Source organism: Prevotella sp. Sow4_E9_plate (assembly GCF_052116205.1).
Lineage (GTDB): Bacteria > Bacteroidota > Bacteroidia > Bacteroidales > Bacteroidaceae > Prevotella.
Window position 1 is genome coordinate 1 of the sequence record NZ_JBQKLN010000034.1, and the last position, 43734, is coordinate 43734.

The following is a 43734-nucleotide window of genomic DNA, read 5'->3' on the forward strand; positions in this document are numbered from 1 at the left end:
CTCCCCGCAGGAGATAGTACAGAGAAAGTTTAGAACTTAAAGTTAACAATTAATATTTTTAATTAAATTTTATCGTATGAAAAGAAAGTATTTAAGCGCGCTGCTTATGGGAACACTTACAGTGGCATCCATGAGTACATTTACTTCTTGTAAGGATTATGATGACGACATCAGCAACTTGCAAGGTCAGATCGACAAGCTTGCTACTGCCGATCAGCTTTCACAGAAGGTTGCAGAGCTTCAGGCTTTGATTTCTTCTAACCAGACTGGCATCAGCTCCCTTGAAACAAAGTTGGCTGAGGTTAAGGCAACAGCTGACAGCAAGGCTACTCTTGATCAGGTTAAGGACATCTTGGCAGATTATGCAACCAACAAGAGCGTTACCGAGGAGGCTAACAAGATTGTTGATGCTGCAATCAAGGCTCTCCAGGAAAAGGATATCAAAGACTTGAAGGCTTTGATTGAAACTGCTCAGGGTACTGCTGACAAGGCAGTACAGGATGCAGCAGATGCAAAGGCTGATATTCTTAAGACTTTGAATGACTATGCATTGAAGTCAGCTGTTGATGCAGCTCAGGGTACTGCTGATGACGCTTTGGCTAAGGCAATTGCTAACAAGACTGCTATCGAGAACGCACTCAAGACTCTCGGTACTGGTTTCGATGAGGAGAATACAGTAGCTGCAGCTATCGAGGCTATCAATGGTCAGTTGACAGCAAAGAATACAGGTCTTGCTGGTCTCGACGGACGTCTGTCTGTTATTGAAGCAGCATTGAAGAGTGATGAGAGTGGCGATAAGCTCACTAATCTCAAACTTAAGATTGACAACATCGAGAACAAGTTGAAGGACATCATCGGTCAGTACTCTACAATGGTAACTGACGTTCAGTTGTATAACTTCGCTCCTGCTACAAGTTGGGGCACTGCTGGTTCCGATAACTATGATTTGACCTTTATTCAGGCTACAGAGGAGGCTAATGTATTCCCTGGTGCCGGTGTTGCTGACGCTCAGTTCACATTCGAGAAGGGTAAGTACTTCGTAGGTGAGGACAGCTTGTTGGTTCGCGTTTCTCCAGTTAATGCAGAATTGACTACAAGCAATGTCTCTTTGATGAACTCTCAGGGTCAGGAACTCAATGATCTTATTGAGGTTACTGATGCTCACAGATATAACGGCTTGATTAGCCGTGCAAGTAATCTTGAAAAGACAGGTCTTTGGGTAGTTAAGTTCAAGGCTAAGGATCTTGGCGATGCATTCAAGTCTGCTGCTGAGACTAAGGTAAATAACGTTCCAAAGAGCATCCTCTACTCTGTTGCTGTTAAGAATACCTACACAACAGATAAGGAGAATACTCGTCGTGTAACTTCTGAGTATGGCGTACGCTTGAGTTCTGTTCCAGCTAAACACGCTTACGACTTCGCTGTAAATAACACGCCAATCAATAAAATCAACAACCGTTATAACTACACAGATGTTGAGGAGTTGGTTTGGAAGGATAACACTAAGCCTGCTACCACAGTAATTACTAAGGGTGATAAGGCAAATGCTGTAAACCGTCCATCAGTTAATAATGATGATCGTCACGACAAGGATATCTTGGCTGTAGAGAAGGGTGGTAATATTGTTATCGACTTCACAAAGACAGAAAATGCTTCAAACCAAGATCTCGGAGTAAAGGGCTTCTATGTAACTCTTGATGAGAAGTACGCTCTCGAGTCTGCTCCTTCTGAGATTAACGCATGGAACTCATACTCTTATGAGAACGTTGGTTACAAGAAGAACGGTACAACATACCAGCCAGCTAAGTTGTTCACTGGTAACAAGGGTACTATCAAGATTCAGGATTTGGGTAATGTTAAGGGTGATGTTATCGGTTTCCGTGTTTACGCAGTTAACTACGATGGTACATTGACCGACCCTGATGGACGTGCATTCTATGTAGCAGTTGGTGACGCTAAGGTTGACATGACTATCCCTGCAACAACTGTTTCACTCGATATGGCTACTGCGAACACTGCACACCCTAAATTCGTTTCACCTAAGGTAGCTGTTGATTTCAGTAAGTATGATTTCGATGCTGATGATTACCATTGGGCTGTTACAGCAAAGGATAAGTCTGACAATAAGCCAACAGCTTTCGAGGTTAAGTACTTCAAGGCAAATGGTACAGAAGTATCTGAGTTGAGCAAGGATGTTAAGTTCGTTCAGTTCGAATTGACTGAGCCAAATCAGTTCGTTGATGATGAAACATATACCGTTTCTACTACATTGAAGAAGGGCTATACTGGTAATGCAAGCGCATCTGTAAGCACAGTTACAGCTTCATTCAAGAAGGAAATGCCTAAGGAGGCTCCTGTATTCGGTTATCGTGATGGCTTCGATAAGTATGAGTATATCATCCCAACTGATGACTATACAGTTAATGCTCCTGTAAATGGTAAGATTGCTAACAAGGGTGGTAATTTCGATTTCAGAAACATCTTGATTATCAACAACAACCTTACTGCTTGGGAAGGTTTCGACCTCTTTAAAGATGCAGTATTTGACTTCAATGTTTCTAATGCAACTTACAAGACAGAAAATAACAAGCTCGTCTTGAAGGATGCTAAAACAACTAGTGGTGACAATTACATCTTGGCTGTTAATAACAGTGAAGCAAACTTGGTTGATAACAAGACTGAGCATACTATCACTGCAAACTTCATCTACAACAATATCTCTAAGAGACAAATTGTAAATGCTCAGAATCAGAAGGAATGGAAGACTGATCAGCCTTATCCTATTGCATCTGCATCTTCTGAGAAGATTGTTTACTGCTCTTGGATGAAGACATTCAATGTTTCTGCTAATGGCGGTGACAATTGGACTGGTAGAGCTGAAGTTAAGGATAAGGATGGTAATGTTACTGTAACAAAGATTGACCCTGCAAACGTTGTGACATGGAGTCCAACACCTAAGGTAAATACTTTGTATTTGAATAAGGTTGACGCTAAGGTTGCTGATCTTAAGGCAATTCCGACTTCTGTTGCAAGTGATGTTAAGTTCACTAATTTGGCTGCATTCTTCAATAGCGGTGTAATTACTCTTGTTAAGGGTGCTTATGGTGAGGTTTGGACAACAAGTACAGATGGCAAGCAGTATAACCCTTACTTCAAGGCTGAGTATACTAATGGTCAGATTAAGTTGCATCAGTTGAACCAGACAGCAATTCCTTCTGCAGTTAAGGGTGGTTTGATTCACTTCACTATTCGTGACTGCTTCGGTAACACCAAGACTATCCAGTTGCCATTCGTAATCAATATGCCAGATGTTACTGCAAGAAAGCACTAATTTGAGACGATTTACAATTTAGGAGTGATAAGCTCCACAATGTAAATAAGATACTATTCATTGGGGGCGTTCAGTTTTGAGCGCCCCCTTTATTTTTTACTTATAAGATGAAGAAATTATTATCTATAATTACTATCTGTCTTATTGCCATTCTCTCTTTCAATGCCTGCAGCGAAGAGATTAAGAGTACCAATGTCAGTATCAAGCAAATGACAGATTCTACTCTTCTTACTATCATCGATGACCATCAGGTTACATTCGATTACAAGCAGGCTACATTTGACAATGGCTTTGTGATGGCTGGCGACTCTGCCGAAATCAACTATATCGGTTCTCTTTCCGATGAACCTGTAAAGGCAGTTCTCATCAAGCTGATTCCAAAGAAGGGTCATGTAATGAATGCTGTTTACGATCCAAACAAGAAGTTGGAGACAGCTCCAATGACCAAGGAAGAGGTGAAGGAACTTGAGGAAGGTGTTGAGTTTGCCAAGAAGCACCAGCCAAAGAACATAAACAAATAAGGTAGTTATCACTTTTTATTAATTAATAAAGGAAATGATTATGAATACAATGAAATCTTTATTCGCTGCGTCCCTGCTTGCCCTCGGTACAATATCTGCTATGGCACAGGCTACTTACACCGACCAGAACGGTGATGAGTATACATTCAACAAGCATTTCTTCCTGGATCTCCAGGGCGGTGCTCAGTATACACTTGGTGAAGCTAAGTTCGGTGACTTGCTCTCTCCTAACGTTCAGTTGAGTCTGGGCTACCAGTTCTCTCCTGTCTTTGGCATGCGTCTGCAGGCTAACGGTTGGCAGAGCAAGGGTGGCTGGGCTGGATTCCGCGCTCAGAAGGGCGAGACTCCTTACAACGCTCAGTATAAATATAAATATGTGGCTCCTGGTGTTGACTTCATGTTCAACCTCAGCAACCTCTTCTGCGGTTGGAACCCTAACCGTGTATTGAACGTTACTGCCTTCGCTGGTGCTGGTGCTAACATCGCCTGGGATAACGACGAGGTGAATGAGTTGGCTGCAACCATGAAGAATATGAATGCCTACAACCTGGAGTATCTCTGGGATGGTACCAAGGTTCGCCCTTACGGTCGTGCCGGTCTTGAGTTGGCTTTCAAGGTAAGCAAGTCTGTCAGCCTGATGTTGGAGGGTAATGCCAATATCATTTCAGACAAGTACAACTCAAAGAAGGCAGGTAACCCTGACTGGTATTTCAATGCTTTGGCTGGTCTTCGCATCAACCTGGGCAAGAGTGCTACCAAGAAGGAGAAGCCAGTAGAACCAGAACCAGCTCCTGCACCAGTTCAGAAGGTTGAGGAGCCAGCTCCTGCTCCAGCACCAGTAGAGAAGAAGGTAGAGGAAATCCGTCGTGATATCTTCTTCACCATCAATTCTAACAAGATTTCTGAGAAGGAAAACCAGAAGATCCTCGAAGTTATCGACTTCCTGGTGAAGTATCCTGAGGCTAAGGTTGTTGTTACCGGTTATGCTGACAAGGGTACTGGTAATGACAGAGTGAACGACCGCATCGCTGCCAAGCGTGCTGCTGCCGTTGTCTGGATGTTGGAGAAGCGCTACGGTATTCCTGCTGAGCGCATCACTGAGGAATCAAAGGGTGCTCGTGTTCAGCCATTCGCAGAGAATGACAAGAACAGAGTATCCATCATGATTGCTAAATAATATCTGGCGTTCGCCATATATTATTTATCACTAATTCTGGATTCGGGGCAAGCCTGTAAAGCTTACCTGAATCCATGCTTTTAGCGAGGTTTCTTTTTCAAGAAGCCTCGCTTTTTTGGTTTGAAAATAGTGTTTTTTTTCGATCCACCCCGTCCCTCCTTAGCCAAGGAGGGCTCCACCGCTTTCCCCAAGCCCCTCTTCCTTAGGAAGCGGGGATGTAACCGCCCTGCAGTGCTGTTTTTGCCCCACCTGTCCCTCCCCAGCGGGAGGGTCCTTAACCCACTCCCAAGCCCTCGCCCTTTCCAAAAGGGCAAGGGATGTAATCGCCCTGCAGTGCTGTCTTTTTCGATCCAGCCCGTCCCTCCTTAGCCAAAGAGGGAGCTTTTCGATCCACCCCGTCCCTCCTTAGCCAAGGAGGGCTCCACCGCTTTCCCCAAGCCCCTTTCCCCTCAGGGGACAGGGGATGTAACCGCCCTCCGGTGCTCAGAACCGCTTCGCTCTAAGGTTGGCGGGGCATCAAAGCCCTCGCCATATTTTGCGGGATGGGACCGCCTGGGGACAAGGACTTTTAAAGGTAAAAAGGTAAAAGAGTAAAAAGGTAAAAAATCTGCGTCATCTGCGAAATCTGCGTGACTTTTAAAGGTAAAAAATCCGTGGGAATCTGTGAGATCGGCGGGAGACAACTCTGCTGGGGGGACTTTTTTATGCTTTTTCCTCTTATTTTTGCATTATTTACTCCTAAACTTTCTCATTTCTCGCATTTTTGGCGTAATTTTGTTCTTCATTCAAAAATAACGCAAAAATATGACACTTAGAATAGAATTACCAGATGATTTTGAGATGAAAAAAGATGATGAGATTATCATCAGGTTTAATAGTAAGGCTGGACAACACGGATATTCTGTGATAACAAAAACACAGGATGAAATGGAAAAGATGGAAAAATCGAACCCGAATAGGGGAGTAAAACTGGGTGACTATGCTGAAAAAATCAGACAGAGACTGAAGGATAACTACCAATATCGTACGGCTGATATCAACCAGTGTACAATGAAGAGCTTTATGAAGTTCAGAAAACAGAAGGATCTCCTGCTGTGCGAACTCGACGAACTGGTGGTGGGTGCCTACGAGAGCTATCTGAAGCATCAGGGACTGACGCTGAATACCATCTCCTTCTATATGCGACGGCTCCGCGCCATCTACAACAGTGCCGTGAAGGAACTGGAGATTCCTGACCGCAAACCCTTTGCCGGTGCCTTTACCCGAACCACGAAGACGAGTAAGCGAGCCATCTCGCAGAAAGCTATCAGACAGCTGGCACAACTGAAACTGGAAACTTATAACCAGCAGTTTGCCAGAGACTTATTCCTGTTCAGCTACTATACAAGGGGCATGTCGTTCGTGGATATCGCCTGTCTGGAGAAGTCGAATATCCGCAACGGATACCTTATCTATAAAAGAAGGAAGACGGGGCAGGAACTGAGGATAGCCTGGCGACAGAGCATGCAGGACATCGTGGACCGTTATCCTTCGCTCGACGGGAAACATCTGCTGGGCATCCTGGACAACCATGCAGAGAAAAGTCTCCGGCAGCAGCGGCATTACCGGCAATGTCTGATTAACAAGACCCTGAAAAAGCTATCCAAACTGATAGATATCGACATCACACTGACGATGTATGTTGCCCGACATTCGTGGGCTACCAACGCCAAGGAGAAGAATGTTCCCGTGAGCGTAATCAGTGACAGTATGGGACATAATTCGGAAAAAACAACACAAATTTATCTCAAGAGTATTAACGCAGACCAGATAGACCAGACCAATGATATCCTGATTGATGCCATCACCAAATAGGGGATATGGCTTAATTTTTCAGTATTTTTGGTATTTTCTCGATATTTTATTGTACCTTTGCACAAAATTAATAATAAATTGCAAGAAAATGGGAAAGATTATATTGACGGGCGACCGTCCTACAGGTAAACTTCACCTGGGTCACTACATCGGCTCTCTGCAGCGCCGAGTACAGCTTCAGAATGCTGGTGACTTTGACAGAATGTTCGTATTCATGGCAGACGTTCAGGCTTTGACAGACAACGCTGACAATCCTGAGAAGATTCGCCAGAACATCACAGAGGTGGCACTCGACTATCTTTCTGCGGGTCTCGACCCACAGAAGTGTACTCTCTATATCCAGAGTATGATACCGGAGTTGGCAGAGTTGACTACCTATTTGATGAACCTTATCTCAGTATCTCGTGTTCAGCGTAACCCAACCGTGAAGACGGAGATCAAGATGCGTAACTTTGAGGCAAACATTCCGCTCGGTTTCTTCTGCTATCCTGTGAGCCAGGCTGCCGACATTACCGCTTTCAAGGCTACAACAGTACCTGCCGGTGAGGATCAGGAGCCTATGCTGGAGGTGACCCGTGAGTTGGTTCGCCGCTTCAACCAGACTTATGCGCCAGTATTGGTAGAGCCGGAAATCCTGCTTCCAGAGATTGCCTGCTGCCGTCGCCTTCCAGGAACTGACGGTAAGGAGAAGATGAGCAAGAGTCTCGGTAACTGCATCTACATGAGCGATGACGAGAAGACCGTTTGGAAGAAGGTGAAGAAGATGTCTAACGGTGAGCCACGCATGAGCATGGAAGAGCCTGGACATCTGGAGGGAAATGCCGTGTTCACTTATCTGGAGGCATTCTCTACTCCTGAGGATTTCGCTGAGTTCTGGCCAGAGTTCAAGACTTTGGATGAATTGAAGGAGCAGTATGTGAAGGGTGGTATCGGTGACGGTACCTGCAAGAAGTTCCTGAACAGCGTGATTAACAAGATGCTCGATCCAATCCGTGCCCGCCGTCATGAGTTTGAGCAGGATATCCCAGAGGTATTCAACATCCTGAAGAAGGGTAGTGAGGATGCCCGCGAGTTTGCAGCCCAGACCATGGACGAAGTTCGCAAGGCTATGCGCATCGACTACTTCAGCGATGCTGCCTATATTGAGGAACAGGCGGCGAAATTTAAGATTTAATTTATAATTAATAATTTATAATTAATAATTAGGCTTTCGCCATTTTCAGAATGTACATTCTTAATTATTAATTCTTAATTATGAATTCGCGAATATTACAATTAGCGGTACCGTCGATAATATCCAATATCACGGTACCGCTTTTGGGTTTGGTGGATGTCGCCATCGTGGGGCATATCGGCGATGCGGCTTATATAGGAGCCATTGCCGTGGGCTCGATGCTCTTCAATGTCATCTACTGGCTCTTCGGATTCCTGCGGATGGGAACCAGCGGAATGACTTCGCAGGCTTTGGGCAGGAGAGACTTGCCTGAGGTGATGAGACTCCTGATTCGTTCCCTGGGCATTGGCGTAGGGATAGGATTCCTGTTCTTTATCCTTCAGAGATGGCTCATCGGATGCGGACTGTGGGCGATGTCGCCGGAAGCGGATGTGGTGGAGCTGGCTCGCAGATACTGCTATGTCTGTATCTGGGGAGCACCTGCCGTGCTCGGACTCTATGGATTCACCGGCTGGTTTATCGGTATGCAGAATACCCGTATTCCGATGGTGGTGTCTTTGACGCAGAATGTGGTGAACATCGTTGCCTCCCTGGTGCTCGTCTTTGTTTGCAGGATGACGGTAGAGGGCGTGGCACTCGGAACGGTCATCGCCCAATGGTGGGGATTTCTGATGGCATGCGTGCTCTATCGGCTTTACTATCGCCGGTTGGGCAAGTATGATTATCGCCAGCATCTCTTCGACTCTGAACCGCTGAAGCGATTCTTCTCTTTAAACAGAGACATCTTCCTCCGCACCGTATGTCTGGTGGCGGTGAACCTCTTCTTTACGGCAGCAGGTTCGAGGGAGAGTACCCTGGTGCTGGCTGTCAACACGCTGCTGATGACGCTCTTCACCATCTTCTCCTATTTCATGGATGGCTTTGCTTATGCGGCAGAGGCCTTGAGCGGCAAGTATTACGGAGCCGGCAACAAGGTGGCATTCCGGGAGGTGGTCAGGCGGACGATGGGGTTCGGCGTGGTTGTAGCCATCCTTTTCACCTTATTATATATAATAGGTGGCGAGAACTTCCTGGCTTTGCTGACCAGCGATGAGCGGGTAGTTGCAGCATCGGGCGAATATCTTGGGTGGGCAGTACTCATTCCTTTGGCAGGCATGTCGGCATTTGTCTTTGACGGCATCTTCATCGGCATCACCCAGTCGAAGTCTATGCTCTGTTCTACTGCCATTGCCTCAGCTTCGTTCTTCGGAATGTACTTCGGTCTGCATCCTGTGCTGGGCAATCATGCCCTGTGGCTAGCCTTTATTCTCTACCTTGTTTTGCGGGGTATCGTATTATTCGTCATTTACCATAAGAAACTGCGGTAAATGGCGAATTATGTTTTAATAGGATATAATATTAGAAATAACGCACATCGTTCTCGAAAAATTGCACACTTGAAATATAGTGTGCGCATTTTTTAGAAAAACTACATTAATATAGTTTAAAACTTAGGCTTTTATTCTTTTTCTTAGCATAATTTTCGTACTTTCGCAGAGCAAAATTAAAAATAGTACAGAGTAAAATGACAGCAGAAGAATATTATCAGCAAGGTAACGCCTGGCGGAAGAAAGGCGACTTTAAGCGTGCTCTTGACTCCTATATGGAGGCGATAGCGCTGGACCCGGAGAGTCCGGCTGTAGCGGCAAAGGAGATGCTGGATGATATCATGAACTTCTATTGCAAAGACTACTACAATCCATAACAACTGGCATGTGGACAGCGGCAGTTTGATTACTCTTTGAGTAAAGATAATTAGAAAAAGATTAGAATATGAGTAAGATTAAAGGGGCTATTGTAGTCGACACCGGGCGTTGCAAGGGATGCTTGCTCTGCGTGGAGGCTTGTCCTCATCATGTCATCGCATTGGCTGAGAAGAAGGTCAATGTGCATGGTTATCGCTATGTAGAGGCGGCTGTGCCTGAAGCATGCGTTGGCTGTACCTCGTGCGCCATCGTCTGCCCAGACGGTTGCATCACAGTTTATCGAAAGAAGGAGGACTAAACAATGGCAAATCAAGAAGTAACATTAATGAAAGGCAATGAGGCGATAGCCCATGCCTGCATCAGATGTGGTGCGGATGGCTTCTTCGGCTATCCTATCACACCTCAGAGTGAGATTATAGAGACGCTGGCTCTGCTCAAGCCTTGGGAGACATCAGGTATGGTGGTTCTGCAGGCTGAGAGTGAAGTAGCAGCTATCAACATGGTTTATGGTGGAGCCGGCGCAGGCAAGCGTGTGATTACCACTTCGTCAAGTCCGGGTGTGGCTTTGATGCAGGAGGGTATCTCTTACATGGCAGGCGCTGAGATTCCGGGCGTCATCGTCAACGTGCAGCGTGGCGGTCCGGGACTGGGTACCATCCAGCCTTCGCAGAGTGATTATTTCCAGGCTACCCGCGGCGGTGGTAACGGTGACTACAACGTCATCGTTCTGGCTCCGGCTTCGGTTCAGGAGATGGCAGACTTCGTGGATCTTGCCTTCAACCTTGCCTTCAAGTACCGTAACCCGGCGATGATCCTGAGCGATGGCGTCATCGGACAGATGATGGAGAAGGTGGTGCTGCCACCTATGAAACCTCGCCGTACCGAGGAGGAGATTGCAAAGGAATGTCCTTGGGCTACCATCGGCCGTCCTAAGAGTCGCCCTGTCAACATCATGACCTCTCTGGAACTCAAGCCAGAGGTGATGGAGCAGCGCAATATCGCCCTTCAGGAGAAATACAGGAAGATTCGTGAAACGGAGGTTCGATATGAAACCGAGCAGATGGAGGATGCCGACTATGTGATCGTAGCCTTCGGAAGTGCGGCACGTATCGCCGAGAAGAGTATCGAGAGTGCACGAGAGCAGGGCATCAAGGTGGGACTGTTCCGTCCTATCACCCTCTGGCCTTTCCCTGAGAAGGAAATCCATGAACTCGCCAAGACCAAGAAGGGTATTCTGGTTGCCGAGGTCAATGCGGGTCAGATGGTTCAGGATGTGCGCCTGGCTGTGAATGGACAGACTCCTGTTGAGCACTTTGGCCGTCTGGGCGGTATCGTACCGGAGCCAGAGGAAATCGTTGAAGCGCTGAAACAATTAATAATTTATAATGAATAATGTACAATTAATAATGTACAAATAATAATGAATGATAAGCCTTCGGGCAAAGGCGTATGCCTAATTATACATTATAAATTAAACATTTAATAAAATGAATGATATAATTTCACCAGAGAATCTGGTATATAAGAAGCCTACGCTGATGAATGATACCCCGATGCATTACTGTCCGGGCTGTTCGCATGGCGTAGTTCATAAGCTCGTTGCCGAGGTCATCGAGGAGATGGGCATGGAGGATAAGACGGTGGGTGTTTGTCCGGTGGGCTGTGCCGTATTCGCTTATCGCTATTTGGATATCGACTGGCAGGAAGCTGCGCATGGTCGTGCTCCTGCTGTGGCTACGGGTATCAAGCGTCTGTGGCCAGACCGTCTCGTCTTCACCTATCAGGGTGATGGCGACCTGGCGTGCATCGGTACCTGCGAGACCATCCACGCCCTGAACCGTGGCGAGCACATCGCCATCATCTTCATCAACAATGCCATCTATGGTATGACCGGTGGACAGATGGCTCCAACCACCCTGCTGGGTCAGAAAACCGCTACCTGTCCTTATGGTAGAGATGCTGATCTTCATGGTTATCCACTCAATATTACCGAGTTGGCAAGCCATCTGCAGGGCACCTGCTACGTAACCCGCCAGAGTGTAGAGACCGTGGCAAGCATCCGCAAGGCGAAGAAGGCCATCCGCAAGGCGTTCGAGGCAAGTATGCAGGGCAAGGGCTCCAGCCTGGTAGAAATCGTTTCTACCTGCAACAGCGGTTGGAAGCTCTCACCTGTTGAGGCAAACAAGTGGATGGAAGAGAACATGTTTAAGCAGTATCCTAAGGGTGACCTGAAGGATACAACAAATTTGTAAGAACAATGAAGACAGAAATCATTATATCCGGTTTTGGTGGTCAGGGTGTCCTTTCGATGGGAAAGATCCTGGCCTACTCAGGACTGATGGAAGACAAGGAGGTGACCTGGATGCCGGCTTACGGACCAGAGCAGCGTGGCGGTACAGCCAACGTGACGGTCATTGTGAGCGACAGCCGCATCTCTTCGCCTATCCTGAGCCATTATGATGTAGCCATCGTGCTCAACCAGCCATCGCTCGATAAGTTTGAGCCAAAGATCAAGCCCGGCGGCATCCTGATTTACGATGGTTATGGCGTGATGAATCCTCCACAGCGCAAGGACATCACCATCTATCGTATCGATGCGATGGACAAGGCTGCCGAGATGAAGAATTCAAAGGTGTTCAATATGATTGTATTGGGCGGACTGCTGAAGGTTTGCCCAGTGGTGAGCACCGACGGTTTGAACAAGGCACTCTACAAGTCGTTGCCAGAGCGCTATCACAACCTGATTCCATTGAACATGAAGGCCGTGGAAGAGGGGATGAAAATCATCGAGAAAGTAGAACGATAAGTTTTAAAATAGTACGCTAAGTTAGAGACAATAGGTCGATAGCTTAGCGGACTGATATTAATCATTTATAGATAAGCCGTATGACTAAAAAATCCAACTATCTATTATCCCTTTTCGGGGCATTATTGCTTTCATCTCCGATTCAGGCTCAGAATCTGTTGCCAAACCCCCAGCAGGTTACGATGGGCAAGGGCGTGTTTAAAACCAGCGACGGTGTGAAAGTAGAAAACCAGGTAGGCGCTGATGCCGAGAATATCTATACCAAGGCATGGAATGTCAAGGTGAATGATGCAGCCAAGCGAGTGGTGAAGTTTACCAAGCTCGCCAATGCATCTTCGCCAGAGGCATACAAGCTTCATGTGGCACCTGATGCCATTGAAATCAGTGCCGCCAGCAGCGAAGGTTTCCTCCGTGCCTGGCAGACCATGGAGCAGCTTACCACCAAGAAGGGCATTGCATGTTGCGATATCGTGGATGCTCCTGCCTATAAGTGGCGTGGATTGATGCTCGATGTTTCCCGTCATTACTTCCCTATCTCCTTCCTCAAGAAACAGATAGATGTGATGTCGGAATATAAGTTCAACCGTCTCCATATCCATCTGACCGATGCTGCCGGATGGCGCATCGAAATCAAGCGCTATCCTCGACTTAACAACTTTGCAGCCTGGCGTTCGGGTAAGTTGTGGAAAGACTGGAATGCCAATGGCAACAAGTATCTGGAGCAGGGCAGTGAGGGTGCCGAGGGTGGTTACTATACCCAGGATGAACTCCGCGACCTGGTGAAATATGCTGCCGAGCGTGGCATCACCATCATTCCGGAAATCGAGATGCCGGGTCATTCTGAGGAAGTGCTTACTGCCTATCCTGAGTTATCCTGTACCCATGAGCCTTACAAGCAGGCAGATTTCTGTCCGGGCAACATCGGTACTTACGATTTCCTGGAGAATGTCTTGAAGGAGGTGATGGATATCTTCCCATCTCATTACATCCATGTGGGTGGCGATGAGGCTGCGAAGAAGTCATGGGGCAGTTGTGCCCTCTGTCAGAAGAAGATGAAGGAGCTGGGCATCGACAACGTGGATGGATTGCAGGCTCATCTCATTTCCCACATGGGCAAGTTCCTGAACGAGCATGGCAGACAGCTCGTGGGTTGGGATGAGGTGATTGCCGGAAATCTCTCCAAGAATACTACCGTGATGGTTTGGCGTGGCACCGAACTGGCACACGAGGCTATCAAGCATGGCTACGATGTGGTGATGTCGCCGGGAGCTTACTGCTACTTCGATATGTATCAGGATGCGCCGGGCACCCAGCCTGTGGCAAATGGGGGTTTCATTCCTACCGAGAAGGTGTATAGCTACGTGCCGGGAAGCGATCTTCCTGAGGCTGAACGCAATATGATTACGGGTGTGCAGGCGAATCTCTGGACCGAGCATATTCCTACTCCAGAGTATGCCGAGTATATGCTTTATCCTCGTGCCTTGGCTCTGGCTGAGATTGGCTGGAACGGAACCAAGACCAAGAACTATCCTGAGTTCAAGACCCGTGCACTGGCGCAGGTGGAACATCTGAAGGCTGAAGGCGTGAACCCATTCGAGCTGAAGAAGGAGATTGGTGAACGCAAGGAGAAGATGAAACCGGTGCAGCACAAGGCAGTGGGTGCCAAGGTTACCTATAACCATGCTTACAACCGCTACTATCCGGCAGCTGGTGAACAGACGCTGGTAGATGGCAATATGGGCGGTTGGGCTCATGGCGACGGACGCTGGCAGGGCTTTATCGGCAAGGATTGCTTCGATGTTACCATCGACTTGGGTAAATCTACCAAGGTCAGCAGAGTAGGCACCGATTTCATGCAGAGCAGCGGTCCTGAGATTTTCTATCCTTCTCAATATATAGTATCTGTTAGTGAGGATGGCAAGAACTTCACCCAGGTATTCGACAAGAAGTATGAGTCGAGCAAGGAGCCGATTCTGAATTTCAAGACACTTACCTGGAAGGGCAGCAAGACAGCCCGCTACATCCGTGTTCAGGCAAAGCCAAGCAGCTTCGGCGGCTGGCTGTTTGTTGATGAGATTATCGTGAAATAATACGCCCTGAACCAACGGTCACCGGTCGAAGGGAAAGTCATCATGTGTGTCTGAAGTTGACTATGTAATTTAGGAAATTGATATGATTGAAATTAGACATATTGAAGAGAAGGACCAGCAACAGTTGGCTCATGTCATCCGTTCTGTTTTTGAGGAATATGGCGCTCCGCTGGTCAATACCGTGTATGATGATCCAAGGACGGAGCATATCTTTGATGCAATGGCTGGGAAGAATGCCGGCTATTGGATAGTTGCTGACGATGTGGTTGTTCTGGGAGGCTGCGGTTATTATCCCACGGAGGGATTACCGGATGGATATGCAGAACTGGTGAAGTTCTATCTGTCTCCTTTAGTTCGTGGGCAAGGCAATGGATCTGTTTTGTTTTCGCAGGCCATTGAAGGAGCCCGGAGGGCTGGTTATAGTCATCTGTATATCGAGTCATTCCCACAGTTCTCAGATGCAGTAGCCATGTATGAGCGTCATGGCTTCAGGCATATTCCTCAGCGCCTTGGTGACTCAGGACATACCGCCACCACTATATTTATGGTAAAGGAGTTGTAGGACAACGTCTACGAATGTTGCCTCTTTAAATCACAACTGCAAAATAGAATCTCCAGAGAGAAATCGAGTAGCTAATGCTCCTTGGTTTCTCTCTTTTTGTGGATGTGAAGAGTATGTCTTTTAAGAAAAAACAGATTTAAAACGGTCAGAATCGGAAATATTTCTCCAAAATAGATATTTTATTCGAATTTTATTCGTACTTTTGCGTCTGACATTCAGAATTTAGCTTGTTTTCTAACTGCAGCACTTAGGTGAGTGAAAGTTCTTGGATGGAAAAATCCTGAGTCATTTTTGTAGCTTGGGTGCTTATGGAATAAATGAGTGTTGCGGAATTTGGGTGTGCAAAATATAAAATTAAAATATGAACTCTGATGAACAAATTCTCTACGAACTGCTGAAAGCCGGTGATGAGAAAGCATATGGCATTCTTTACAGGAACCATTATGCCATATTGTGTCATTTTGCCAATTTCTATCTACATGATAGATTTTCTGCAGAATCTGTTGTGGAAGATGTTATCTACCACTTATGGGAAAATCGTGAAAGTTTGAATATCACCAAATCCATCAGAAGCTATTTAGTAATGGCTGTAAGGAATAAGTGTCTTGACACGCTCAAGCTTAAGAGAAACCAAAATGAAAAGCCCATATCTAGCTTGTCGGATAAAGCTGGCTATTATATGGATAGCCAAACTGCCGGTGATTCTCCTTATGGAACTCTTCTCTCCAAAGAGCTAGAGGAAAAAGTAATCCAGGCTATTGAAGCTCTTCCCGCCGAATGCAGGCAGGTGTTCTTAAAAAGCAGGATGGAAAACAAGAAAAACAAGGAAATTGCAGAAGAATTAGGCATTTCTGTCAATACAGTAAAGTATCATCTCAAGAATGCACTCAAGATATTGCGAGAGAAACTGGAGCACTATCTTATAGCTTTATCCTTATTTTTGTTAATGAACTGAAAAAGATATATTTTTCACAACACTTCTTTACCACAACATCGTCAATAAGTAAAACGTATCAAGAATATGAACAAAATACAATTTGAAGAATTAGCTATAAGATATTTTACCGGTGATCTCGATTCAGAAGGAATCCTTCTTCTTGAAGACGAAATCCGTCAGTCTAAGGAAGCTAAAAAAACATTTGATGAACTGAAGGAAATCTGGGCAGCCAGTACTACCCATGATGAGCTGGACAGCTACGACTACAAGGCTGCCTACCAGCGTTTCTTGCATAAGATTTCAGAAGGCTCAGATGAAACAGATGAGGATCAGAAGGAAGAGAATCCTCGTTTCTACCATATATATAGGTGGATTGGCGGTATAGCAGCCTCTCTCCTTATATTGTTTGGTGCCACCTATCTGTCTTATCAGCAAGGACAGAAGAATCTGCAGAGCACCTTTGCTGATATCGTTGTTGCCACTCCTAATGGCTCCAGTACCAGTGTTAACTTGCCGGACGGCTCCATTGTGAAGCTTAATGGAGGTTCCAGTATTTCATATTCGCAAGGATATGGAGTGGATAGCCGTATCGTCAATATAGAAGGTGAAGGATATTTTGAGGTCAAGAAGGATAGTACCAAGCCATTTATCGTCAACTCTGCCAACATCATCGTCAAGGTGTTGGGTACAAAGTTCAACTTCTGTGATTACCCACAGGAGGAGCAGGCTCTTGTAGCTCTTGATGAAGGCAAGGTGAACATGACAAGCGTTGCATCGAAGCAGGAAATCACCTTGCTTCCGAACCAGCATGTGGTGCTTGACAAGAAAACCGGTACCATGACATTGCAGGATACAAAAACTCTGGTTAACAAAGGTCAGTGGACCAAAGGTGTCATTGCCTTTAATGGCGAGTCTCTCAAGGACATAGCAGCTGTATTGGAAAGATGCTATTCTATCAAATTCAAGATATCTCCATCTAAGCAGAACTCACTCCATTTTTATGGTGTTTTTTACAGAAACAGTCAAAATGTGTATGATATCATGGAGGCGCTTGCTGCAACAGGAAAGTTCACCTATAAAATAAGTGGTAAGACTATCATTATTCAGTAGGAAATTGAGGAAAAAAAGTTTTTTTAGAAAAAATATGCTTTTTCACTACCCCTTTTGCAAAATACATCGTCTATAAGCCAAATTTAGCAACAACATTAACAACTTAAACGAAATTTGTTATGGATAAAAAACAAATCTTTCTAACTGCTGCTGCCTTGTGCTTGAACATGAGCATTTCGGCTCAGAGCGTGAATTTGCAGAATGTCACGGTAAAGCAGGCACTTAACAAGTTGCAGCAGACTTGCGGCTATTCTTTTGTTTATGAAGCAAAAGACCTAAACACCAGCAAACGTGTTTCTGTCAATGCATCCAATTGCGCAGAAGCTATTGGACAAGTCCTTAAAGGTCAGGGGGTAACCTATACCATGAAAGGAAAAAATGTCATTATTTCAAAGGCTTCTGTCAAGCACGAAGGTACTCAGCAGGTGGGAAACCAGCGACGTGTAAAAGGTGTCATCAAGGACGGAAACGGTGAACCTATCATCGGTGCTACCGTTAGAGTAAAGGGACATGAGAGCAATGGAACCATTTCTGATTTTGATGGTAATTTCTCGCTTGAGGTATCTCCTGGTGATGAGCTGGAAGTTTCTTATGTAGGTTACAGCACAAAGCTCATCAAAACAGGCAACTCATCATCACTTAGTGTGATCATGAAGGAAGACAAAAAGTCTCTTGAGGAGATTGTTGTGGTGGGCTATGGTACGCAGAAGAAAGTTTCCGTAACAGGTTCCATGGCATCTACCAAGGGTGATGACCTGGCAGCTGTTCCTACTCCTAACATTACCAATACATTGGCTGGCCGTCTCCCAGGTCTTATCTCTTACAACCGTAGTGGTGAGCCTGGTTACGATGACGCTGGTCTTCTGATTCGTGGTGCAAGCACCATCGGCAATGCATCTCCTTTGCTGGTTGTGGATGGCGTGGCTGACCGTGCCGGTTCTTTGGGACGTCTGGATCCTAACGATATTGAGAGTATCACCATCTTGAAGGATGCATCGGCTGCCATCTACGGTTCCCGAGCTGCCAATGGTGTCATTTTGGTAACCACCAAACGTGGTTCAAAGGGTGATTTCAAGGTTCAATATACAGGTAATGTGGGTGTCAGCTCTCCTACTGTATTACCTGAGATGTGTAACTCATGGCAGTATGCAGAGTTGCTGAATGAAATCACTCCAGGTAAGTATTCTGCAGAAGAAATTCAGAAGTTCAAGGATGGAAGTGATCCTTTGAACTATCCTAATATTGATGCATTTGACCTGATGCTCAAGCCTGCTGTTCAAACCCAGCACAATGTTTCTGCCAGTGGCGGCGGCAAGACCGTATCGTATTATGTTTCTCTTGGTTATCAGTATCAGGATAACTATTACAAGAATAGTGCCAGCAACTATAACCAGTATAACTTAAGATCAAATATTGACATAACTCCTTCGGATCTCTTGAAATTCAGCGTGAATGTAGCCTTCCGTCAGGAAGACCGCAACTCTCCTGTTACCGGTTCAGAAGATATCTGGCGCTATCTTATCAAATATAATCCGATGGTGAATGTCTGGTATCCTGGTACCAACTATGGTACGGTATCTTCCAAGCAGGATAACTTCGCACCTGCCACCGGTATGGATGATACAATGGGGTATCAGCGGGACCGTCGTTCTTATCTGAACGCTGACCTCACCATGCATCTGGAGATGCCTTGGTTGGCAAAGGGGCTCTCTGCCGATGCAGGATTCTATGTGGACCGTTCTGATGTATTCTATAAGAATTTCCAGAAGAAGTTCTATCTCTATTCGTATGAGAACAATGACTATGTTCCTGTACAGCAGGGGCAGAATGTCTTGTCGGAGAACATGCACCAGACTTTGGGTATCACCATGAATGCCCGAATCAATTACAAGCGTACATTCAATTTGGTTCACAATGTGAGTGCGTTTGTTGCGTGGGAGCAATACAAGAGCCGCTACGACTATCTCTCTGGTCGTCGCCAGGACTTTGTTTCTACTTCCATTGATGAGCTTTTTGCCGGTGATTCCAATTCAGCAACCAATGACGGAACTGCATCCGAAACGGCCCGTCTCAACTACTTTGGTCGTGTAGATTACGACTATGCTGGCAAGTACCTCTTCCAGTTCAACTGGCGTTATGACGGTTCCGAGAATTTCCCTAAGGGTAACCGCTTCGGATTCTTCCCTGGTGTATCCATGGGTTGGCGCATTTCAGAGGAGAAGTTCTGGAAAGAACATGTCAAGTGGATGGACTACTTCAAATTGCGTGCTTCATGGGGCCAGATGGGTAATGACAAGGTTTCTGCATTCCAGTATGTAACTGCCTATACATTCAGCAATCCTGGTGTGTTTGGTGCCAATGGTGGAAAAGCAAATACAGGTTTGTGTCTCAACCGTACCGCCAATCCTAACATCACATGGGAGGTGGCTGATACATGGAACGTTGGTATCGAGTCTAAATTCCTGGATTACTTCAACTTTGAGGGTGACTTCTTCGTAACCAAGCGTAGCAATATCCTCACAGCTCGCAATGCTGCGATTCCAGAGTATGCCGGTCTTTCGCTTCCTGATGAGAACATCGGTAAGTGCAAGAGCATCGGTACAGAACTTACCCTTGGTTACAATCGTCAGCTCAACAAGGACTGGGGACTTCATCTGAGTGGTAACTTCAGTTACAGCCATGGTACGATAGATTATATCGACGAGCCTGCTGAAACCTTGGAATGGCAGCGCCGTACAGGCAAGACCATCGGTACACAGGGCAGCAACTATCTGATGTATGAGTCTATCGGTATTTTCCGTACCGAGGATGATCTTGATTCCTATCCACATCTTTCTGATGCACGTGTAGGTGATGTCAAGTTCAGAGATGTGAACGGTGATAAGAAGATTGACGGCGATGACAAGGTTAGAATGGACAAGCCTGCTGTACCTGAAATCATGTATGGCATCAACATCGGTACCACCTACAAGAACTGGAGTCTTAACATGTTGTGGCAGGGTGCGGCCCGAGTATGGCAATATACCTTCATGGAGGCTGGTATCATCGGTAACTTTACCAAGGATTTCTATGACAACCGCTGGACGGAAGACAATCCTAATGCCAAATATCCTCGTACCTATAACCGTGATGCAACAGTTACCGGTGGTGGTAACTACCGTAACTCATTCTGGCTCAACAATGCATCCTATCTGCGTTTGAAGAGCATTGAATTGGCATACAACTGTCCTAAGAGCTGGTTCAAGGGCACTCCAATATCAGGTGTCCGCCTCTGCTTGACGGGTTATAACCTTCTTACCTTTACTGGTATCAAGAATATCGACCCTGAGACACAGGAGAACAGTCAGGGATGGGCTGCATGGAACACTCCACAGTCAAAAGTGTACAATTTCGGAATTAATGTCACATTTTAATTAGAAGAATTATGAAACTATATATTAAGTACCTTACTATAGGATTGATGGCTACCACGATGTTGGCTTCATGTGCTGATATTCTGGACAAAAAGCCTTTGACTGAAATCTCTGACAATGACCTCTGGTCGGATCCTGCTCTCTTGAAGGCATTCGTCAATTCAAGATACAATCAGGTGGGAGTTAATGGTGCAGAATCCATGCAAAGTTCTATTGTGGATGAAACGGAACTTACCTGGTTGCGCGGTTGCGAGACTCATAACTTTGCCCGTTTGAGTCCTACTGACCTAGGTAGAATGAACGGTGCCTGGTGGGGATGGGACAATCGTTCCTGGAGTACCAAGTGGACCAATATTTCCAACTGCAACATCTTCTTTGAGCGTGTGGACAATGTAGGTTTCACAGACGAGGCTGAAAAAACGAAGTTGGTGGGACAGGTACGTTTCATCCGTGCCTTTGAGTATTGGGATCTTATTGCCAGATGGGGTGCCATGCCTATCATTACCAAGAGCTTTTCTATCAACGATCGTGAAGAAATCGTAGGACAGAAGCGCAATACGTATAAGGAATGTATTGATTTCCTGGTTAGAGAATTGGATCTGGCTGCCAAGGAATTGCCGGCTAACTGGAGTGGGGATGACTATGGACGAGCAACCAGCGTTGCCGCTTTGGCTCTCAAGTCCCGTATCCTGCTTTATGCTGCCAGTCCTCTTATGAATGAGGACGTCAAGATTCCTGAGGTGGGATATACCACCCCGGAACCTGACAGATGGCAAAAGGCTGCCAAGGCTGCAACAGAAGCACTGGATGCAGCACAGGCCGCTGGATATGAGCTTTACAACCTGAATGGTGATCCTTCTAAGAATTATCAGATGATATTCATGGACAATACCGCAGCAAACAAGGAAACCTTATTTGCCCGCATGGGTACCAACAGTGCTGGCGGTGAGAGTATTTCCAGCTGTGACCAGTATAACAATCCTAACGGATATGGTGGATGGGGTGGCAACTGTCCTCTTCAGGAGCTGGTGGATGCCTATGAAGTGGTAAAGGATGGTGTTGCCAGCAAGTTCGACTGGAACAATCCGGAAGAAAAGGAAAATCCATATGCCAACCGTGATCCTAGATTCTATGCCACTATCTTATATGATGGAGCCAAGTGGATGACCAGAAATGTGGAAACCTACTTCGATGTTGACAGCAATGGCAATATCACTGGTGGTGGAAAAGACACCAAGTTTGGCAATGACAGTTGGAATGCTTCACCAACGGGCTACAATATGAAGAAGTTCATGGATGAGGGCTATGCCTTGAACTCATGGAACTTCTGTGCCCGAAACTGGATCCACCTCCGTATGGCAGAGTTATATCTCAATAAGGCTGAAGCGCTGTTTCACACAGGTGACGAAGAAGGTGCTAGAGAAGCATTGAAGCCAGTAAGACAGCGTGCAGGAATGCCTGCTGTCACAGCTACAGGTGCTGATTTGCTGGAGGCTATCAAGAACGAGCGCCGCATTGAATTCGCTTTTGAGGAGCATCGTTACTTTGATGTACGTCGCTGGAAGGAAGCTCCTAAATACTTCGGTTCTACCGTTCATGCCATCACTATCAAGAAATATCCTGATGGAAAGAAGACATATGAGGTGGATAAGTTGAGAAGTGATGTGGGTGGTGACCGTAAATGGGATGACAAGATGTACTGGTTGCCTATCTCGAAGTCTGAGATGGATAAGAATCCAAATCTCGTACAGAATCCAGGATATAACAAGTAAATATATATCAGTATGAAGAAAACAGTCATAACTTTAGTTAGTTTGTTCATGGTTTTGGTTAATAGCGTCTGTGCTCAGGAGAAGCAAAGCTTCCGCGAGTGGGCACAGACCCCACCTATGGGTTGGAATAGTTGGGATTGCTATGGACCTACAGTTACAGAGAAAGAGACAAAGGCCAATGCCGATTTCATGGCTGAGAACCTGAAGCAGCATGGATGGGAATATGTCGTGGTGGATATCCGCTGGTTTATTGCCAACGACAAGGCTGGAGGATACAATGAGAGCAATCCAGTTTATGTCATCGATAATTATGGTAGATATCAGCCTGCCGAGAACCGTTTCCCATCTTCTTCCAATGGAAAAGGATTCAAGGCACTGGCAGACTATGTGCATGGCAAGGGCTTAAAGTTCGGTATCCATATCATGCGCGGTATTCCTAAGGTGGCTGTGATGCGTCATCTCCCGATTAAGGGAACGAACGGCATTACTGCTGACCAGATTTACAGTGAGGAAGGTAGATGCAAGTGGTTGAAGGACAATTATACAGTGGATGCTTCCAAGCCTGGAGCACAGGAATACTACAACTCCATATTTGAGATGTATGCAGAGTGGGGAGTGGATTTCATCAAGATTGACGACCTGTCTGCACCAGACTATCATCAGCCTGAAATCGACATGATCAGAAAGGCTATCGACAAAACTGGCAGGCCTATCGTGCTCAGTACCTCTCCAGGTGAGACTCCTGTAGCAGCAGCCAAGCATGTGGACAGCCATGCCAACATGTGGAGAATGGTAAACGATGTATGGGATGTATGGAAGGACTTTACACATCTTGTAAAGGTTGCCCATGATTGGTATCCATATATCGGTGAGGGAACCTGGCCTGACTGTGACATGATTCCGCTCGGTCATATTGCCATTCGTGGTGAAAGAGGAGAAGACAGAATGACTCGTCTTACCAAAGATGAGCAATACTCACTGATGACATTCTTTAGTATTTTCCGCTCCCCTTTGATGTATGGTGGTGACTTGCCTTCTATTGATCCTTTCACATTGTCATTGCTTACCAACAAGGGAGTATTGAAGATGCACAGAGATGGTACTAGTGTCAAGGAATTGTTTAATGATGAGCAGAAGCTTGCCGTTACTTCTAAGGACATAAACAGTGGTGCAACCTATCTGGCTATCTTCAATCTTTCTAATAAGACACAAAAGATCCAGGTTCCAATGAGCTCTATTGGTATCAAGGATACCAAGCGTGCAACCTTGCTATGGTCTAACAAGCAGGTAGGAAAGGTAAAGGGAAAAGTTAGTGTAACTCTCAATCCTCATGCATGTACATTATACAAGCTTGATTAAGGTTGAGAATTTAAAAAATAATTTAGTATTATAATACATGCCTGAACAATAGCTTGTTGTTCAGGCATGTTCGTAGAAAAAACTCTAACGAATATGAAGAAAATCTTTATTTTAATTCTCGTATCCATATTTATGGAAGCTCCATTGTATGCACAAAAGTATTCTATGCAATCTCCTGATGGACATATTGCCTTGACGATCTCAAACTAAGAGCAGTTAACCTATTCGGTACAGCTGGATGGGAAAACACTTATCGCACCATCTCCTATGGGATTTCAGTTGAAAGACGAAAAAGAAATGAAAGGCAACTTTATCGTAGAAAATGATGCTAAAGTTAAGAGTGGCATAGAGTCCTGGATACCTGTTGTACGAAATAAGCATGCAGAATGCAAAGTTCCTTGCCAAGAGCTCACATTGAATCTGAAGGAAAATGGTGACCAATATCGTCGCATGGATGTTGTATTCCGTGTAATGAATGATGGCGTAGCTTTCCGCTATACTCTTTATGGTATCTCCAGATTGGGAAATCGGCAAATCACGAAAGAACTAACAGGATATTCTCTGCCTGAGTCTTCAATTCTCTGGATACCTGGTTTTGCCTATGAGAACCAAGGCAAAAGCTTCAAGTCCTCCCAGGAAGGTATATTTGTCAAAACTCCTGTAAAGAGCATTAAAACAGATATTCATGCGGGATTACCTGGTTTGATAAAAGTAGATGAGAATAACTGGATGGCTATTACAGAGGCCAATCTAGACAATTATCCAGCATTCTATCTGGGCAGGAGTAAGGAAGCCAAGGAAGGATACCAGATGTTGGACACCAAACTGACACCAATTTGGGGCGAGGACGAAAATGGTGTTAAAGCTAGATTTGATGAAGCTGCCAACTCATCATGGCGTGTTATCATGATAGGGCATAATCCAGGTAAGTTTATTGAGAGTGAGATTATTCGTTCGCTAAATCCTGACTGTGCCCTCAAAAACACAGAGTGGATCAAACCGGGAATGGCGGCTTGGGATCATTGGTGGAGCGGAGAAGTCAAGATGGAACAATACGTCATCAAGCAATATATTGATCTTGCAGCTAAAGAAAAATGGCCATATATGCTTATTGACTGGACCTGGTATGGAGAATTCAATAATCCCAAAGCTGATATAACCAAAGTTGCACCTCAACTCAATATGCCGGAAATCATCCAATATGCCAATTCTAAAAATGTTGATATATGGTTATGGTTGAGATGCGAAGACGCCAACAATAACGATCAGTATAAGCAAGCATTTCCTCTCTATCACAAATGGGGTATAAAAGGCGTAAAAATAGATTTCATGGACCGTGATGATCAGGATATGGTAAACTGGTATCGCCGCATTATTAAGGCAACTGCTGAGAATGAACTGATGCTTGACCTGCATGGAGCCTACAAGCCAGACGGCATTGAACGAACTTATCCACACATGCTAACCAGAGAAGGAGTTATGGGTGGCGAATACTATAAATTCTCTGATAAGATGACTCCGGAACACAATGTAACGCTGGCTTATACCCGCTTGTTGGCTGGACAGATGGACTATACTCCTGGTGGTTTTCTCAATGTAACCCAAAAACAGTTCAAACAGCAATCTCCGACACTTGTTTCGAACACCCGTGCTGCAGAACTCGCAAAATTCGTAGTATATGAAAGTCCGTTTATGTGTTTCTGTGAGCATCCAGACAATGTATATGGTCAAGTGGGTGAAGACTTTTTGCAGAAAGTTCCAACCACATGGGACAATATCAAATTCTTAGGAGGAACACCTGACACTTATATTGCTTTAGCCAAAAAGACCGGTGAACAATGGTATGTGGGCATCATTAACAACAGTCAACAGCGCACCATCAACCTGGACTTGAGTTTCTTGCCAAAGGGCAACTATCGATTAGAATTCTGGAAAGATGGTAAGAAAGCCAATTCTGTGGCAACCGATTGTGAACATAAGATTATAAAGATATCTTCTGCCAAGGCATTGAACGTTAAATTAGCTAATGCTGGAGGATATGTTTGTGTCATCAGTAAATAGTGATTTCTTTATGAACGTGTCGCTCTTCTAGTGGCTTTTTACGTTCAAGAGGGTGTGTCATTCACCAATGATACACTCTCTTTTATATTATATTTCTGTTACTGTGAGAATGTTGGAACGATTACCCCAAGTAATCAGATTGCAGGAAAGTAATAAATTAAGCATTAATAATTTGTTTTTAAAACAAAGTTTTTTCTTTGCCATATAAAAAACTATATTGTAATTCCAGATGATTATGAAGATGTGTAGTTTTGAGATAGAAACGTTTTTTAGAGTACCTTTTGATTATGAAAATGAATACGAAAGCATAATGCTGGAATTAACTGATGAACAGTTTAACCGTTATTGTGATGCCTTGCGAAGATGGGAAGCAACAGATGAGTGGAAAAACTGGGATATAGAAAATGATTATTTTATTCACAGAGATCTGCCGGATATTTGGCAGTTGCTTGTTGAATTCGCGGAATTCGCGCGAATGAAAAGTGTGTTAAAAGCGTTAAAACTTGGAAAAACGGACAAAATTACGTCTAAATCCCTTGGAAAAACGGACGGAATATAGTACTTTTGCCTTGGAAAAACGGACAAAATGCATCCGTTTAATATTAGAAAAGAGGACAAAAAATGATTAAGCGTAAGATAGACAGATATTTAGCTGACTTTTTCGATACCCATAAGAAAGCGTTGATGTTGACAGGAGCAAGACAGATAGGGAAAACATATTCTATCCGTCGTTTCGGTCATGAACATTTTGAAAGATTCGTTGAAATCAATTTCATTGAAAATCCGGGTTTGGTAAAGGTCTTCAGCAAGGCGAAGAACTGTCAAGACATCTTGTTGCGTCTCTCCACAGTGACCAGCCAGGATTTAATAAAGGGTAATACTCTTGTGTTTTTTGATGAAGTGCAGGAATGCCCGGAAATTGTAACTGCCATCAAGTTTTTGGTAGAGGAGGGGAGTTATCGCTATATTTTAAGTGGTAGCTTATTGGGTGTGGAAATTAAGAATCTCCGTTCAGCTCCAGTGGGATATATGGATGTGAAAGATATGTATCCGCTTGATTTTGAGGAGTTTGCAACTGCCGTTGGTATCAACGATAGAATTATAGATGTTTTGAGGAAACATTTTACAGAAGGGACGCCTGTAGATGAATTCATCCATGAAAAGATGATGGAGGTATTCCGCCTTTATCTTATTGTAGGTGGAATGCCTGCAGCTGTTGATAAATATCTGGCTACCAATAATCTGCAAAATGTAATGGCAGAGCAGCAGGCTATCATACGTCTTTATAAGCAGGATATAGCGAAATATGACCCTGACCATAAATTGTATATTCAAGAAATCTTTGACAGGATTCCTGCTGAGCTTGATGCCAAGAACAAGCGTTTCATATTGAAGAACCTGAATGAAAACATCAAGTTTTCACGTTATCAGAACAGTTTCTTGTGGTTGAAGGATGCTGGTGTCGCTCTGCCGGTATATAATGTTGAGGAGCCTACTGTGCCTTTGATTTTGTCAAGCAGCCGAAACTTATTCAAGCTGTTTATGGCAGATATTGGTCTTTTGGCAAGTCTTTATGCAGATGGCATCCAGCTGAAGATTTTGGATAACGAACCGTCCATCAACTTTGGTTCGATATATGAGAATGCGGTGTCACAAGAACTCCAGGCGCATGGCTTCCAGTTGTATTATTATAACAACAAGCGGCAGGGTGAACTGGATTTTGTGATAGAGCAAAATGGTGAGATGTTGCCTTTAGAGGTTAAATCGGGCAAGGATTATGAGCGTCACAAAGCGCTTACGAATGTGATGAACTCTACAACCTATCAGGTTTCAAAAGCCTATGTGTTGTGTAACGATAATGTGAAGAAGGTGGAAAAAATCACTTATCTCCCTATTTATATGCTGATGTTTATCAAGAATGAACAGAAACTTCCTACCCAATACACCCTTGATTTAAGCGGACTGGTTTAAGGAGTTGGTTTAACTAACCTTTAAATTTTTGAGTACCTTTTGATTGTGAGAATTGGTACGAAAGAAACAACTGAAGAATGGATGAGTAGGGATGATGTAGATGGGGAAGGTGACAACAAACTAAAAGCGTAAACCTGATTTTACTTAGGCTTACGCTTTTGCATGTTGTAGTTCTTTTAAGAGTATTGTTATTCACAATGGTATTACTCGCATTGGTGGAAGGGCATTTTATACGGATAATCTCCAATGTGCTGTTAGTTTATCCATCCAAGCAGGGACACCAGATAGGCGTTCCAGTTGATGGCAATTTCGTTTGAGGCATAGCTGCCGACGTTATCCTGGTAGGATTCATCTGGAATATTGGAAGCATAGGCTGGTACGAATTCTGCATCTTCCCGTCCCTTGTTGGCTCCTCCAGCCACAAGACCAGGTACTGGTTCCTTGATATTGTCGGCTGCAGAGATACGGTGGTGGATATTCATGACCCTCTGGGTGCCGAAGCCTGTCAGGTAGCAATAGCCTGTGGCGTTACGTCCAAAGAAATAGTCTAAGGTGGAAAGGGCGGCTTGCCTATATTTGTTGTCCTTTGTCAGGGCATACTCGTACATTTGGGCAATGCCTCTTCCCAGGCAGCTTTCAGAGTTGCTTCCCCAATGGAAGTCTTGGGCATTGTTGCCGAAGATACTATGGAATGAAGAGGTAGCCAGTTCTTGGATATCCTCATCACATTTTTTCTTAAGAGATTCTTTGATCTCTTTCATAGGGAGCTTGCCGGCATCTGGGGTGCCAAGGAGTTCCTGGTTTACCCATTGGAAGATGCCCAGGCCTGCCACGTTACCCCAGGATGGAATGCTGAATTCATCCGGAACAAACTGTTTTGCCTGTTCCAGGTAGGATGTTTCAGAGGTTGTGAGGTATAGTTCTGTAGCAGCCCAGAAGAACTCGTCTTCTGTGTGGTTGTCACCATAACCACCCGTTTGGATGGCTGGCGAGAATTTCTTGTTGTTTCCATCCTGGTCGTAATAGACAGTGGGGTGTTTAACAGCCCATGCGTATGCTTTTTCTGCTGATTCTATGGCTTGTTGGCAGAAGCTTTGGAACTCAGGGAATCTTTGGTAGATTCTGGCAGCCAGTGCCATGGTGGCAGCAAAGTCGAGAGCAGCGGTGGTGGTTTTCTGTACCACATAACGTTGCTGCTTGCAGTCCTCTGGCATCACGAATCCCTCAAAGTTAGGGGTGGTGAGTTTATGATATACTCCTCCATCGGTTGGATCCTGCATGGTGAGCATCCACTCCAGATTATACATCATCTCATCCAGGATATCCGGTATCTTATTGTCGGATTCCGGAATTAGAAGATTGAGAGAATTGAATCTATCCTGATGGGGCTGGTAGGACTGCAGAATCAGTCCGAGGGTAAATCCAGAATTGACGATATACTTGTTATAGTCGCCCGCATCGTACCATCCCTTGGGAGAGGATATGATGGTTCCCGCAGGTCTTTTAGGGGTTGCAGCCGAAGGATGCACCATGACATGAGAGTCCAGGTGAGCTGCCGGGCGTGCGTACTCGCCAGCATACTTTCTTTCCAAGCTCTCCCCAGAACGCTGATAGTAATAGCCTTTGATGGATGCTTTCAAGGCTTCCGTATAGGGATCGCTGGAAATGATGAAGCTTTGTTGATGTCTTCCTGCTACCAGGGTATATCTGCCAGGCTTGGTGATAGAGGAGAAGTCTATCTCCTGGCGGATCTTGCTGGAGAATGGGGATTTCTTGGTGGTTGCATGTTTTGTGCGCCAGACGGTTTTACCCTCTTGGTCTCTGATTAGGAAGCTTTTGGTCTTTGCCTCCGGCTCAATGGTTGCTATCTTGCTTTCATGGATCAAATAGCCAACCTGGTTAACCTTGATGGGATTCTTCTCTGAAGAAGCTGGCATCGTTACTGCTGTCAGCAGCGCCATGGTGGTTAAGATTACTTTTCTCATTTTGCCTTGTTTTTAAAGTGTTATTGTTGTTTTATGCTTATTGTCTGCAAAGATAGTTATTTTAGTTGGAAATTGTTTCTGTTTTCTGGATTATTTTTGCTTTTAGTATGGGTTATTCTTTGTTGAGCCTTTTTGTTTCTATGGGACGGAACGTTTTAGGTCTCGTTCCGTCCCATATTATCATTTCCAGATATAGGTATTGAAAGAATGAGGTGTAGCCTTTACGTTCAGGAACTTCTTGCCTGCCTTAACAGTCAGAGCTGCATCTGAATCTGTAAAGTTGCCCACTGTCACTATATACTGACCCTTTTTATCCTTGAACACCACGACAGGGGTCTTGCTGTATTCACGGCCTGCATACGCCAGCATCTGGGTGCCCTTCTGTACGAAATGGCTGAAGTGCTTATATGCATAATACTCTGCCGTATATCGCATTTTGCGGGTTTTACCATCTACCTGGATTAAGGCATTCTGGGTCCAGCCCCATGGCGAGATGCCGTTGTCCTTCAGGATGAAGTTCCAGTTATAATACTCATCACAGCCGTTTCCCAGATTATCCGCCAAGAGGAAGAAGGTATGCTCTCCAGCCTTCCAGTCCATGGAGCCGTTTCCGCATTCACTCTCGCTCACCATGAAGCGATGGTTAGGATAGCGCTTGCGCATTTCCGGAAGATTGTTTCTGCATTCCCATTGGGTTCCGATTCCCTTTATGTTAGCCTGGAGAGTCTTGTCGTCCAGAATCTTCTCCACATAGTCGAGTCGGTTGGTGTTGAAGGTTCCTATCCATAAATCCACCTCTGGATGCTTCTTGGCAAGGGTAGGAGCGAGATATTCATTGTTGAATTTCAGGGTTCCTTCTGCAGTCCACGCACATCCCGGGTATGGAGTATAGGAGTAGGCTTCGTTCTGGTACATTACCTTGGTGATAGGCAAACCTTCCTCCTTATACAGCTCGATGAATTTGCAGAACATATCTGCGTAGCACTGCAGATAACGAGGGTCCTGAATGAAAAAGTCCTGAGTGGCAAGGCGGCGTGGGAACACTCCATTACGGTCGCCAAGGAGTTTCATCTCATCAGCATCCACCTGCCTGCCATCGTCCATATAGAGCAGATAGCTCTGACGGGGATCCATTTTGTTATATTGGCTTGGGGAAACTGGATAATCGTGGTTGATCTTCATCCATACAGGTGGGCTCCATGGCGACATGAAGAGTTGCAGATTGGGCTGATACTTCTGGGCCGCACGAGCCAGAGGAATGATGTTGCGCTTGTCGTGTTCTATATTGAAGTACTTGAGGGCGAAATCTCCATCCACATCGTCACAGCTATACCAGGCACGGGCATAGTCGTTGGCATTCATGGAAACTCTGCCGTTGGTAAACTTGAGGTCTCCTTCTGGAGAATACAGGTTATACATCACCTCATCCTGTTCCTTTCTGGTAAGCATATTGAATGCATCCCAGTCCAATTCATTGAATGTTGTACCGAAAGCTACGAATCGGGTTCCCTTGCTCTGTTCATTTACCTCGGCAACAACCTTTCCTGTGGCTTTGCCTGCCAGGGCAGTCTGGGATTTTTTCCAAGACTGCTCCTGGGTTGTTGAATACGATGTTACTTTCTGGGCGCTCATACATGCGCATGTCATCAACATGACAGATGTTAAGATAATCTTTTGCATAGTTGCTATTAATTAACGTACAAAAATTGTTTCACTGATTGTCTTGTCAAATTTTGAAGAAGAGACGGTGACGGTTGCTTTTCCTGGTTTGTTCCCACTTCTAATTACTACGATGGCTCTACCCTTATAGGTTGTTACCTTGGAAGAAGTCTTTGGCTCAAGATCCTTGAGATTTGCCGATGCAGCAGCAAGAAGCGTTGCCCTTCCCTTGACATCCACGTTTAATGGTATGTTGGCATCAGGTACTATGTTGCCGTTCTTGTCTATTACCTCCAGGGTGATATATGCAAGGTCCTCGCCGCTAGCTAGAATATGCTTTCTATCAGCCGTGAGCTTGATGGAAGCTAGTTCTCCGCTTGTCTGGAGGATGCTTTCCTTCACTTCCTGTCTATTGGCATCGAGAGATACGGCTTTCAGAACGCCTGGTTGATAGGGCAGTGTGATGACTGCCTTATACTCGGTATCTATGCCAACTTGCTTCTCTGCAACAAGCTGATCGTTCAGATACAGGCGGACTCTTGGAGACTTGGAGTAGATTTCCACATCGATATTCCTGCCTTCCCATCCCTGCCAGTTCCAGGATTCCCAGGTAGGCCATACCGACCATTGGGTTTCTGAGATATGCCCTTTGTAGTAGAAGTCAGGCTCCTTTACAGCAAGATAGATATCTGGTGAACCATCTTTTAGATTCCAGAGCATGCTGCGATAGTGGGAGATAGGCTTTCTCCATCCAGTGAGGTCAACATCACCGCAATAGGCTCCATGATAAGGGTAGTGATTTTCCTGATAATGCTCTTTTCTGGATTCGCCTTCATAATGGAACTGTCCGATGGCTGATTCTCCCAGATAATCCAATCCTGTCCAGACCATATCTCCGATGATGTAAGGGCGCTCCACGGTATGCTTCCAGTTGGCAAAGGCATCTCTTGGATAACTTTCTGTCTGCCACATCACTCTTTCAGGGCATCGCTCGTGGTCACTTTCTGCTTTGTGCATCATATAATTGTAGCCCACTATATCCAGAACCGCTGCATGAGGGTCGAAAATCTCCCAATCATGATCCCAGGAGCAGAGAGCCTCCGTTACTGGACGGGTGTTATCGAGAGATGTGATGACCTTCTTGAATTTCTGGGCGGTTTGAATCACCTTGATTTCCTTGCGTTCTATTACCTCGTTGCCGATGCTGTAGGAAATGATGCATGGATGGTTACGGTCGCGGAGTACCATGGCTTTGAGATCTTCCTGGTAGCAGGAGTCTATGGCAAGATGATAGTCATATTTGGTCTTCTCTGTATACCAGCCGTCATAGGCTTCATCTATGACCATCATACCCAGGCTGTCGCAAGCATCGAGCATGGCTCGTGTCTGTGGGTTGTGGGAAGTACGGATCAGATTGAATCCTGCTTCTTTCATCAATCTTACCTTGCGGATTTCTGCAGCGTCGAATGCCATGGCGCCAATCACTCCATTGTCATGGTGGACACAAGCTCCATTGATAAGGGTAGGCTGGTCATTTAGCAGGAACCCTCTTTGGGCATCATATCTGAAGGTACGGATGCCATGCTTGACGTTCAGTTCTCCCACTTGAATATCATAGAGCTTGGGATGTGCAGGAGACCATAGTTCCACATTCTTTAGCACTCGTCTCTCATTGAGCTTATCCTGATAGGTAATGCGGATTGCTGCAGAGTCGGCATGTGTGCCATCTTTAGACATACCATAGATCTTTTCTGTTTGGATGAATAGCTGCTGAGGGGCATCCATTTTATTCTCATGGTATTTTTCCAGCCATACATGTCTATAGATTCCCGATCCACTATACCATCGGCAGTTGGGTTGCTTGGAATTATCCACACGAACAGCGATGGTATTGATACCTTTTTTGATATAAGGAGAGATCTTGACCTTGAAAGGTGTGTAGCCATAGAAGTGAGTGCCAACTTGGATGCCATTCACGAAAACCTGGCTGTTCTGGTAGATTCCTTCGAAGTGGAGCCAGAGGCTCTCGCCTTTGCCAGTTTTCAGGTCTGTATCCCTCACCTGCTTTCTATACCAGCCGATACCGCCTGGGTAGTATCCACCTCCATTCGCAGTAGGTGCATCAGCCTTGGGGCTATGATAGATATCCCAGTCATGGGGAAGGTTTACTCTTGTCCACTTGCCGTCATTACAAGAGGGAAGTTGTGCTTCCTTCACATCCTGCTCTATGAATTTCCAGCCAAAATCAAAGTTCTGCACCTTACTTTGTCCACACGTTGGAGTAGTTATGCAGGCGACTACCCCAAGTGTAATGATTAAACGTTTCATATCTTTTTTGAATTTTAATTTAGTAAATGAAGAGTGGCTGCATGATAGTAACTGCCCGCTTCGTTTGAAAATGAAACAATAGACTGAATCCAGATGATGTAGTTTAAGGCTACTGATGCCATCGGTGGTCCTTTGCTAAGATTTGTTTTGTTGTTTATTGATTGCAAAGGTAGTAATTTTTGGTGGAATCGTATCTCTTTTCTGAAGATTTTTGCCCTACAGTATTACTTTTTCTTGTTTTTGTGATGGTCGTGTATCTTGTTTAAGTATTATTGCGTTATGGAAATAAGCAGAAAGAAAATTATTCAACCGTACAGGTCGAACATTTTTCCATCAAAAAAATACGTTATTTCGATTTTTTTTCGTAATATTGCACTCAAAAACAACATTAAAGGCTATTGATATGAAACGATTCTTTATTTCAATGATAGGTATCATCACATGTATGAACCTGATGGCACAAACTCCAGTCAGTTTTTATGACTCATTGCCTTCTGAAGGCTTTGGCCCCATAGATGAGTCGGCATCTACGGCAAATCTCCTGGAATTCAACAGCCATGACAAGGAAGGTAAAACTATAGATATCAGCAAGAGAAACAAGCATGTACGTCAGCTTGACCCCATCAAGGATGCTGAGACAATCGGAAAATACTCCAATGCAAGTTGTTTTTTGAATTGGTAAAAAAGAAGATTATTTATGTCAAAAAAGAAGATATTCAGATGCCAGGAATGTGGGTACGAGACCGAAATATATGAGGGACGTGGTTTCATGGGGCAGCACATTGAAGCCATGTCTTGTCCAGACTGCAGGAACATAGTACCTCTAGTGGTGGGTGGAGTGATAGGTGATGCTGCACCTAGCTTCAACTCTCTTGTGGGAAGACTGTGTCTGAGATGCGGATCGGACAGAATTCACAGGTGGGATATGCACACCTGTCCCAAATGCGGAGGAAAGATGCACCCCACGGGTGAAGAAGAATTTTGGACATAAAAACTAGCCTTTGCAGGAAAAAGGAAATTCTTTTCTAAACCTGTTTTTCAATCCATGCCATCAATACCGCTACTGCATATTGCTGTTCTTCTCTTGTCAGCTGTCTTCCGGCAGGTATATGATGCCATTTGAAGAAACATCCACGGCAGCAGCAGCCTGTAGCATGCTGAGCTATAAATACAGGATGCCCTCTCATCGGCGTCTGCTTGCCGTCATTGGGAATCACGGCAGGAGCAAGGCGTTTGGCAACGAAATCCTCTGTATGTTTACGGATGGTTTCCAAGCCCTTTTCTGCAATATATTCCTTATCCCTCTTCGAAAGGTGAAAACGGCTGCGGAATGCTGATTTGGAAAGTCTTTCAAACAGACCTGTCAAGTCATACTCTTTGTCTGTAGAGGTATGGTTTTCCTCGTTTTCTGAAGAGACAGTATCTTTCTGATAATTCTCTTTCTCCTCTGGAAATAAATTGAGTTCTACATATCTGGCATGGTTTGCCCTTGAATCTTTTTTCATATCTATTTATCTCCTATATCTGTTTCATCCTTGTAGCCAGAATTAACTCTCCACAGGGCGAGTTGTAATGTTGGATGTTTATTTGCTGCATTCTATCAAATACGATTAAACTTCTTGCAAAAATAATAAATATTCTCAGATTTCGCAAGATAAAGTACAATATGGCATTCTTATTTATAATATATTATACTTTTATTGAACTTTTCTTTGAGTTTTGTCATATTTTCATTAACTTTGCCTGCAAAACTATCATTAAGAGTTACCCTTTAAAATAAATGTATTATGCAGATATTATTGGCAAATGCCAAAATCATGTTTGATAAGGCTGATAGGGCAGCTGTTTCAAAGCCACTTTTCCAGTCTGTGGCAGAAATGTTGGCTGCAGAAATGGCTAAGTTGGACGTAGAGGAATTGGCTAGGCAACTTGATTGCAGCCACAAGATAGCTTTGGAAAACTGGAAACGCTATCGTAATTTTATGGCTGCAGAGAAGATACCTGCCATACTTTCCTACAATGGACAGGCGTATAAGCATCTACGTGCCAACACTTTGGGAGAAGAATCCCTGCAGTATGCCCAGAAACATCTCTGGATTACCTGCTTTCTCTATGGATTGCTTCGGCCGATGGATGGCATCGTGCCTTATCGTATGGAGCATTGCGTGACGCTTGAAGCTACAAACGACAAGCCGGTCAATCAATTTTGGAAAGATAAACTGACCGATGTTCTTATCCACAGTGTGAAAGCTGACGATGGCATACTTATCCATCTCTCTACGGCAGAATATGAACATCTGTTTGATTGGAAGAGAATTTGCAGGGAAGTGAAAGTCATCCAGCCCCTCTTTTATGTTCGCCAGAAGGATGGTAGGCTGAAAATGCAGGCTGTGTGGGCCAAATCCTGCCGTGGAGCTATGGTGAGATACATTCTAAGCAACCAACTTGCTACTCCAGAAGAATTGGCAGCCTTCAGTTACGAAGGTTTTGAATACACACCAGAATTAGGAGAAGTGGCTTTTCCGCATTTCGTTCGTAATATAACAAAATAGTACTTTTTTACTTTTCCTACATCAAAGATGATATCTTGGAAGACAAGGGAGCGGACTAGGCAATGCTTTAGTCCGCTCCCTTGTTTAATTTAGTTTAAATCCTGAAAAATTCTTGTTTATCTCTAGGTAAAATTGTATTTTTGCCGTGGAGAAAGTTATGTTCAGCAGTGCCGAACTTATATTCAACACTGCTGAACTTAAGTTCAACACTGCTGAACATAGATTCAACACTGCTGAACATGGATTTCTTCTAATAATAAAGACTATTATCCTTAAGAGTATAGGTGAATGCATTTAAGGATGCAAACCATCTCTTCCAGGATTACGGTCTCTCTTTATAAATGATGATGTAGAACTTAATAAGGAAAGGAATCGATATGGCAAAGTACAAGTTGCAGGAGATGTCGGATGTTCATCATACCGGCAAGCGTAAGGTTTATCCCAAGATGGTAGTCAACCGCACTCTATCTCGCAAGGAATTCATCGAAAGGATGCAGGGTTATCATCGTGGTATTTCGGCAAGCACCACGGAGGCAGTGCTGATGGATGTGGAAGATATGCTGGTTGAGATGCTCTCCATGGGCTATAATGTGAATCTGGAGGGCCTCGGTACCTTCTCTCTATCCTTGGGCTTCGAGGATGACAAGCCTACGGAGATGCAGGGCGATGACGACAAGATGACCCATCGCAAGGTAGGCGTAAGAGATGTGAACTTCAAGGCATCTCCCGATTTCATCAAGTCTGTGAAGCTGGCAGCCGACCGTGATCTGGAGCGGGATATGGGTGGCGTAAAACTGATATTGAAAAAGAAATATACCCGAGAGGAGCGTATCGCCCGAGCCCTGGATGTCATCGATGAGAAAGGCTTCATCGGGCTTACCGACTATGCCTACATCAACAACTTGAGCCGCACAGCCGCCTCATTGGAGCTGAAGGAGATAGACCATGACGAGACTGTTCCTATCCGCTCTGTGGGTCGGCACAGCCATAAGGTTTGGGTGAGGAGAAAAAAAATAAGATAAAGTATGATTTCTCATCATTTTCTTTGGTAGTTAGGAAATATTATTGTAGTTTTGCACAAAGAAAGAAAAAGTCTAAAAAGTAGTAGATATGGAACAGAAGAAGAAACGCGTATATCGCAAGCGCATCCCTTATGGCATGATGAATTTTGAGGATGTTAGAAAGGATGATTGCTATTATGTGGATAAGACTCCGTTCATAGAAGAAATGGAGGCAGCAAATAAGTTTTTCTTTTATATTCGCCCTCGCCGTTTCGGCAAGAGCCTTACCCTTTCTATGCTCCAGAATTACTATGATGTGAACAAGAAGGATAAGTTTGAACAGCTCTTTGGTGACCTTTACATAGGTAAGAATCCAACCCCTGAGCGTAATTCCTATTTGGTGCTGAATCTGAATTTCTCTGTAGTTGCAGCTGGTATCGACGATTATAAGGATGGTTTGGATGCTACCTGTAACATGTCTTATAATTTTTTCTGTGATGTTTATCAGCAGTATCTTCCAGAAAATATCAAGGAGGAAATGAATAAGCAGGAAGGGTGTATCGACCAATTGCAATATATCTGTCAGGAGTGTGATAAAGTTGGTCAGCAAATCTATCTCTTCATAGATGAGTACGATCATTTTACCAATAAGATTCTTGCTGAGCCGCAATATATGACCGGTTATCGCAAGCAGACGCATGGCGAAGGCTATCTGCGTCTCTTCTTCGATGCGGTAAAGGCGGCTACAAGTACATCCCTGAAGCGTGTTTTCGTAACAGGTGTCAGTCCTGTGACGATGGATGATTTGACCAGTGGTTTCAACATCGGCACCAACTATTCCTTGAGCGCCGAGTTTAACGAGATGACGGGATTTACGGAGGAAGAAGTGCGTGAGATGTTGACCTACTATTCTTCGGTTTGTCCTTTCCGTCATTCCGTGGATGAACTTATCCAGGTGATGAAGCCATGGTATGATAACTACTGCTTTGCTGAGGAGGTTTATGGAGAAACAACGATGTATAACTCAGTGATGGTGCTGTATTTCATAGACCAGTATATTAGTAGCAGATGTAGAATCCCGAAATATATGATAGAGGATAACATCCGTGTAGATTATAACAAGCTTCGTATGCTCATCCGCCACGACAAGGAGTTTGCTCATGATGCCAGCATCATCCAGCATCTGGTTACGGATGGATTTGTTACGGGAAACTTGAAAAGGGGATTTCCTGCCGAGAGCATCAACGATCCGGACAATTTCGTCAGTTTGCTCTTTTACTTTGGCATGTTGACCATTGATGGAACCTATCGTGGCAAGACCAAGTTTGTGATTCCAAACGAGGTGGTTAGAGAGCAGATCTATGCTTATTTGCTGAGCACCTATAAGGAGAACGAACTGGCTTACGATACCTATCAGAAGAGTGATTTGGAGAGTGGCTTTGCTTATGATGGTGATTATAAATCCTATTTCGGCTTTATAGCCGATGCCATCAAGCGCTATTCTTCTCAGCGTGACCGGCAGAAGGGTGAGTCGTATGTGCATGGCTTTACCTTGGCGATGACCTGTCAGAATATGTTCTATCGTCCTATCTCTGAACTGGACAACCAGGCTGGTTATGCCGACATCTTCCTGCGTCCGCTCCTGGAGAATTATCCGGATATGGAGCATTCATATATTGTGGAGTTGAAATACTGCAAGGCGGATGCCACCGATGAGCAGGTGGCGAAGCTGAGAGAGGCAGCTATCGCTCAGGTTAATCGCTATGCAGATAGTGATGTGGTGAAGACTGAGGTAAAGACCACCCGCCTTCACAAGATAGTTGTGATATTCAGGAGCGTGGATATGGTGGTGTGTGAGGAGATAGAATAATGTGTTTTGCTGCATTTAAAATCTGATGCTGAATGGCGTTTTTGTGTCTTAAAGTGAAGAAAGTCGTCCTTTTCTTTGGCATTACCAATTCTTTTCGTTAATTTTGTGGCGTTAATTTAAAAGAAAGGAATAAGATGGAAACGATTAATATTCAGTTTCAAGTACCTTCTACAGGTCAATATACGCTTGACGAATTTGTCGCCAAGCTCAAAGACTATGCAGAAAAATTAGCCAGTTCTATCTCCAAGTCTGGAAATAGTTACCAGGAAAGATATATGAGCCAGGCAGAGCAGGAAGCCTATGTGGCAGAAAGCCTCAACCGTGCTCTTGATGAAATGGAAGCTCATAAGAAGAATGGGACTAAGCCGATGGATGCTCGTGAATTGTTGAGAAGACTTCGAGAAGAGGAGGCGTAGTATGAATGTTAAGATTTATACGGAAAAAGAATTTGAGCGACAACTTAGAAAGCTTTCCAAGAAATATCGTTCAATGCTTGATGATTACGATGCTTTTCTTACAGGCTTAGAACAGGATCCTTTTCAAGGTACTAGTCTTGGCAAAGGTGTCAGAAAGGTAAGAATGGCAATAGCTAGTAAGGGTAAAGGTAAGAGTGGTGGTGCAAGGGTCATCACTTATAATCTTTACCAGGAAGGAGATTCCATTATCATTGATTTGTTGACAATCTATGATAAAGGAGAAATCTCTAATATCTCTGATGAGTTTATCAGTTTTTTGCTTGATAAACGTAAAAATGGATAATACGCAGAATAAGAATCTGGAAAAAGAATATGGCAGCAACTGTTTTTAATCAAGCACAGCTTGAACTTTTAGATATGATGCAATGGGTAAAAAGCCCAGAAGCATTGGCAGAATTGAAGCAGGTTATCTCTGATTTCTTTGCCAAGAAGGGACAGGAAGAATTAGATGCAATGTGGGAGCGTGGGGAAATGACAGAAGAAAAGCTGAAGAGCTTTGAGACATTGCATGAAAGAACTCCTTATCGAGGATTAAGGAATTTGTAGATTGTGTGATTGTGGAACTTTATTGTATTTCATAACGAGGATTGCCTTTCAGTATTTTTGATGCTGAAAGCTTTTTTGTGTCTTAAAGCGAAGAAAGTCGTTCTTTTCTTTGGCATTTCCAATTCTTTTCGTTAATTTTGTAGCGTCATTTCCGAGATGGCTGGCAAAGGGATGCTGGCTGAAAAGTCTGGGGATTGGTACTATTTTATGAGAAAGACGTTTACTCGTTTTCTTCTGGTTTGTTGGAACCTAGGAAATTTCAAGAATCGCTTAGAAGGAGGCAGATGTGAGCGCCTATGCATATTCGTATATATGCAGCACGAAGTGCGCCCTTTCGTAAGGAGGGGTGTGCTTGGTGCTATACTATATATACTATGGCGGCGTAGGCTCTATCACAAAGCACTCTTGGCGATACAGGTTTTCCTAGGACCTACAACAAGCAAGATAAGGCAAGTGATAGAACTCCTACGCCGTTTCTTGTAGATATAGCTTCATGGTAGAAAAGAAAAGTTCTTGTTTAGGGAGTTGGCAAGAAGAGAAGAAATGAACCAATGGAAACTAAACAGTATAACAGCCTCTTTTCCTTCATTTGGAACATAGCGAATGATGTGCTTGTACATGCCTTTGAAAAGGGTGACTACAAGAAAATCATCCTCCCTTTTATGGTGCTTCGACGTATCGACGTGTTGTTGGAACCTACTAAGCAACAGGTCTTGGATAAGAAAGCCTTTTGCGATAAGAACGGCTTGGCGGAATATGAGCCTTTCCTGACTAAGGTGACGGGCTATCTTTTTTATAATACATCTGCCTTTACTATGAGTACATTGAAGAATGAGATAGATCCTCAGCGACTCAAGATGAATGTCATCGAGTATTTCAATGGCTTCTCGGAAGATGTGCAAGATATTATCGACAAGTTCAAACTCCGTCAGCAAGTAGATAACTTGACGGAAGTTGGTCGTTTGGGGTCGCTTTTAGAGAAGTTCACCGACGGAAACATCAACCTTTCTGTCAATCCAGTGATGGAAGAGACAACCGATGAGAATGGAAATGCTGTTATGGTGGAACGCTTGCCTGGACTTGACAACCATACGATGGGAACTATCTTTGAGGAGTTGCTTCGTAAATTCAATGAGGAAAACAATGTGACAGAAGCTGGTGAACATTTTACGCCTCGCGACTACGTTCGCCTGTTGGCAGACCTTGCTGTCGTGCCTATTAAGGATAAGTTGGCCAATAACACTTATCATATTTATGATGGTGCTTGTGGTACAGGTGGTATTCTTACTATTGCTCAAGAAGAGATAGAGCGTATCGCCAAAGAGCAAGGAAAGCAGGTGAAGACAAGTATTTTCGGTCAAGAATTGCAAGCTGATACCTATGCTACCTGTAAGGCGGACTTGATGATTTCGGGCAATATCAACAAGTTTACGTATAAGCTTGATTCGGGTGAGCATCAGTATATTGCCTTTGGTTCAACAATTAGCCAAGATGGTCATGCTGGTGAGAAGTTCGACTTCTGTATCTCCAATCCTCCTTTCGGCACACCTTGGAAGGAAGACCTAAAAAACTGGGGCTTGGGAGATAAGAAGGAAGTAATTGATTGATCCTCGGTTCGTCCATAGTTCAGATGCCTCCTTGACAACAGCTTCTGAACTAATCAGTTTTATTCCAGACATAGGTGATTGTCAGATGCTTTTCTTAGCAAACAATGTGAGCCGTATGAAGGATACGCCTCTTGGTACCCGTATCGTAGAAGTGCATAATGGCAGCTCACTATTTACTGGCAATGCTGGGGGAGGCGAGAGTAACTTGCGCCGATACATTATTGAGAATGATTTGCTCGAAGCTATCATCGCCATGCCTGAGAAGGACTTTTATAACACTGGTATTTCTACTTATGTTTGGGTGGTGACCAATCGTAAGGAGGAACGCCGTCGTGGTTATGTCCAACTGATTGATGCTAGCAATATCAGTACGCCTTTGCACAAGAACTTGGGCGAGAAGAATTGTGAGACAACAAAGGAAGACCGCCGTCGTATCCTTCAACTTTTGATGGATTTCAAAGAAACACCTGAAAGCAAGATATTCCGCAATGAGGAGTTTGGCTATTGGCAAGTTCCTGTGCTTCGTCCGAAGAGAGACAAAGAAGGGAACATCGTGATGAAGAAAGGAAAGGTTGTCATGGCAAAGAATCGCAATGAGATGGAGTTGGTTCCATTGCTCTATCCTGGAGGAATTTCAGCATATTATGAGAAGGAAGTAAAACCATATGATTCCGAAGTCGAATTTGGTGAACCGACGTTAGGTTATGAAATACTTTTTGCTAAGTATTTTTATACTCCAACTCATTTGCGTTCTTTAGAACAAGTTATGGATGATGTTAAAGAGATAGGAGCGGATATTTATAAGTTGCAATTGGAGATAGAAAGTGTTGTAACTCGTGGTATAAATTCTGACGTGAAGTTCAAATCAACTAATATTCCTTGGTTGCCAGAAATTCCAGAGCATTGGCAAATCAAACCTATACGTTCATTACTTCGTGAAGTTACAGAGAAATCAGAAACGGGAGATGAAGAACTGCTAAGTCTTTCACAATATACAGGTATATCATATAAAAAAGATGCAAAAAATACAGGTATGTTTGAGGCAGAGAGCACTATAGGTTATAAGAAAGTATATCCAGGTCAGTTTGTTATGAATATTATGCTTGCTTGGAATGGTAGTTATGCTGTGTCGGATCTGGAGGGGATAATAAGTCCTGCTTATTGTGTTTTCGACTTCGTTTCAGATTGTGATAAATTGTATTATCATTATTTGCTAAGATTGGGCATATATTCGGGTGCTTTCAAAACGGCATCGCGAGGAATAATAGATAGCCGGTTGAGGCTTTACCCTAATCGTTTCTATCCTTTTCCTATTATTTGTCCACCAATAGAGGAACAACACGCTATCGTCTCATATATTACCGAGCGAGTAGCAAAGATAGATTCTCTGATAGAGAAGTTGAACAAAGAAATTGAGTGTATCAAAGAATATAAGCAACGCTTGATAAGCGATGTTGTTACAGGTCAAATTAAAGTGTCTTAGCTATGAGTAATGAAAATAATAATTCTGGTTGTTTTGCAATAGTATTAGGTATTATAGCAATAGTTGTTGTCCTTTATATCGTATTAGGATTCTTTGGCAATTTATTTGCATACCATAATACTGGAAATATTGAAGCGGCTAACGGTGCAGCAATATTTTTGCTATTGATAGTAGGAGTTATTGGTGTTGTATTGTATATAAAGAATAATTAGGTTATAGTTATGGATACATCAGTGCTGCCCCTCAAAAAGTAGACACAGAAAGGTGGAAAACTGATGGAAAATGATTACCTTTGCAAGCAGATAGAGTTGTGTGCCCTGTAGAGAGGGCGTAGCCCGAACGTA

36 protein-coding genes and 1 pseudogene are annotated in these 43734 nt (G+C 44.3%); 33 read left to right on the forward strand and 4 right to left on the reverse strand.

What is annotated here, in order from left to right; translation table 11 throughout:
- Window positions 1–106: 106 nt before the first annotated feature.
- From ACTQ53_RS12290 to ACTQ53_RS12395, 22 genes and pseudogenes are all read left to right on the forward strand, one after another.
- Entirely contained in the window at window positions 107–3331 is a 3225-nt protein-coding gene (locus ACTQ53_RS12290; protein WP_441933195.1) for a coiled-coil domain-containing protein, read from the forward strand.
- Between the two features lie 107 nt (window positions 3332–3438).
- Window positions 3439–3852: a hypothetical protein gene (locus tag ACTQ53_RS12295; RefSeq protein WP_441933197.1), complete on the forward strand. Its 414-nt coding sequence runs from the start codon at window positions 3439–3441 to the stop codon at window positions 3850–3852.
- A gap of 40 nt (window positions 3853–3892) precedes the next feature.
- On the forward strand, window positions 3893–5029 hold the full coding sequence (locus ACTQ53_RS12300; RefSeq protein WP_441933199.1) for an OmpA family protein: 1137 nt from the start codon (window positions 3893–3895) through the stop codon (window positions 5027–5029).
- A gap of 804 nt (window positions 5030–5833) precedes the next feature.
- A complete protein-coding gene (locus ACTQ53_RS12305) occupies window positions 5834–6883 on the forward strand; it encodes a tyrosine-type recombinase/integrase (RefSeq protein WP_441933201.1) in 1050 nt (349 codons plus the stop codon).
- Between the two features lie 88 nt (window positions 6884–6971).
- The gene (gene trpS / locus ACTQ53_RS12310) at window positions 6972–8057 is read left to right on the forward strand and encodes a tryptophan--tRNA ligase (protein ID WP_287798637.1); all 1086 of its coding nucleotides are present in this window, start codon (window positions 6972–6974) and stop codon (window positions 8055–8057) included.
- An 80-nt stretch (window positions 8058–8137) separates the two neighbouring features.
- The gene (locus ACTQ53_RS12315) at window positions 8138–9424 is read left to right on the forward strand and encodes an MATE family efflux transporter (protein ID WP_441933203.1); all 1287 of its coding nucleotides are present in this window, start codon (window positions 8138–8140) and stop codon (window positions 9422–9424) included.
- 197 nt (window positions 9425–9621) lie between these two features.
- Complete coding sequence (locus tag ACTQ53_RS12320) at window positions 9622–9801, forward strand: tetratricopeptide repeat protein (protein ID WP_153126294.1); 180 nt, start codon at window positions 9622–9624, stop codon at window positions 9799–9801.
- Window positions 9802–9869: 68 nt separating this feature from the next.
- Window positions 9870–10100, forward strand: a complete 231-nt coding sequence (locus ACTQ53_RS12325; protein ID WP_295347340.1) for a 4Fe-4S binding protein — start codon at window positions 9870–9872, stop codon at window positions 10098–10100.
- Window positions 10101–10103: 3 nt separating this feature from the next.
- The gene (locus ACTQ53_RS12330; RefSeq protein ID WP_441933206.1) at window positions 10104–11195 is read left to right on the forward strand and encodes a 3-methyl-2-oxobutanoate dehydrogenase subunit VorB; all 1092 of its coding nucleotides are present in this window, start codon (window positions 10104–10106) and stop codon (window positions 11193–11195) included.
- Between the two features lie 94 nt (window positions 11196–11289).
- On the forward strand, window positions 11290–12054 hold the full coding sequence (locus ACTQ53_RS12335) for a thiamine pyrophosphate-dependent enzyme (protein WP_441933208.1): 765 nt from the start codon (window positions 11290–11292) through the stop codon (window positions 12052–12054).
- A gap of 5 nt (window positions 12055–12059) precedes the next feature.
- Window positions 12060–12608 (forward strand): 2-oxoacid:acceptor oxidoreductase family protein, encoded by a 549-nt coding sequence (locus ACTQ53_RS12340; RefSeq protein WP_441933210.1) that lies wholly within the window; start codon window positions 12060–12062, stop codon window positions 12606–12608.
- Between the two features lie 80 nt (window positions 12609–12688).
- Window positions 12689–14698, forward strand: coding sequence for a glycoside hydrolase family 20 protein (locus tag ACTQ53_RS12345; RefSeq protein WP_441933212.1), 2010 nt, complete (start codon window positions 12689–12691; stop codon window positions 14696–14698).
- An 82-nt stretch (window positions 14699–14780) separates the two neighbouring features.
- Window positions 14781–15260, forward strand: a complete 480-nt coding sequence (locus ACTQ53_RS12350; RefSeq protein WP_441933214.1) for a GNAT family N-acetyltransferase — start codon at window positions 14781–14783, stop codon at window positions 15258–15260.
- Window positions 15261–15621: 361 nt separating this feature from the next.
- Window positions 15622–16215 carry an RNA polymerase sigma-70 factor gene (locus ACTQ53_RS12355; protein WP_153098143.1) on the forward strand — a complete coding sequence of 198 codons (594 nt, stop codon included), beginning with the start codon at window positions 15622–15624 and terminating at the stop codon, window positions 16213–16215.
- 66 nt (window positions 16216–16281) lie between these two features.
- Entirely contained in the window at window positions 16282–17307 is a 1026-nt protein-coding gene (locus ACTQ53_RS12360; protein WP_441933216.1) for a FecR family protein, read from the forward strand.
- A gap of 119 nt (window positions 17308–17426) precedes the next feature.
- Window positions 17427–20720: a TonB-dependent receptor gene (locus ACTQ53_RS12365; RefSeq protein ID WP_441933218.1), complete on the forward strand. Its 3294-nt coding sequence runs from the start codon at window positions 17427–17429 to the stop codon at window positions 20718–20720.
- 11 nt (window positions 20721–20731) lie between these two features.
- The gene (locus tag ACTQ53_RS12370) at window positions 20732–22492 is read left to right on the forward strand and encodes a RagB/SusD family nutrient uptake outer membrane protein (RefSeq protein ID WP_441933220.1); all 1761 of its coding nucleotides are present in this window, start codon (window positions 20732–20734) and stop codon (window positions 22490–22492) included.
- A gap of 12 nt (window positions 22493–22504) precedes the next feature.
- Window positions 22505–23851, forward strand: a complete 1347-nt coding sequence (locus tag ACTQ53_RS12375) for a glycoside hydrolase family 27 protein (protein WP_441933222.1) — start codon at window positions 22505–22507, stop codon at window positions 23849–23851.
- A gap of 225 nt (window positions 23852–24076) precedes the next feature.
- A pseudogene (locus ACTQ53_RS12380) lies at window positions 24077–25600 on the forward strand (glycoside hydrolase family 97 catalytic domain-containing protein); the annotation flags it as partial.
- Window positions 25583–25912, forward strand: coding sequence for a glycoside hydrolase family 97 C-terminal domain-containing protein (locus ACTQ53_RS12385; RefSeq protein ID WP_441933252.1), 330 nt, complete (start codon window positions 25583–25585; stop codon window positions 25910–25912). The pseudogene ACTQ53_RS12380 and the gene ACTQ53_RS12385, both read left to right, overlap by 18 nt.
- 235 nt (window positions 25913–26147) lie before the next feature.
- Window positions 26148–26471, forward strand: coding sequence for a hypothetical protein (locus ACTQ53_RS12390; RefSeq protein WP_441933224.1), 324 nt, complete (start codon window positions 26148–26150; stop codon window positions 26469–26471).
- A gap of 62 nt (window positions 26472–26533) precedes the next feature.
- Window positions 26534–27883 (forward strand): ATP-binding protein, encoded by a 1350-nt coding sequence (locus tag ACTQ53_RS12395; protein WP_441933226.1) that lies wholly within the window; start codon window positions 26534–26536, stop codon window positions 27881–27883.
- A gap of 254 nt (window positions 27884–28137) precedes the next feature.
- Here ACTQ53_RS12395 and ACTQ53_RS12400 read toward each other — a convergent pair whose 3' ends face one another.
- From ACTQ53_RS12400 to ACTQ53_RS12410, 3 genes are all read right to left on the reverse strand, one after another.
- A complete protein-coding gene (locus ACTQ53_RS12400) occupies window positions 28138–29868 on the reverse strand; it encodes a glycoside hydrolase family 9 protein (protein WP_441933228.1) in 1731 nt (576 codons plus the stop codon).
- 180 nt (window positions 29869–30048) lie between these two features.
- The gene (locus tag ACTQ53_RS12405) at window positions 30049–31548 is read right to left on the reverse strand and encodes a beta-glycosidase (RefSeq protein ID WP_294971013.1); all 1500 of its coding nucleotides are present in this window, start codon (window positions 31546–31548) and stop codon (window positions 30049–30051) included.
- A 12-nt stretch (window positions 31549–31560) separates the two neighbouring features.
- Complete coding sequence (locus tag ACTQ53_RS12410) at window positions 31561–33855, reverse strand: glycoside hydrolase family 2 TIM barrel-domain containing protein (protein ID WP_441933230.1); 2295 nt, start codon at window positions 33853–33855, stop codon at window positions 31561–31563.
- A 403-nt stretch (window positions 33856–34258) separates the two neighbouring features.
- On the opposite strand from ACTQ53_RS12410, the gene ACTQ53_RS12415 reads away from it, so the two are divergent.
- Window positions 34259–34537: a hypothetical protein gene (locus tag ACTQ53_RS12415; RefSeq protein WP_441933232.1), complete on the forward strand. Its 279-nt coding sequence runs from the start codon at window positions 34259–34261 to the stop codon at window positions 34535–34537.
- Window positions 34538–34552: 15 nt separating this feature from the next.
- A complete protein-coding gene (locus tag ACTQ53_RS12420; RefSeq protein WP_233905206.1) occupies window positions 34553–34846 on the forward strand; it encodes a hypothetical protein in 294 nt (97 codons plus the stop codon).
- 34 nt (window positions 34847–34880) lie between these two features.
- Here the strand turns inward: ACTQ53_RS12420 and ACTQ53_RS12425 are convergent, their stop codons facing one another.
- Window positions 34881–35360, reverse strand: coding sequence for a DUF4186 domain-containing protein (locus ACTQ53_RS12425; protein WP_441933234.1), 480 nt, complete (start codon window positions 35358–35360; stop codon window positions 34881–34883).
- 282 nt (window positions 35361–35642) lie between these two features.
- On the opposite strand from ACTQ53_RS12425, the gene ACTQ53_RS12430 reads away from it, so the two are divergent.
- The 9 genes from ACTQ53_RS12430 (at window position 35643) to ACTQ53_RS12470 (ending at window position 43602) form a co-directional block, all read left to right on the forward strand.
- Window positions 35643–36407 (forward strand): YaaA family protein, encoded by a 765-nt coding sequence (locus ACTQ53_RS12430; RefSeq protein ID WP_441933236.1) that lies wholly within the window; start codon window positions 35643–35645, stop codon window positions 36405–36407.
- A 377-nt stretch (window positions 36408–36784) separates the two neighbouring features.
- A complete protein-coding gene (locus tag ACTQ53_RS12435; RefSeq protein WP_441933238.1) occupies window positions 36785–37429 on the forward strand; it encodes an HU family DNA-binding protein in 645 nt (214 codons plus the stop codon).
- Between the two features lie 88 nt (window positions 37430–37517).
- Entirely contained in the window at window positions 37518–39278 is a 1761-nt protein-coding gene (locus tag ACTQ53_RS12440) for an AAA family ATPase (protein ID WP_441933240.1), read from the forward strand.
- Between the two features lie 134 nt (window positions 39279–39412).
- On the forward strand, window positions 39413–39694 hold the full coding sequence (locus ACTQ53_RS12445; protein WP_441933242.1) for a hypothetical protein: 282 nt from the start codon (window positions 39413–39415) through the stop codon (window positions 39692–39694).
- Between the two features lies 1 nt (window position 39695).
- Window positions 39696–40037 (forward strand): addiction module toxin RelE, encoded by a 342-nt coding sequence (locus tag ACTQ53_RS12450; RefSeq protein ID WP_441933244.1) that lies wholly within the window; start codon window positions 39696–39698, stop codon window positions 40035–40037.
- A 29-nt stretch (window positions 40038–40066) separates the two neighbouring features.
- Window positions 40067–40300, forward strand: a complete 234-nt coding sequence (locus tag ACTQ53_RS12455; RefSeq protein ID WP_295024987.1) for a dephospho-CoA kinase — start codon at window positions 40067–40069, stop codon at window positions 40298–40300.
- Window positions 40301–40851: 551 nt separating this feature from the next.
- On the forward strand, window positions 40852–41907 hold the full coding sequence (locus ACTQ53_RS12460) for a type I restriction-modification system subunit M (protein ID WP_441933246.1): 1056 nt from the start codon (window positions 40852–40854) through the stop codon (window positions 41905–41907).
- A gap of 115 nt (window positions 41908–42022) precedes the next feature.
- Window positions 42023–43390, forward strand: a complete 1368-nt coding sequence (locus tag ACTQ53_RS12465) for an N-6 DNA methylase (RefSeq protein WP_441933248.1) — start codon at window positions 42023–42025, stop codon at window positions 43388–43390.
- Between the two features lie 2 nt (window positions 43391–43392).
- Window positions 43393–43602 carry a hypothetical protein gene (locus tag ACTQ53_RS12470; RefSeq protein ID WP_441933250.1) on the forward strand — a complete coding sequence of 70 codons (210 nt, stop codon included), beginning with the start codon at window positions 43393–43395 and terminating at the stop codon, window positions 43600–43602.
- Window positions 43603–43734: the final 132 nt, after the last annotated feature.

Coding starts and splice junctions, on each gene's coding strand:
- ACTQ53_RS12290 (WP_441933195.1), top strand. CDS start 107: ATGGGAACACTTACAGTGGCATCCATGAGTACATTTACTTCTTGTAAG.
- ACTQ53_RS12295 (WP_441933197.1), top strand. CDS start 3,439: ATGAAGAAATTATTATCTATAATTACTATCTGTCTTATTGCCATTCTC.
- ACTQ53_RS12300 (WP_441933199.1), top strand. CDS start 3,893: ATGAATACAATGAAATCTTTATTCGCTGCGTCCCTGCTTGCCCTCGGT.
- ACTQ53_RS12305 (WP_441933201.1), top strand. CDS start 5,834: ATGACACTTAGAATAGAATTACCAGATGATTTTGAGATGAAAAAAGAT.
- trpS (WP_287798637.1), top strand. CDS start 6,972: ATGGGAAAGATTATATTGACGGGCGACCGTCCTACAGGTAAACTTCAC.
- ACTQ53_RS12315 (WP_441933203.1), top strand. CDS start 8,138: ATGAATTCGCGAATATTACAATTAGCGGTACCGTCGATAATATCCAAT.
- ACTQ53_RS12320 (WP_153126294.1), top strand. CDS start 9,622: ATGACAGCAGAAGAATATTATCAGCAAGGTAACGCCTGGCGGAAGAAA.
- ACTQ53_RS12325 (WP_295347340.1), top strand. CDS start 9,870: ATGAGTAAGATTAAAGGGGCTATTGTAGTCGACACCGGGCGTTGCAAG.
- ACTQ53_RS12330 (WP_441933206.1), top strand. CDS start 10,104: ATGGCAAATCAAGAAGTAACATTAATGAAAGGCAATGAGGCGATAGCC.
- ACTQ53_RS12335 (WP_441933208.1), top strand. CDS start 11,290: ATGAATGATATAATTTCACCAGAGAATCTGGTATATAAGAAGCCTACG.
- ACTQ53_RS12340 (WP_441933210.1), top strand. CDS start 12,060: ATGAAGACAGAAATCATTATATCCGGTTTTGGTGGTCAGGGTGTCCTT.
- ACTQ53_RS12345 (WP_441933212.1), top strand. CDS start 12,689: ATGACTAAAAAATCCAACTATCTATTATCCCTTTTCGGGGCATTATTG.
- ACTQ53_RS12350 (WP_441933214.1), top strand. CDS start 14,781: ATGATTGAAATTAGACATATTGAAGAGAAGGACCAGCAACAGTTGGCT.
- ACTQ53_RS12355 (WP_153098143.1), top strand. CDS start 15,622: ATGAACTCTGATGAACAAATTCTCTACGAACTGCTGAAAGCCGGTGAT.
- ACTQ53_RS12360 (WP_441933216.1), top strand. CDS start 16,282: ATGAACAAAATACAATTTGAAGAATTAGCTATAAGATATTTTACCGGT.
- ACTQ53_RS12365 (WP_441933218.1), top strand. CDS start 17,427: ATGGATAAAAAACAAATCTTTCTAACTGCTGCTGCCTTGTGCTTGAAC.
- ACTQ53_RS12370 (WP_441933220.1), top strand. CDS start 20,732: ATGAAACTATATATTAAGTACCTTACTATAGGATTGATGGCTACCACG.
- ACTQ53_RS12375 (WP_441933222.1), top strand. CDS start 22,505: ATGAAGAAAACAGTCATAACTTTAGTTAGTTTGTTCATGGTTTTGGTT.
- ACTQ53_RS12390 (WP_441933224.1), top strand. CDS start 26,148: ATGAAGATGTGTAGTTTTGAGATAGAAACGTTTTTTAGAGTACCTTTT.
- ACTQ53_RS12395 (WP_441933226.1), top strand. CDS start 26,534: ATGATTAAGCGTAAGATAGACAGATATTTAGCTGACTTTTTCGATACC.
- ACTQ53_RS12400 (WP_441933228.1), bottom strand. CDS start 29,868: ATGAGAAAAGTAATCTTAACCACCATGGCGCTGCTGACAGCAGTAACG.
- ACTQ53_RS12405 (WP_294971013.1), bottom strand. CDS start 31,548: ATGCAAAAGATTATCTTAACATCTGTCATGTTGATGACATGCGCATGT.
- ACTQ53_RS12410 (WP_441933230.1), bottom strand. CDS start 33,855: ATGAAACGTTTAATCATTACACTTGGGGTAGTCGCCTGCATAACTACT.
- ACTQ53_RS12415 (WP_441933232.1), top strand. CDS start 34,259: ATGAAACGATTCTTTATTTCAATGATAGGTATCATCACATGTATGAAC.
- ACTQ53_RS12420 (WP_233905206.1), top strand. CDS start 34,553: ATGTCAAAAAAGAAGATATTCAGATGCCAGGAATGTGGGTACGAGACC.
- ACTQ53_RS12425 (WP_441933234.1), bottom strand. CDS start 35,360: ATGAAAAAAGATTCAAGGGCAAACCATGCCAGATATGTAGAACTCAAT.
- ACTQ53_RS12430 (WP_441933236.1), top strand. CDS start 35,643: ATGCAGATATTATTGGCAAATGCCAAAATCATGTTTGATAAGGCTGAT.
- ACTQ53_RS12435 (WP_441933238.1), top strand. CDS start 36,785: ATGGCAAAGTACAAGTTGCAGGAGATGTCGGATGTTCATCATACCGGC.
- ACTQ53_RS12440 (WP_441933240.1), top strand. CDS start 37,518: ATGGAACAGAAGAAGAAACGCGTATATCGCAAGCGCATCCCTTATGGC.
- ACTQ53_RS12445 (WP_441933242.1), top strand. CDS start 39,413: ATGGAAACGATTAATATTCAGTTTCAAGTACCTTCTACAGGTCAATAT.
- ACTQ53_RS12450 (WP_441933244.1), top strand. CDS start 39,696: ATGAATGTTAAGATTTATACGGAAAAAGAATTTGAGCGACAACTTAGA.
- ACTQ53_RS12455 (WP_295024987.1), top strand. CDS start 40,067: ATGGCAGCAACTGTTTTTAATCAAGCACAGCTTGAACTTTTAGATATG.
- ACTQ53_RS12460 (WP_441933246.1), top strand. CDS start 40,852: ATGGAAACTAAACAGTATAACAGCCTCTTTTCCTTCATTTGGAACATA.
- ACTQ53_RS12465 (WP_441933248.1), top strand. CDS start 42,023: ATGAAGGATACGCCTCTTGGTACCCGTATCGTAGAAGTGCATAATGGC.
- ACTQ53_RS12470 (WP_441933250.1), top strand. CDS start 43,393: ATGAGTAATGAAAATAATAATTCTGGTTGTTTTGCAATAGTATTAGGT.